Origin of the sequence: Mycobacterium sp. (assembly GCF_036488105.1) — a bacterium.
GTDB lineage: Bacteria > Actinomycetota > Actinomycetes > Mycobacteriales > Mycobacteriaceae > Mycobacterium.
The window spans coordinates 1-50076 of sequence record NZ_DASXHW010000515.1 but is presented as its reverse complement, the minus strand read 5'-3'; the positions used below and the strand labels follow the sequence as shown (position 1 = coordinate 50076).

Annotated in this window: 42 protein-coding genes, 1 tRNA gene and 3 pseudogenes; 16 read left to right on the top strand and 30 right to left on the bottom strand. The window is 63.4% G+C overall.

Annotated features, from left to right (window positions below; translation table 11 throughout):
• Positions 1 to 162: pseudogene (locus VGH54_RS27235) on the top strand (IS110 family transposase); the annotation flags it as partial.
• 20 nt (positions 163 to 182) lie between these two features.
• Here the strand turns inward: VGH54_RS27235 and VGH54_RS27230 are convergent.
• A complete protein-coding gene (locus VGH54_RS27230) occupies positions 183 to 1349 on the bottom strand; it encodes a cytochrome P450 (protein WP_331515241.1) in 1167 nt (388 codons plus the stop codon).
• Between the two features lie 106 nt (positions 1350 to 1455).
• Positions 1456 to 1638 (bottom strand): ferredoxin, encoded by a 183-nt coding sequence (locus VGH54_RS27225; protein ID WP_331515245.1) that lies wholly within the window; start codon positions 1636 to 1638, stop codon positions 1456 to 1458.
• A 248-nt stretch (positions 1639 to 1886) separates the two neighbouring features.
• On the opposite strand from VGH54_RS27225, the gene VGH54_RS27220 reads away from it, so the two are divergent.
• Both VGH54_RS27220 and VGH54_RS27215 read left to right on the top strand, forming a co-directional pair.
• Positions 1887 to 3851 (top strand): flavin-containing monooxygenase, encoded by a 1965-nt coding sequence (locus tag VGH54_RS27220; RefSeq protein WP_331515240.1) that lies wholly within the window; start codon positions 1887 to 1889, stop codon positions 3849 to 3851.
• A complete protein-coding gene (locus VGH54_RS27215; RefSeq protein ID WP_331515239.1) occupies positions 3848 to 4408 on the top strand; it encodes a cupin domain-containing protein in 561 nt (186 codons plus the stop codon). Before VGH54_RS27220 ends, VGH54_RS27215 begins: the two co-directional genes overlap by 4 nt.
• A 254-nt stretch (positions 4409 to 4662) precedes the next feature.
• Here VGH54_RS27215 and VGH54_RS27210 read toward each other — a convergent pair.
• The 13 genes and pseudogenes from VGH54_RS27210 to VGH54_RS27150 all read right to left on the bottom strand — a co-directional run.
• Positions 4663 to 5105: pseudogene (locus tag VGH54_RS27210) on the bottom strand (long-chain fatty acid--CoA ligase); the annotation flags it as partial.
• Between the two features lie 221 nt (positions 5106 to 5326).
• The gene (locus VGH54_RS27205; RefSeq protein WP_331515238.1) at positions 5327 to 6160 is read right to left on the bottom strand and encodes a mycofactocin-coupled SDR family oxidoreductase; all 834 of its coding nucleotides are present in this window, start codon (positions 6158 to 6160) and stop codon (positions 5327 to 5329) included.
• Positions 6161 to 6804: 644 nt separating this feature from the next.
• Positions 6805 to 8529: an N-acyl-D-amino-acid deacylase family protein gene (locus VGH54_RS27200; protein ID WP_331515237.1), complete on the bottom strand. Its 1725-nt coding sequence runs from the start codon at positions 8527 to 8529 to the stop codon at positions 6805 to 6807.
• Between the two features lie 18 nt (positions 8530 to 8547).
• Positions 8548 to 9384: an SDR family NAD(P)-dependent oxidoreductase gene (locus tag VGH54_RS27195; RefSeq protein WP_331515244.1), complete on the bottom strand. Its 837-nt coding sequence runs from the start codon at positions 9382 to 9384 to the stop codon at positions 8548 to 8550.
• A 53-nt stretch (positions 9385 to 9437) separates the two neighbouring features.
• Positions 9438 to 10520, bottom strand: coding sequence for a spirocyclase AveC family protein (locus tag VGH54_RS27190; protein WP_331515236.1), 1083 nt, complete (start codon positions 10518 to 10520; stop codon positions 9438 to 9440).
• Between the two features lie 112 nt (positions 10521 to 10632).
• Complete coding sequence (locus VGH54_RS27185; RefSeq protein ID WP_331515235.1) at positions 10633 to 11385, bottom strand: SDR family oxidoreductase; 753 nt, start codon at positions 11383 to 11385, stop codon at positions 10633 to 10635.
• Positions 11382 to 13196 carry an NAD(P)/FAD-dependent oxidoreductase gene (locus VGH54_RS27180; RefSeq protein WP_331515234.1) on the bottom strand — a complete coding sequence of 605 codons (1815 nt, stop codon included), beginning with the start codon at positions 13194 to 13196 and terminating at the stop codon, positions 11382 to 11384. The genes VGH54_RS27185 and VGH54_RS27180 overlap by 4 nt, the downstream gene beginning before the upstream one ends.
• A gap of 369 nt (positions 13197 to 13565) precedes the next feature.
• Positions 13566 to 15374, bottom strand: a complete 1809-nt coding sequence (locus tag VGH54_RS27175; RefSeq protein WP_331515232.1) for an NAD(P)/FAD-dependent oxidoreductase — start codon at positions 15372 to 15374, stop codon at positions 13566 to 13568.
• 180 nt (positions 15375 to 15554) lie between these two features.
• Positions 15555 to 16478: an alpha/beta hydrolase gene (locus VGH54_RS27170; RefSeq protein ID WP_331515231.1), complete on the bottom strand. Its 924-nt coding sequence runs from the start codon at positions 16476 to 16478 to the stop codon at positions 15555 to 15557.
• A gap of 289 nt (positions 16479 to 16767) precedes the next feature.
• Entirely contained in the window at positions 16768 to 17595 is an 828-nt protein-coding gene (locus VGH54_RS27165; RefSeq protein ID WP_331515230.1) for an enoyl-CoA hydratase/isomerase family protein, read from the bottom strand.
• 22 nt (positions 17596 to 17617) lie between these two features.
• A complete protein-coding gene (locus VGH54_RS27160) occupies positions 17618 to 17965 on the bottom strand; it encodes a hypothetical protein (protein ID WP_331515229.1) in 348 nt (115 codons plus the stop codon).
• Between the two features lies 1 nt (position 17966).
• Positions 17967 to 19697: a class I adenylate-forming enzyme family protein gene (locus VGH54_RS27155; RefSeq protein ID WP_331515228.1), complete on the bottom strand. Its 1731-nt coding sequence runs from the start codon at positions 19695 to 19697 to the stop codon at positions 17967 to 17969.
• On the bottom strand, positions 19690 to 20544 hold the full coding sequence (locus VGH54_RS27150) for an enoyl-CoA hydratase-related protein (RefSeq protein WP_331515227.1): 855 nt from the start codon (positions 20542 to 20544) through the stop codon (positions 19690 to 19692). The genes VGH54_RS27155 and VGH54_RS27150 overlap by 8 nt, the downstream gene beginning before the upstream one ends.
• Positions 20545 to 20684: 140 nt before the next feature.
• On the opposite strand from VGH54_RS27150, the gene VGH54_RS27145 reads away from it, so the two are divergent.
• Together VGH54_RS27145 and VGH54_RS27140 are read left to right on the top strand one after the other, a co-directional pair.
• Positions 20685 to 22157: an aldehyde dehydrogenase gene (locus VGH54_RS27145; protein WP_331515226.1), complete on the top strand. Its 1473-nt coding sequence runs from the start codon at positions 20685 to 20687 to the stop codon at positions 22155 to 22157.
• 83 nt (positions 22158 to 22240) lie between these two features.
• Complete coding sequence (locus tag VGH54_RS27140; RefSeq protein WP_331515225.1) at positions 22241 to 22939, top strand: helix-turn-helix domain-containing protein; 699 nt, start codon at positions 22241 to 22243, stop codon at positions 22937 to 22939.
• Between the two features lie 71 nt (positions 22940 to 23010).
• Here the strand turns inward: VGH54_RS27140 and VGH54_RS27135 are convergent, their stop codons facing one another.
• The 9 genes from VGH54_RS27135 to VGH54_RS27095 form a co-directional block, all read right to left on the bottom strand.
• Complete coding sequence (locus tag VGH54_RS27135) at positions 23011 to 23754, bottom strand: nitroreductase family protein (protein WP_331515224.1); 744 nt, start codon at positions 23752 to 23754, stop codon at positions 23011 to 23013.
• 203 nt (positions 23755 to 23957) lie between these two features.
• Positions 23958 to 25508 carry an acyl-CoA synthetase gene (locus VGH54_RS27130; protein WP_331515223.1) on the bottom strand — a complete coding sequence of 517 codons (1551 nt, stop codon included), beginning with the start codon at positions 25506 to 25508 and terminating at the stop codon, positions 23958 to 23960.
• Complete coding sequence (locus VGH54_RS27125; protein ID WP_331515222.1) at positions 25505 to 27118, bottom strand: class I adenylate-forming enzyme family protein; 1614 nt, start codon at positions 27116 to 27118, stop codon at positions 25505 to 25507. The genes VGH54_RS27130 and VGH54_RS27125 overlap by 4 nt, the downstream gene beginning before the upstream one ends.
• A complete protein-coding gene (locus VGH54_RS27120) occupies positions 27115 to 28503 on the bottom strand; it encodes a hypothetical protein (protein ID WP_331515221.1) in 1389 nt (462 codons plus the stop codon). The genes VGH54_RS27125 and VGH54_RS27120 overlap by 4 nt, the downstream gene beginning before the upstream one ends.
• Positions 28504 to 28631: 128 nt before the next feature.
• Positions 28632 to 29090: a hypothetical protein gene (locus VGH54_RS27115; protein WP_331515220.1), complete on the bottom strand. Its 459-nt coding sequence runs from the start codon at positions 29088 to 29090 to the stop codon at positions 28632 to 28634.
• Positions 29091 to 29094: 4 nt separating this feature from the next.
• Positions 29095 to 29643, bottom strand: coding sequence for a MaoC family dehydratase (locus VGH54_RS27110; RefSeq protein WP_331515219.1), 549 nt, complete (start codon positions 29641 to 29643; stop codon positions 29095 to 29097).
• 8 nt (positions 29644 to 29651) lie between these two features.
• Positions 29652 to 30464, bottom strand: coding sequence for an SDR family NAD(P)-dependent oxidoreductase (locus VGH54_RS27105; protein WP_331515218.1), 813 nt, complete (start codon positions 30462 to 30464; stop codon positions 29652 to 29654).
• A gap of 931 nt (positions 30465 to 31395) precedes the next feature.
• On the bottom strand, positions 31396 to 32505 hold the full coding sequence (locus VGH54_RS27100) for an acyl-CoA dehydrogenase family protein (protein ID WP_331515217.1): 1110 nt from the start codon (positions 32503 to 32505) through the stop codon (positions 31396 to 31398).
• Positions 32498 to 33775: an acyl-CoA dehydrogenase family protein gene (locus VGH54_RS27095; protein WP_414688821.1), complete on the bottom strand. Its 1278-nt coding sequence runs from the start codon at positions 33773 to 33775 to the stop codon at positions 32498 to 32500. Before VGH54_RS27095 ends, VGH54_RS27100 begins: the two co-directional genes overlap by 8 nt.
• Before the next feature lie 86 nt (positions 33776 to 33861).
• On the opposite strand from VGH54_RS27095, the gene VGH54_RS27090 reads away from it, so the two are divergent.
• From VGH54_RS27090 to VGH54_RS27075, 4 genes are all read left to right on the top strand, one after another.
• Positions 33862 to 34641 (top strand): SDR family oxidoreductase, encoded by a 780-nt coding sequence (locus tag VGH54_RS27090; RefSeq protein ID WP_331515216.1) that lies wholly within the window; start codon positions 33862 to 33864, stop codon positions 34639 to 34641.
• A gap of 329 nt (positions 34642 to 34970) precedes the next feature.
• Positions 34971 to 35366 (top strand): nuclear transport factor 2 family protein, encoded by a 396-nt coding sequence (locus tag VGH54_RS27085; protein ID WP_331515215.1) that lies wholly within the window; start codon positions 34971 to 34973, stop codon positions 35364 to 35366.
• A gap of 12 nt (positions 35367 to 35378) precedes the next feature.
• The gene (locus tag VGH54_RS27080) at positions 35379 to 36194 is read left to right on the top strand and encodes an SDR family NAD(P)-dependent oxidoreductase (RefSeq protein ID WP_331515214.1); all 816 of its coding nucleotides are present in this window, start codon (positions 35379 to 35381) and stop codon (positions 36192 to 36194) included.
• A 134-nt stretch (positions 36195 to 36328) separates the two neighbouring features.
• On the top strand, positions 36329 to 37498 hold the full coding sequence (locus tag VGH54_RS27075; protein WP_331515213.1) for a cytochrome P450: 1170 nt from the start codon (positions 36329 to 36331) through the stop codon (positions 37496 to 37498).
• 146 nt (positions 37499 to 37644) lie between these two features.
• Here VGH54_RS27075 and VGH54_RS27070 read toward each other — a convergent pair whose 3' ends face one another.
• Positions 37645 to 38829: an acyl-CoA dehydrogenase family protein gene (locus VGH54_RS27070; protein WP_331515212.1), complete on the bottom strand. Its 1185-nt coding sequence runs from the start codon at positions 38827 to 38829 to the stop codon at positions 37645 to 37647.
• A 39-nt stretch (positions 38830 to 38868) separates the two neighbouring features.
• Entirely contained in the window at positions 38869 to 39663 is a 795-nt protein-coding gene (locus VGH54_RS27065; RefSeq protein ID WP_331515211.1) for an enoyl-CoA hydratase/isomerase family protein, read from the bottom strand.
• A gap of 169 nt (positions 39664 to 39832) precedes the next feature.
• Between VGH54_RS27065 and VGH54_RS27060 the strand changes: the two genes are divergently transcribed.
• Both VGH54_RS27060 and VGH54_RS27055 read left to right on the top strand, forming a co-directional pair.
• Complete coding sequence (locus VGH54_RS27060; protein WP_331515210.1) at positions 39833 to 40720, top strand: SDR family NAD(P)-dependent oxidoreductase; 888 nt, start codon at positions 39833 to 39835, stop codon at positions 40718 to 40720.
• Between the two features lie 130 nt (positions 40721 to 40850).
• Positions 40851 to 42383, top strand: coding sequence for an acyl-CoA synthetase (locus VGH54_RS27055; protein ID WP_331515209.1), 1533 nt, complete (start codon positions 40851 to 40853; stop codon positions 42381 to 42383).
• A gap of 326 nt (positions 42384 to 42709) precedes the next feature.
• Here VGH54_RS27055 and VGH54_RS27050 read toward each other — a convergent pair whose 3' ends face one another.
• The 3 genes from VGH54_RS27050 to VGH54_RS30125 form a co-directional block, all read right to left on the bottom strand.
• On the bottom strand, positions 42710 to 42901 hold the full coding sequence (locus VGH54_RS27050; RefSeq protein ID WP_414688820.1) for a helix-turn-helix transcriptional regulator: 192 nt from the start codon (positions 42899 to 42901) through the stop codon (positions 42710 to 42712).
• Positions 42902 to 43030: 129 nt separating this feature from the next.
• Complete coding sequence (locus VGH54_RS27045) at positions 43031 to 43324, bottom strand: hypothetical protein (protein WP_331515207.1); 294 nt, start codon at positions 43322 to 43324, stop codon at positions 43031 to 43033.
• An 877-nt stretch (positions 43325 to 44201) separates the two neighbouring features.
• A complete protein-coding gene (locus VGH54_RS30125; RefSeq protein WP_414688818.1) occupies positions 44202 to 44429 on the bottom strand; it encodes a hypothetical protein in 228 nt (75 codons plus the stop codon).
• A 1071-nt stretch (positions 44430 to 45500) separates the two neighbouring features.
• On the opposite strand from VGH54_RS30125, the gene VGH54_RS27040 reads away from it, so the two are divergent.
• The 5 genes and pseudogenes from VGH54_RS27040 (at position 45501) to VGH54_RS27020 (ending at position 49888) form a co-directional block, all read left to right on the top strand.
• The gene (locus VGH54_RS27040) at positions 45501 to 45989 is read left to right on the top strand and encodes a septation ring formation regulator EzrA (protein WP_331515206.1); all 489 of its coding nucleotides are present in this window, start codon (positions 45501 to 45503) and stop codon (positions 45987 to 45989) included.
• 1039 nt (positions 45990 to 47028) lie between these two features.
• Entirely contained in the window at positions 47029 to 47208 is a 180-nt protein-coding gene (locus VGH54_RS27035) for a helix-turn-helix domain-containing protein (RefSeq protein ID WP_331515205.1), read from the top strand.
• Positions 47205 to 47348, top strand: a pseudogene (locus VGH54_RS27030) (Arm DNA-binding domain-containing protein); the annotation flags it as partial. The gene VGH54_RS27035 and the pseudogene VGH54_RS27030, both read left to right, overlap by 4 nt.
• Positions 47349 to 47495: 147 nt before the next feature.
• Positions 47496 to 48539, top strand: coding sequence for a tyrosine-type recombinase/integrase (locus VGH54_RS27025; RefSeq protein ID WP_414688819.1), 1044 nt, complete (start codon positions 47496 to 47498; stop codon positions 48537 to 48539).
• A 155-nt stretch (positions 48540 to 48694) separates the two neighbouring features.
• Positions 48695 to 49888: an IS481 family transposase gene (locus tag VGH54_RS27020; protein WP_414688817.1), complete on the top strand. Its 1194-nt coding sequence runs from the start codon at positions 48695 to 48697 to the stop codon at positions 49886 to 49888.
• 45 nt (positions 49889 to 49933) lie between these two features.
• Here VGH54_RS27020 and VGH54_RS27015 read toward each other — a convergent pair.
• A tRNA-Met gene (locus tag VGH54_RS27015) sits at positions 49934 to 50010 on the bottom strand.
• Positions 50011 to 50076 lie beyond the last annotated feature (66 nt).

Here is a 50076-nt window from a genome sequence, read left to right as displayed (position 1 = left end):
ACCGACCCCGCCTCCCGGACCTACTACGACCGCAAGAGAACCGAAGGCAAAACCCACACCCAAGCCGTCATCGCCCTGGCCCGCCGACGCCTCAACGTGCTCTGGGCCATGCTCCGCGACCAAGCCGTCTACCAACCCACCACTACAGCCACGGCGGCTTGACAACGTCATTGAGAATCCTCCTAGTCTGCGATGATCGAGAGCTCTTCGAGCCCGCGAACGAAGAAGCCGCCCCGCAACCGGGGCTCCGCCGTGGTCACGCGGTATTCCGGCGCTCTGCGGAGCACTCCTGCCAACGCATGACGCATTTCGAGACGAGTAACCGCAGCCCCGAGGCAGAAGTGGGCGCCGAATGCGAACGCCAGGTGCGGGTTCGGATCGCGACCGAGGTCGAGCCGGTCCGGGGCGTCGAAGGCGCGTTCGTCACGATTGGCGCAACCGATCATCATGATTACCCGATCGTCCGCGGCGAGCTTTTGTCCAGCGAGCTCGGTGTCCTCGACCACCGCTCGGAGTATCCCCTGTGCTGGTCCGACGAATCGAAGCAGCTCCTCAATGGCCGTCGGCATCAGCGCCGGGTCGCTGACGAGCCGCTTCCGCTGCTCGGGGTTCTCGAACAGGGCAAGCAGTGCGTTCCCGATGAGGTTCATCGTGGTCTCTAGCCCACCGAACAGCAGCAGCACGCATGACGACAGCAGCTCGCTCTCGTTGAGCTCGCCGCCGCTGTTGGCCTCGATGAGCCGGCTGACGAGATCGTCCGCGGGCGACTTCCGCCGCTCGTCGATCATGGCCGCGAAGTAGTTTCGGAGGGCCTGCCCGGCGGCGACGGCCCGCTCCGCCAGCTCGGGGGTCGCAAGCAACGAGTTGCCGGAAACGAGGTCGTCGGCCCAACCCGTGAACATTTCACGATCGCTGCCTGGCACACCCATCATCGCGGAAATCACCGCACCCGGCAGCGGCTCGGCCAGACCCCTCAGCACGTCGAACTCCTGCCCGCGCTCGAGTGGCTCGAGGATCTCGTCGACCAACTCGATGACACGCGCCTCGAGGTTGGCCACCGCGCGAACGGTGAAGGCGCGCCGCACCGGGCCACGCAGTCGTGCGTGGTCAGGAGGATCAGCACCGGCCATGCTGTCGAGCACGAAGGCCTCGGCTACTCGACCGATGTCTTTGTTCGCCTTCGACGAGAATCGCGCAACATCCCGGAGCGCCTCCATAGTTGGTGCGTGCCAGCATGCCATCCACATGCCGAGGGGGTCGTTCCAGACGACTGGCCCTTCGGCGCGGATGGCCGCGAAGGCGGCTGCGGGGTCGGCCTGGACCTCCGGGCCGAACAGGTTGATATCCACCTGACCTACCGAGCTCCTCGGATAGTAGTAAGTACTTACTAGAAGTTACCACACTGCACCGTGGCCTCGTCAACCGCCGCCCGGACCGAACCGACCGGCGGTGTGCTCAGGGGTCGATCGTCAATGCCGCCGTGGGGCAGCTCCCGACCGCCTCTTCTACTGCACTTCGCTCCTCGGCGGTGGGCTGGCGAAGCACATCTGCTTGACCGTCATCAGCGACGGCAAAGATTGTCGGCGCCGCCACCTCGCACTGTCCGATACCTTGGCAGCGCGTCCTATCGACGGACACATTCACGGTGATCGCCTCCTTCGACGCTTCGCACGATCCGTATGGCGGACCGGAACTACTCGACGCAGACGGTGCGTGCACACGGGTTTGACCTGCGCGCGTTGTGCCGCTGGTTGGTCGAGCAGCGCATCGGCTTTGATGCGGTGACCATACATGTCAGTACCCACTTCCTTTAAAAGTTTGCGTAGTGGCCTCTCGTGCGGCAGTATTCTAGTAGATGTAAGTGCTCACTATCCACAAGGGGAGTCATGATGGACGACTGCGCGACCAGTGTGAGGCACAAAGGGCAGGTCGACGCCGGTCTCCTGACCGATCTCGCACGAGCCCTCGAGGATGCCAACGTTCCTGTGCTTGTCGCGATGCTCGCCCACCTAACGGCAGACCGCCGCTGGCTTGAGGCGCCGTACCAGGCGGATCGCGACAGCGTGCTGCGTGACGATCCCACCGGCGGGCTAGCTCCAGAGCAGGTCCGTGAGGTCCGCGCTGCCGCCCTGCGGGTGCTGATCGCACGGCGAGAGAATGGCCAGGATTGGTTGGGGCGCCACGAGCACCTGGATCCGGGCATGTTCGCGGACGTCATGAGCGCGTGCGTCGCCGAGCCTGTGCCGGCCGAATACGAGCCAATGATTCGTGAAGAGATCGGTCTGAGTGCCCGTGCGGTGAATTGGCGCGTGACCCCGCAGCCGAGCACACCCCACGCTTTTCATGTCCTGATTGTCGGCGCCGGAATGTCGGGATTGTGCGCCGCGATACAGCTAAGCCGACTTGGCGTGCCCTACACCATCCTGGAGAAGAATCCGTGCGTCGGTGGAACCTGGTTCGAGAACTCCTACCCCGGGTGCCGTGTCGACGTGCCGAATCACTTCTATTCGTATTCGTTTGCACCGAACCCTGACTGGTCGAGCCACTTCTCCGAACGCGACGAGCTGTTTGCGTACTTCACCGCCTGCGCGACCGAGTACGACGTGTTGCCACACGTACGGTTCAACCATGAAGTCGTGGCGGCCCAATTTGACACTAAACGCCAACGCTGGATCATCGACGCATCGACCGCAGACGGCGCAGTATCGCGGTTGGAGGCGAACGTTCTGATTACCGCCGTCGGCCAGCTGAATCGACCGCTGATGCCGGCACTACAAGGGCTGGCCGATTTTGACGGGCCGGTGTTTCACTCCGCGACCTGGCGCCACGACGTCGAACTGTCCGGAAAGTCCGTCGCAGTCATCGGCACCGGTGCTAGCGCCATGCAGTTCGCCCCAGCCGTAGCCGGCGTGGCCGACAAGACCACGATCTTTCAACGAACACCACACTGGACCGTGCCGAACCCGCTATACCACAGGAAGGTCTCCGACGAAACCAAGTGGCTTCTAACCCACGTGCCCGCATATGCGGGGTGGTACCGTTTCGCGCTTCTGTGGAAGCTGTGCGACGGCTTGTGGCCGACGCTACACGTCGACCCCGAATGGTCGGGCAATGGTCGATCAATCAACAAGTTTAATGAACGCGTCCGGTTACGTCTGACCGCCTACATCGAGCGGCAACTATCGGGCAGACCGGATCTCATCGCAAAGGCACTTCCTCAATACCCGCCATACAGCAAGCGGATAATCGTCGACAACAACTGGTATGAGATGCTCAAACGGCCAGACGTTTCGCTGGTCACCGACACGATTTCGCATGTCACCCCCGACGCGATCGTCACCACCGACGGAACACAACATCCTGTCGATGCGATTATCTGCGGCACCGGGTTCGCAGCCACCAAAGTCCTCTGGCCTATCGAGATTACCGGCAGGTCCGGCGAAAAGCTGGACGCTGTCTGGAACGACGACGATGCCCGCGCATACCTCGGAATGGCTATGCCCGGCTTTCCGAATCTCTTCTTCCTCTATGGTCCCAACACCAATCTTGGCCACGGCGGCAGCATCATTTTCCACGCCGAGTGCCAAGCCAGATACATCGCTCAGTCAATACGCGAGCTGCTCGAAAGTGGCCACGGCGCAATGGAATGCCGCAGCGATGTGTTCGCCAACTATCAGAACAGGCTCGATACCGCACTCAACGGCATGATCTGGTCTCAGGTCGAGGTCGGAAGCTGGTACCGCAACAGCGCACGACGGGTAGTGGCCAACAGCCCGTGGCGCCTAGTGGACTACTGGAACATGACCCGAGAGCTTAATGTCGCCGACTGGACATTCGAGGCACCACGATGAATCACGGGATCCGTCGAGTAGTTACCGGTCACGACGCCAATGGGAAAGCCGTCATCGCCGGCGACGAGCGGCTAACAGGCGCCACCTCCTGGGTTCGCCCAGGTGATGTCTTTTATCGCCTATGGGGTTGGGACGTGGCGCCAACACTTCCCGACGATGAAAGTCAACCCACGGTCGACGACTTCTACCCGCCCAACGGTGGAGCCCGATTCGTTGTCATCACTCTTAGCCCTGACTCCATTGAAACCGACCAGCCCCGTGCGACGGTCTCTGAGCTCGCCGCAGAGTTCGCAAAGCTGCTCCCGGGCGCTGCGCGATACGTCGACCGTGCTGCTCCGCGGTTTCACCGCACTCCAACGGTCGATCTCGCGGTGGTGCTAACCGGCCGCGTGACAATCGAACTGGATAGCGGCGATCGAGCGACGCTATCCGCTGGCGACACTCTGGTGCAGAACGGTACCTCCCACGCTTGGATCAACGCCGGGCCAGAGCCTGCGCGGATCGGCCTCTTCATCGCCGGTGTCACGCACTCCGACATTCCGCCTGCAAGTCGCTAAACATCTGGGAGATGGCCAAAATGCCCTTGCACCCCGATGCCGTCAACCTCGTTAACCGCCATTCTGCAGCGGGGATTCGCGGCGTCGAGGACCTTCACCTCGGTCGCGCGCGCAGGTTAATTGAGGACTCACACAGTTCGCCGGCGACGGCCCCGGACCTGACGATGTGACGGTCCTCCACGATCAGCGGCTGGGCGTCGTAGTCGGCCATGGTGAGCGATAAATCTACCCCGGCCGACGATGAGCCCCGCCGATTAGGTGACGAGCGACAGGGCGTGGGCGCGCCGCAACTTTCCCGACGGGGTCTTGGGAATCATCCCGGGCTGGAGCACGACGACATTGCGAGGTCGGACGTCCACCTCGGCGAGGACCTCGTGCGCAACCTGGGGATGGATGTGGCGCACCCGATCCTGGTCCTGCTTGGACTCAACCGCGATGGCGAACGTCTCGCGAGCCAGCCCGGCATCAAACGCACCGCCACGGCTCAGCCCGGGCGGACGCCGGCCACCCGGGAAGCGGCGCGCTCGAGGTCGGTCGGATAGATGTTGCGCCTGGCCATGATGATGACGTCCTTCACCCGGCCGCACACCACGACGTCGCCGGTTTCGGTGAGGTAGCCCAGGTCGCCGGTGTCGTACCAGCCGTGATCGTCTTGTGCGGCAAAGAAACCCGCCACGGTGGTGTATTCCTGCGTCACCGGCGCGACGTGGCTCGTCTGCTCATCGAGCATGTGCGGGATGTTGGTCGTATACCCGGTCTGGGTGATGCCGAGGTGAGGTCGCCGGCGAAGGTGTCGTAGGTGAAGCCGAGCTGCGGTTGTGAGAAGTTGCCGAAGCCGCGGACTTGACTTCGACGACGTGCCGCACCGTCGGCTGAACCTTCTGCTGCCAAACAATTGAGCCTCGAACTTCAACTGTGCTACTTGATTGTGATCCCGGCGTCCACGGGCAACGTCACGCCTGTGACGTACCTGCCGGACGAACCACACAAATAAATCATCGCCTCACTGATGTCGACTGGCTCGACGAAAGGCACCGGCAGCAAATTGCGCATGCGCTCACCGAACTCGGGATGCTCCGCGGCATATTGCTCCACCTGTTCGTTCAGGATCATCGGAGTGGCCACCCCGGTAGGATGCACTGTGTTGACGCGAATATTGTTCTCGGCGAGCGTGGTGGCGTAGTAGCGCATCAAACCGATGACACCGTGCTTCGCAGCTGTATAACCCGCCTCTCCGTGACTTTTCGTGCTGAAACCCGGACCGAACGATTTAAATCCAGCCGCCGAGCTTGTGATTACGATTACTCCGCCTTCGTCATGCTGCAATAACGCGGGTAGTGCTGCCTCGATTGTGAAGTACACCCCGTTCAACATCACATCGACCGCGTCAAGGTACTCCGAAATCTGCCCAGGCGGCTCGCCGTAACCTGGCGCAATCCCGGCGTTCGCGAGCACGAAATCTAAGCGGCCAAGTTCTGCGACACCTTCCTCGACCACGGCCTTTAGCCGCTGGAGGTCACGGACATCGGCCTGCGCGGAAATGATCCGACGCCCGGTCTTTTCCACCAGGTTGACCGTTTCGTCGAGATCCTCTGGCCGAGCCAGTGGGTATATCACGCTATAAATCTGCTTGCATAGATCGACAGCGATGATGTCGGCGCCCTCTTCCGCAAACCGGACGGCGTGTGATCGACCCTGGCCCCGCGCGGCACCGCTGATGAAGGCTACCTTGCCCTCGAGTCGTTGTGCCATGGCCGCTCCCACGCCTCCCCCGTCGCACCGGACCCGCACCGCCGTATCCTGTGGCCCGGCTGGGGTCCACCCGACGCGCTAGCTCAATTGATGAATATAAAAGTTATCACTTACTTCTACCAATCGACCAGCGCTCAGTCAAGCGCACGGTCCACCCTAGAAGTCATCACTGACTTCCACTGGCTAAGTACCGCACCCTGCCTCGCAGACCTCGTCCCCGACGATCTGGCCAGAATCCTGGGCATGCTCACCAGCACCCTGTGGACCATGGACCCCGGCGGCCACGGTTGGCGGCGCTACCTCGCCCTCATCTGCGAAGGCTTGACCTCCGCGAAGGCGGGCCCCTTTTCCCGCCGAGGAAGCTCCTGAACACGCCGCGGTCGGGCGGCCTGGGTCCGCCGACGACCAGGGCGGCATTGTGTGCAATTGGTCGAGCACGATGAGGCTCCCGGCGGAAGAGTATCGCCGACCACTGCGATGTCCTCCTACTACAACGCCACGCCGAGCTTCTGAGCGAACACCCTGATCATGTGTTGCACCCCGATTTCGTTGCGGCCGATGAGCATGTCGTCGGCTGACCGTGACGCACACCTTCGCCGCAGCGCCAGGTTGTCGTGCTCGCTTGGCCTGCGGTCGCGCAAGTGTCACGCGTGAGGACCATTCCGTCGCTTGCGGACCAACTGGCCCGGCAGCGTGCCGGTGGGTTGGTCGTGTTCGGCGATCGTCTCGCCGGAGACGATGGTGGCCACGTAGCCCGTCGCAGTTTGATCCAGACGAGCGCCGCCGGCCGGCAGGTCGCGGGTGACTACGGGCGTGTGCAGCCGCAACGCGGAATAGTCGATGACGTTGAGGTCGGCCTTGTAACCAACGGCAACCCTGCCGCGATCCTGTAACCCGACGACCCGGGCTGGCACCGAGCTGAGTTCCTTGACGGCATCGGCCACGCTGATGCAGCCGGTAGCCCGATCGCGTGTCCAGTGGGTGAGCAAGAATGTCGGATAGCTTGCGTCGCAGATCATTCCGTAATGTGCGCCGCCATCGCCGAGGCCAAGCACGGTGTCGTTGCGGCGTAACAGCTCGCCGATGGTGTCCAGTGAGCCGTTGTCGAAGTTGCCCGCTGCGATGAGGAACATCGCGTGACCGTCGTCCTCGAGTAGGCGGTCGTAGACTTCCTCGGCCGGGCTGACGCCGTGCGCTCGCGCGTCGGCTTGAATGCTCGTCGACAGAGCGGGTTCGTAGTTGGGCGGATCGCTCAGGGGGAAAAGCCATTCCCAAGCCTGACCCATCTGCATGATCGGATGACCTTCGAGGCTCGGCGTGTCGGCCAGGATCCGGGCCCGTACTTCGGGTTTGCGCATCTCCGTCACCCGCTCGGCGAGGGGTAGGTGCGAGATCTCGTGGTAGCTCGGATACAGCACGAACGGGTTGACCGTCAGGTCTAGTCCGGCGAGCAGACCCACTGGCCGCGGAAAAATCTGCGCGGTAATGCTGGCGCCGTCGGCGTTGAACTTCTCGATCAGCTCGATCGCGTCCCGCCAGACCGGATCACCTCCGATGCCGGTGATCATCGAGAACGTCAAGGGCAATCCCGTGTCGCGGGCCACCTCGAAGACCTGCTTGAGCACGCGTTCGTAGCCGCCCGCCGGCAGGTCGGGCACGAACTGTATGACGCCGCCCCCACCGTCGACGACGCCGTTCGCGATCGCGGTGATCTCCGCCTTGGACGCGTCATAGCTGGGAATCTGCGCGCCACTTCCGGTTCTGTGCACCATCAGCCGGGACGAGGCAAACCCGAGTGCGCCGGCCTCGACTGCTTCGCGGGCCAGGGCGCGCATCCTCGCAAGATCCCCCGATGTCGCGGGCTCGCGGTCCGCGCCGCGTTGACCCATCACGTAGACCCGCAGAGGGGAGTGCGGAAGATAGGCCGCCACGTCGATGTCGTGGCTGCGAGATGCGAGCGCCTGCAGGTACTCCGGGAAGGTCTCCCAGTCCCACGGCAGCCCTTCGGTCATCACCACACCAGGGATGTCTTCCACGCCGGACATCACGTCGACGAGAACATCGTGATCCTCGCGCCGACACGGCGCAAAGCCGACCCCGCAATTGCCTATCACCACGGTGGTGACACCGTGATTCGACGATGGGTTGAGCCGCTCGGACCATATCGCCTGGCCGTCGTAGTGCGTGTGCAGATCGACGAAGCCCGGCGTCACCAGCAGCCCGGCTGCATCGATTTCACGTGCTGCCGAACCGGAGACCACCCCGACCGAGGCGATGACGCCGTCTTTCACCGCGACATCGCCGACGAACGGCTCGCCGCCGAGCCCGTCGACGATCGTACCGCCACGAATTATCAAGTCGTACAGCATCTTTACTCCTTAGGGGGACTAAGCGCGCAGGTAAAAAAGCCTCCGATAGAGACCGTCGACCGCCAGTGTGGGGAGCTGCTGAAGTGCTATGAGTAGCCGAGCGTCGGCGCCAATGACGTAACGTGCGCGAGGGCGACGGACTTCGAGAACGTTGGCGATCAACCTGGCCACGCGTGCTGGATCGCCCCTGGGGGACGTCATCTTCTTGATTTGCAGGTAGGAATCCGCATATTCCGTGGTTCGACTTGTTATGCTGTCGGGGCCGTCGTCGTAGATTCCTTCTTCGAAGATGCCCGTTTTGAAACTCCCCGGTTCGATGAGGACGACCTGCACATTGCGTCTCGCCACCTCCATCCTGAGAGCATCGGAAGCGGCTTCGAGCGCATGCTTCGCCGCCAGATACCACCCGCTCAGGGGCATCGTTATGCGGCCACCTGCGGAGGACACATTCACAATTCGCCCTCCTCCGGCGGCGACCATGGCAGGCAACGCCAATCGAGCTAACCGCATGGGAGCCAAGGTCATCGTTTCCAAGGCGCGCCTTGCTTCGTCATCGTCCACATCGGAGATAGCGCCGGTTGAGTTGTACCCCGCGCAGTTGATCAAGCCCCGAAGACGCAGGTTTCTCATCACCTGCTCGCACTGGTCCCGATCAGTGACGTCCATGATCACCGTCTCTACCTGGACACCCGCCTCCGCAGCGGCTTTCGCCACGATGCCGGCCTTTTCCTGTGAGCGAACCGAGCCGATCGACCGCCATCCCCGGCGGGCCAACTCGATCGCGGTGAGCAAACCCATTCCCGAGTTGGCCCCCGTAGTCAGGACAGCGTCCTCCCGACTAGGAGTCAATCGCATCTTGTTCAACTCTCATATCCTCAAGATCAGCGCCGCGACGGAACGGCTGGGCCTTACGGGTGACCGGGCGTCACAAGTTGCCCCCCTGGGCCGATGTGAGCCGAGTCGGGTCGGTTGATCGGAACACCCGGGCCAGGACACGCATAGGTCGTGGTTGGACCACACATGTGATTCGTTAGGTACGAACGATCTAGAAAATCCTTTGGCCAATCACCTGCGTGCAATGCGAACCACTGCATCGGGATCATGAAACAGCACAGCATTACGGTATTCGCGGCTCCCACTATTGCGAGGAGCCTAATGCCAGTGCGCTTTGGACCGGACACATTCATTCGATCGAGGCCGCGCTCCGCAAAGGTGTGTCCCGCGTCATCCTGAAAGTAGCGCAGGCTCGCCCAACCGGTGAACAGGACCGCCATTAAGATCACTTCGTTCGCGGGCAATTGGTAATAGTGGCCGTGCCAAAGAGTCAGCCAGCTGATTCCACCAGGGTAGGCGTAGAGGCCGACATGAATGAAGATCAATTCGGCGATTAGATCGAGCACAAGTGCGAAGGCAAAGCATATCGAGATCAAGCCAGCCTTACCGAGGCTGGGCCACCTCGACTTTGCTTTATTCATTACCGAAACGCATAGCAACATCATTGACAGGACCGCGTACATGTAGCTTGGCCACGCCCAGATGATGGGTTCGGCGAAAAGATGAGACTGCGGGGCTAGCCAGCCAGGAACCTGCGGCCCCCACGACCCCAGATTGAACAGTTCAGCATTGAAGGTGGCCCAGTTCTGCGTGTAGTTGACCAGCGGATCTTGCCAGTACAGGAGGATGAAGGTGATCACGAATATGCCATCAGTCGTCAAGTGTCGTTCCCGTCGCCACTGACGAACGAGAAGGACGTAGACGACGACGGCGGCGGCAGGAATACCGCCGTATTCCCACGTATGCCCCACCATGGCCATCCAGCCGGGTGCCTTATCGGGACCGCTGGGCGTCGGCTTGGCGTCGCCGGAAATGATCCACGCCGCGATGATGTAGACCTCCAGGAGCAGGAAGCAGACCCCCGCGGCTGCCCACCACTTCACCGGGACCATAACCCGCGCTTTGCCTGGATCTGGCGCGCCGGGCTCACTCTGCACGACTCGCTCCTTCGCGCTGACTGGCTCCGCGACCACGCTCAACCTCCCATTACTAGTCGTCCACATTGATGGGGGTAACGGATAGTGCTACTCATCGAATCGGTAATTGCTCCTAGTGGATGCCGGCGCCGAAGAGCACGCCGGCGGTGACGCCGCCGTCCGCGACGAACTCCGAACCGGTGCAGTAGCTGCTGTCGTCGGAGGCGAGGAACAGCGCGAGCTGAGCGATCTCCTCGGGGGTGGCGAGGCGCTGCATCCGGATTGACGCCTCGACCATTGCGGCCATCTCCTGGCCACCGATGTCGTTGAGCATGGGCGTGTGGACGCCCCCCGGATGGATTGAATTCACCCGGATGCCCAGCGGCGCGAGCTCGATGGCGGCCACCTTGGTCATCCCGCGGACGGCAAACTTACTCGCCGAATACGCGATCGCGTACGAGGTACCCCCGATGCCTTCGATCGAGGAGATGTTGACGATCGACGCCCGCCCGGCGGTGGTCATCACCGGGATCGCGGCGCGCATGCCGAGGAAGACGCCGACGATGCGCAGGTACTCCTGGGTGGTCGTGTTCACAATCGGTGCGAGCGAAACGATCCCGGCGTTGTTGACCAGGACGTCAAGGCCACCGAAGGCCTGTACGGCGTCGTCCACGCCGGCCGCCCAGGCGTCCTCGTCGGTCACGTCGAGGTGGACGTAGCGCGCCGCGGGCCCCAGCTCCTTGGCCAGCACCTCACCTTCGGCATCGAGCACGTCGGCGATCGTGACCTTGGCGCCGTGCTCCACGAACAGGCGGGCCTCGGCCGCCCCCATGCCCCGCGCCCCGCCTGTGACGAGCGCGACCTTGCCGGCCAACCGCGCCGTCATCGGATCACCAGCCCCGCGAACCGGCCTTCTTCGCGCCACTGGTGTAGCAGCGCGAAGAAAGCGACGGAGCCCTCGCCGTACTGGCCCGCCAGCAGGCTGTGACCACCCTTGGGCTTGCCTTCCTGGTTGTAGTAGCCGGGGGTGCACTCGATGAGGAATCCCTCGGTGAGAACCTGGAGCCGGTCGATCGTGGCGACCCACTCGGCTTCGGCGTCAGGGTCGGCCTCAATGTAGGTCGCGCCCTCCTTCCGGAGGTGAGCGATGGTGTGGGCGACGTGGCTCGTCTGCTCATCGAGCATGTGCGGGATGTTGGGCGTATACCCGGTCTGGGTGATGCCGAGGTGGAACATGTTCGGGAACCCGTGGCTGTGTATGCCGTGAAACGTCGACATCCCGGTGGCCCACTTATGCGAGAGGCGCACCCCGTCGCGTCCCACGACGTCAAGGCCGGCTCGCTTGGTGGGCTCGGTGCCGACCTCGAACCCGGTGGCCAACACCACGCAGTCGAGCTCGTACTCGGTGTCGCCCACCACCACACCACGCTGCGTGAAGCGGTCGACACCGCGCCCGTCGGTGTCGACGAGGGTCACGTTGGGGCGGTTGAAGGTGGGCAGGTATTCGTCGCTGAAGCACGGTCGCTTGCAGAACATCCGGTAGTAGGGCTTCAGCGCCTCCGCGGTACCGGGGTCCTCGACGGTCTCATCGATGCGGGCCCGCAGTTCCTCCATCTTCTGGAAGTCCCCGAGCTCGACGGCGGCGGCCACCTCAGCCATATCAACGTCGACGCCGGGCGTCCCGGCACCGATGAGCCACACGCACACGTTGCGCATGATGTCCGTCCACGAGTCGCTCACAAGGTCGACCTCCTGGGGCAGCCCCGACACGAGCGCGTTGAAGTTGGTCATGCGCTCCCGCTGCCAGCCCGGCTGCAGGCTTGCTGCCCAGCCCGGATCGGTCGGGGCGTTGCCCCGCACGCTGATCGAGGACGGGGTGCGCTGAAACACATAGAGGTGCTCGGCTGACGCAGCGAGGTGGGGAACGCACTGCACCGCGGTGGCCCCGGTGCCGATGACCCCGACCCGCTTGCCGGCCAGGCCGTCCAGGCCGCCCTCGCAAGAACCGCCCGTATAGCCGTAGTCCCAACGGCTGGTGTGAAACGTATGGCCCTGGTAGGCGCTGATGCCCGGAATGCCGGGCAGCTTCGGGCGGTTCAGCGGGCCGCTCGACATCACGACAAAGCGAGCCCGGATCGCGTCGTCGCGGTTGGTGGTGACGACCCACCGCACATCGGCCTCGTCCCAGCGGATCTCGCAGACCTCGGTCTGAAAGCAGGCGTCCTCATAGAGGTCGTAGTGCCGTCCGACCGACTGGAGATAAGCCAGGATCTCCGGTCCCTTCGCGTACTTCTCCGTGGGGACGTAGCCCGTCTCCTCGAGCAACGGTAAGTAAATGTAGGACTCGATGTCGCACTGCAGGCCCGGGTAGCGGTTCCAGTACCAGGTTCCGCCGAAATCGCCGGCCTTGTCGATCACCCGGATCCTGTCGAGGCCGGCCTCTCGCAGCCGTGCCCCCGCCAGCAGCCCGCCGATCCCACCGCCGACGATCACCACATCGACCTCGTCGGTCAGGGGCTCTCGAGTGAAGCCAGCAGCGACGTAAGGGTCGTCAACGTAGTGGGAGAAGTCACCCGCCGGCTCGACGAACTGCTGAATGCCGTCGGGGCGAAGCCGCTTATCCCGCTCGGCGCGATAGCGCGCGCGCAACGCATCCGGATCAAAACCCAGCCCTTCAATATCCAGCGTCACAACCATCCCCTAACTCCTTCCGGCCTTGACCAGACGGTACCGCGAGTAGCTATAGATAGCCAGTGCTAACTCTCTTCATGAATTTGGCAGATGCACGACCTGCACAGTCGCCGCGCCCGGCGCCGACGGCGTCACGCGAACGCCCTGCACAGCGCCTGCACCACGGCCTCTGCGGCTTCGTGGGCCTTGGGGGGGAACTCCGAACCGGTGCAGTAGCTGCTCTCGTCCGACGCGAAACGGCGCCAAGGTCACAGTCGCCGACGTTGCTCGATGCCGAAGGCGAGGTGCTCGCCAAGGAGCTGGGGTCCGCGGCGCGCTTCCCCATGCCCCGCGCCCCGCCCGTGACGAGCGCGACCTTGCCGGCCAACCGCGCGGTCACCGAATCACCAGCCCCGCCAGCCGGCCTTCTTCCCGCCACTGACGCAACAGCTCAAAGAAAGCCACGGAGCCCTCGCCGTACTGGCCCGCCAGCAGGCTGTGGCCACCCCTGGGCTTGCCTTCCTGGTTGTAGTAACCGGGGGTGCACTCGAGGAGGAATTCCTCGTTGAGGACCTGGAGCCGGTCGATCGTGGCGACCCACTCGGCTTCGGCATCGGGGTCAGCCTCAATGTAGGTCGCTCCCCGCTTCAGGCAGGCTGCGACAGTGTGGCCGACGTGGCTCGTCTGCTCGTCGAGCATTAGCGGGAAATTGACGGTCAGCCCGGTCTGGGTGATGCCGAGGTGGAACATGTTCGGGAACCCGTGGCTGTGGAAGCCGTGGAACGTGGACAGCCCCTTGGCCCACTTATGCGAGAGGCGCACACCGTCACGCCCCACCACGTCGAAGCCGGCTCGCTTGGTGAGCACGGTGCCGACCTCGAACCCGGTGGCGAACACGACGCAGTCGAGCTCGTACTCGGTGTCGCCGACCACCGCGCCACCCTCTGTGAAGGAGTCGACACCGCGTCCGTCGGTGTCGACGAGGGTCACGTTGGGGCGGTTGAAGGTAGGCAGGTAGTCGTCGCTGAAGCACGGTCGCTTGCAGAACATCCGGTAGTAGGGCTTCAGCGCCTCCGCGGTACCGGGGTCCTCGACGGTCTCATCGATGCGGGCCCGCAGCTCCTCCATCTTCTGGAAGTCCGCGAGCTCGACGGCGGCGGCGACGTCGGCCATGTCGACGTCGACGCCGGGCATCCCGGCAAAAAACCCGCCCACCTTGCGCATGATGTCGGTCCACCCGTCGGCGACGAGGTCGACCTCCTGGGGCAGTCCCGACACGAGCGCGTTGAAGTTGTGCATGCGCTCGCGCTGCCAGCCCGGTTGCAGGCTTGCTGCCCAGCCTGGATCGGTCGGGGCGTTGCCCCGCACGCTGATCGAGGACGGGGTGCGCTGGAACACGTAGAGGTGCTCGGCTGACGCAGCGAGGTGAGGCACGATCTGCACCGCGGTGGCCCCGGTGCCGATGACCCCGACCCGCTTGCCGGCCAGGCCGTCCAGGCCGCCCTCGCAGGAACCGCCCGTATAGTCGTAGTCCCACCGGCTGGTATGGAACGTGTGCCCCTGGAATGTCCTGATACCCGGGATGGCGGGCAGCTTCGGGCAGCTCAGCGGGCCGCTCGACATCACCACGAAGCGAGCACGGATCGCGTCGTCGCGGTTGGTGGTGACGACCCACCGCCCATCGGCCTCGTCCCAGCGGATCTCGCAGATCTCGGTCTGGAAGCACGCGTCGTGGTAGAGGTCGTAATGTCGTGCGACCGACTGAAGGTAGGCCAGGATCTCCGGTCCCCTCGCGTACTTCTCCGTGGGGACATAGCCTGTCTCCTCGAGCAACGGGAGGTACATGTAGGACTCGATGTCGCACTGCGCCCCTGGGTAGCGGTTCCAATACCACGTCCCGCCGAAGTCGCCCGCCTTATCGATCACCCGAATCCTGTCGAGGCCGGCCTCTCGCAGCCGTGCCCCCGCCAGCAGGCCGCCGAGTCCACCGCCGACGATCACCGCATCAACCGTGTCGGTCAGCGGCTCGCGGGTGAAGCCAGGAGCGACGTAGGGGTCCTCGACGTAGTGGGAGAAGTCACCCGCCGGCTCGACGAACTGCTGGATACCGTCGGGCCGGAGCCGCTTGTCCCGCTCGGCGCGGTAGCGCGCGCGCAGCGCATCGGGATCGAACCCCAACTCCTCAATGTTGTAAGTCAGGACCATTCCTCGCTCCCTCCGGTCGCCCACACGGCCACCATCACGGTAATCTCACGAGCGATAGATAGCAAGTGCCTACTCTCTTCATATCGCCGGCGCCGCTTGAAGATCGTCCGGTTTGCTCGGCGGGCAGTGGATGCGAACCAAGTGGGACACGGCTTCTCCGCCCCCTGGCGCCCGCGGGCGTCAGGCGAACGCCTTGGTGAGCGCCCGCACCACGGCCTCCGCCGCTTCGTGGGCCTGCGGGAACTGGGTGGCCATGCCAAAGAACCCGTGAATCATCCCGTCGAAGTCGATCCACTCGGCAGCCACCCCGGCATCGCGGAGGCGCCGCCAGTAAGCGACACCGTCGTCATGCAGCGGGTCGCACTCGGCGGTGAGGATCAAGGCGGGGGCCGAGCCGCTCAGGTCCGTCGCGTGCATGGGCGACACATAGGGCTCGTGCAGGTGGCCCTTGGCGTAGTGGTCGAAGGCCCACGCCACCAGTGACCCGGTCAAGAACTTGCCCTCGCCGTGCTCCTGGTGGGACGCACCGCTCATCGCGGAGTCGAGCATCGCGCATACGAGGACCTGCAGGGACAACGGTGGCGCGTCGGAATCTCGCAGGCGCAGCGCGGTGCCGGCGGCCAGGTTCCCGCCGGCGCTCTCGCCGCCGACCGCGACCCGCCTCGGGTCACCCCCTACCGCGGCGCTGTGCTCCTGCGCCCAGCTCACCACGGCTACAGCGTCGTCGAGCGCGGCGGGATACGGGTGTTCCGGTGCCAGGCGGTACTCCACGCTGAGCACGACGGCCTCGACCTCGTTGGCGACGATCCGGCAGAAGGTGTCGTCGAGATCGACCGTGCCGTACACCCAGCCGCCGCCGTGCAGCCATACGAAGACCGGGAGGGGCGCGTCGCTGGCCGGCCGGTAGAGCCGGACCGAAACGTCGCCAGCGGGCCCAGGGACAGTGATCTCGCGGACCTCGGCGACGTCGGGCGGTTCGCCGCCCATGGCCGCGACGGTACCGACGAGCTGGCGGCCAGTCTCGATGGGCTGGTGCTCGATCCCGTCGAAGCCGGCGGCCGCCAGCATGTCGATCAGGGCTTGCGCTTTCGGATCAAGAGGCATCGCGTTCTCCTTGGTGGTCGGCTCCGACAACCGGGCGGGGGGTCGTGCCATCGACGGACCAGCCGGCGGCGGCGGGGCGCTCCGCGGTCGTCGTCCACTATAATAGTATGCACTTACTTTAAGTCAATTGCGGTCGACCGGACGACTTCGACCCGGTACGCCGTTCAAGAGGGAGACCAGGACACCCCCACCGGCTATGCGAAAAAAGCCTCGCTGTGCTTGCCGACACTGGCGCTACCGTATTCAATGTCACCCCGTCGTCCCGACCCTATGGGGACATGCGAGCAACTCAAGACGTGGCTCTCGTGGCAACGAAGTTGGGCTTGCGGCGCTCGATGAAGGCCACCCTCGCTTCGGCGCCGTCCGGGCTATCGAAGCAGAGGGCCTGAGTACGGTTTTCCAGGTGCATAGCAGCCATCAGGTTCGGCGCATCGAGGTTTGAGCGCATGACCTCTTTGGTCATGCAGACACCGAAGGGTGAATTGCGGACGATATTCGTGGCCACTTGCAGGGCCGCCTCCACGACATGACCCTCGCCTACGACGTCGAGCACAAGACCATGCCGCTGTGCCTCGGCTGCCTCGACGAAGCGACCGGTCAGCATCATCTCAAACGCAAGGGTCGCCCCGGCGATTCGGGGCAACAAGTAGCTCACTCCCAGCTCACAGCCAGAGAGGCCGAGTCGCACGAACGAAGCGCCGAAGCGAGCCGACTCACTGCACACTCGGATATCGGCTGCGAGGGCCAGTGCGAGCCCGGCACCGGCGGCGGGACCGTTCACCGCCGCGATCACAGGCTGGGGCAACGACGTGAGCCGTGGAATCAGCTGGGCAAATCCTGTCCGGAATGCGCGCAGCAACACCTCTCTCACGTCGCTGGCGACATGTGCCTCATTTGGTCCGTTGGAGAAGTCGATGCCTGAGCAAAACCCGCGACCTGCGCCCGTGAGGACGACAGCGCGCACGTGAGGGTCGGCAGCGATCTCGTCGAGGATCTCGCACAGTTCACGAAGGAACGTCCTGTTGAGCGCGTTCAACGACCGCGGGCGGTTGATCGTAAGCACGACAGCAGGACCGACGGGTTCAACCAGCAATGTTTCGAAACGGTGCTCTTCCATGTCGACCTCCCGGATCGCTTAGCTAGCGTCCGCTGACCGCAAGGCGGGGCGTGATTTCCTCCCAGAGCACCGCCGACGCAGTCGAGAGGTCGAGGGAGTCGCCCATGTCGAGGTCCCTTGCGGATCGCAGCAGCGCGTCGAGCGCGCCCTGCAGGTCTGCGGTGTCGACCTCGTAGACGGACGCATACCGGTGAGCCGGCGTCGCCACACCCTTGGCCTGGGCATCGGAGACCCGGTAGCGAGATGCCGCGACGAAGCCGTCGGCGGCCAGCACCTCAGGGAGGTGGATCTCGTCGTACCAATGGTTGAAGTCGTAGTCGCGCTCGGGGCTGATGGGGTTCGTGTAGACGATGAGCACTGCCTTGGGCATATCAGGACCTTCCTTGTCTTGTTGGGTGTGACTGTCTGCCGCTCGGGCCATCCCAGGTGATCGAGTGACTGTCTGCCGCTCGGGCCGGCCCAGGTGATCGAGCACCCGCATCAGCGTGCTGGGACCATCGCCGCTGACCCAGGTTTTCCACGGTCAGGCCCCAGCGCGACGCTGCTACCTCGCGCTTGACGACCTTGCCCGATGCGGTCCGTGGGAGATCGGTATGGGAGATCGACCAGCGGGTGGGCACCTCGAAATGGGCCAAGCCTTCAGTGGCGAATGCCGCGAGTTCGGCCACCGTGGCCAGGGCATTGATTCGGAGCACGACCGCGGCAGCAACTTCCTCACCGAGATCGGCGTGTGGTAGTCCAATCACGGCGACGTCCAGCACGGCCGGATGCTCTTGCAGTCTCGCCTCGACGCGGCGGGCCGAGATGTTCTCACCACCTCGGATCACGACGTCCTTCCCTCGACCGGTCAGGTACAGGTAGCCATCGGCGTCAATCCGCCCAAGGTCTCCGGTCCGCAACCACCGGTCCGAGGTGATGACTGACGAGTTCGGCTCGTTCCAGTAGCCGAGCATCACGGTGGGCCCGCGGACGAGGATCTCGCCGACGCCTTCAGCGTCCGGCTTGTCGACGGCCAGCTCGATGGTCGGCAGTGGCCTGCCCACCGAGCCTGGCCGGTCCGCCAGATCCTGCCCGACAGCCGCTGTCACCGCTCCGGCGGCTTCAGTGAGGCCGTACGACACGGCCGCCCCTCGTTTGACGTCTGGAAAGCACGCGTTGACACGCTCCCAGAGGACACCGGCAACCGGGGCTGCGCCCATGGTGAGCGAGCGCAGCGCAAGCTTGTCGCCGGAAGCACCCGGGGTCGCTTCCATCGCATCCAGCGTGCGCGACACCATGGTTGGCACCGCTGACCACGCCACAATCTGCTCCTCTCGTAAGAGCCGAATCACCTCGCGAGGGTCGAAACGTCCCTTCAGGAATGTCATGGTTCCACCGGCGAAGATCGACAACAGCAGCTGTTGAACCGCGCCGACGTGGAACAGCGGTACCGACAAGAGGGAGGTGCGCTGCCGTGACGTCCCTCGGGCGGGGAGTTGATGCGAACTGACCAGCGTGTTCTGGGTCGAGGCAATCAGATTGCGATGACTGAGTACTGCGCCTTTCGGAGTTCCGGTCGTTCCTGACGTGAAGACGATGACCGCGGGGTCGTCTTCATCGACATCGACCACGCGGCTCGCATCCGAGCCGGCTCCGGAAAGTGCCAGCTCGTCGAAGCTAACGCTCGCGACGTCGTTGGGCACCAGAGGTAGCCGACGTTCGTCGGCAACGACGAGTCGCAGATCCATCATTCCGATGACCTCGGCGATGACGTCACGACTCCACCACGCGTTGCCGGTGCAGACCACCCACCCTTGACTCACGCACGTCCAAAACATGGCGATCCACTCGATCGAGTTCGCGCCAAGGAGCAGAACACGATCGCCTCGAGTCAACGAGAAGCGCCCTCGAAGCTGTTCAGCGAATGAGGCCGTCGTCCCTAGCAATTGGTCGAATGTCAGGCGCAGCTCGCCTTGGATGACATGCGGCCGGTCGCCGAACCGATGTGCATTGACGAGGAGATCAGCGACCGAGCGTGGACGGCATTCGAAGACACTGCCTGGCACGCCGAGTACCTGCTCGGTGACTATCCGGGTGCCCCATGCCGAGGCGAAATCAGACATCGTGCTCAGTCACCGACGCCTGCTCGCCCTGTTCCCGATAGTCGCCGAAGGTCTTGTCGCGGCCCGACAAGCTATTGCGGACGCCGTTGGCCGCCATGGATCTCATGAAGTCCTTGGATGATCGTTGGTGGAACCCAAGGGCATTGAGTTCCGCGCATGCTCGCATGCCCGTTCGGATCCCGGCTGCCTCCATTGATCGATGACACGCGCGCTTGTTGACGGCCAGAATGTCGGATGGAACCTTGCTCACCCGCTCGGCGATGTTCAGCACGGCACTCTCAAGTTCGGCTGGCGGAAAGCTCCGCGTGGCGAATCCCAATTCAGCGGCCTCCGCTCCAGAGATCCAGTCCCCAGTAAGCAAAGCCTCCATTCCGCGGCGCATACCCAGTAACCAAGGCTGCCAGACCATGTCGGGCGTCGACATCGAACGGACGGGTGGGTATCCGACTCTCGCGTCGTCGGCGATGTAGACGATGTCGCACGCGGCCGCCAACTCCGAGCCGCCGGCCAGGCACCAACCGTGGACCTGCGCCACGACCGGTGTGGCTAGATCCCACATTTCAAACCAACCGGCGACGACGTGCCTCGGCCACCAGCCGTCGACTTTTGCGGTGTGCCGCTCAACGGGCTGAACCCACTTTTCCAGGTCGTATCCCGCTGAGAAGCAGTCGCCTGCACCGCGAATCACGATGACCGAGACGTCACGTGAGTTGTCCGCTGCCCGCAACGACTCGAACAATGCGAGTCGAAGATCGTCGCTCAGAGCGTTCCGCTTCTCGGGGCGGTTGAGCGTCAGCCGACGCACACCCGGCAATGGGTCATCGACGACGAGCACTTCCTGCGACATATGACTGACTCCTTGGCCGTTGAGAATTAGCAGGATCACTTCTGCACTACGGCTGTCCCTGCGGCACCGGTCACCCATCGTGAGATGTGTAAGTGCTTACTATATACTATCGACTAGGTGCGATAACCTGGAGGAGACCTGTGAAGTACGACCGCAGCGAATTGCTCATTGGCGGGGACTGGCGTGGCGAGGGATCCGAGTGGCTCGCAGTGATTTCGCCGTCGACCGAGGAGGTGGTCACCGAAGTTCGACGTGCGGAGACCTCGGACATCGATCTCGCGGTGACAGCGGCTCGGACCGCGTTCGACACAGGGCCGTGGCCGCGAATGTCGCCAGACGAACGTGCGGAGGTGGTCCTCAGAGCGGTTCGGCTACTTGCCCAATCGACGAGCGAGATCGCCACCCTGGTCACTCAGGAGATGGGGGCACCTTTCGCCGACTCGGTCGGGCAGCAGGTGCCAGGAGCATTAGGGATGGCGAAGGCATTTGTGCGCTACTCCGCCGAAGTATCGCGGGAGACCGCACGCAAGGGACGTCAAGGCTGGGCTCTCGTCGAACAGGAGCCGGTGGGCGTCGTCGCTGCAATAATTGCCTGGAACGCCCCTTTTTACTTCAGCATCCTCAAGATCATCCCCGCCCTACTCGCTGGCTGCACGGTCGTCCTGAAGCCCGCGGAGGAGACACCGGTCAGTGCGTTCTATCTCGGAGACGCACTTTATGCGGCCGGCCTTCCCGCTGGAGTATTGAGCATCGTGCCTGGCGACAGGGCCGTTGGAGAGCATTTGGTTTCACACCCCGGCGTCGACAAGGTGTCATTCACTGGGAGCACCTCGGCGGGACGGGAAATAGGCGCGACGTGTGGGCGGCAGCTGAAACGCGCATGCCTGGAGCTCGGCGGAAAGTCTGCCGCCATCGTTCTCGAGGATGTCGATCTGGACGTAGCGATGCCGTCGATGTCTGCGGGCGCCTTTTACAACGCCGGTCAGGTGTGCGCCGCGCTCACCCGGGTGCTCGCCCCAAGGACGCGTTACCAGGAAGTTGTGGACAGCTTCTCGGCGGCGGCGAAGAAGCTGCGGGTAGGAGATCCGTTCGAGCCGGGCACCGACGTCGGTCCGCTAGTCTCGTCGCGACAACGCGACCGCGTTGAAGGTTATCTCCGTCTGGCCGAAGCCGAGGGTGCGGTGCTTGAGGCTGGAGGAATTCGACCTGGCGACCTCGACCGGGGTTACTACGTAGAGCCGACCGTATATTCCGGTGTCAACAACAGTATGCGGGTCGCACGCGAGGAGATCTTCGGACCAGTCGTCGTCGTGATTCCCTACGACGGCGTCGACGAGGCAATCGCCTTGGCCAACGATTCCCCCTACGGTTTGCACGGCGGGGTGTACACCAGTGATCCCCAGACCGGCGTGGAAGTTGCCAAGCGACTCATCACGGGCACCGTCTCGGTCAACTCGTTCACGCTCAACTCGGACGCTCCGTTTGGGGGACGAAAGAGTTCTGGCTACGGTAGGGAGTTCGGGCCCGAGGGAATCGCCACCTATCTCGAGCACAAGACGATCAACATTCCGCGGTCACTGGTAGACGAAGCTGGCGCTCACAGCGGCGCCTGAAGCTGAATGTAGACATCCAGTTGATCGTAAGCACTTACCATGTACCTCAGGCAAACAAAACGACCTGTCGAGGTGGGCATCGAGTGGCTGACAAAATAGCGACAAATGACGGATCACCTGGGGCTGAGCAAACGCGCCACGCTCGGCGTGCTCCAGGCGAGGGTCGACGGCTGCTCCTGCAGGCCGCGAGAGAATTGTTCGAAGAGTCGGGGTACGCGCGCACGACGACCCGAATGATTGCTGAACGGGCAGACGTGGCCGAAGCGCTGCTGTTTCGAAACTTCGGCTCCAAAGCAGCGCTGTTCTCCGAGGTCACTTTGGGGCCGTTCACGCAGTTCATTAGTGACTGGAAAAATCAACGCGCCAATGACTGGCACATCGCGTCGCCTGAACAGCTTGCATCTGAGCTGATCGGGAGTTTCTACGATCTTTTCCGCGACAACCGCGGATTGATGATCACCTACATCGCCACAAGCGTGTTCGATCCCGAAGTAGTCAGCCTCGAGAAGGCTCCGCTGTTCATTGAAGCCATCGACACGCTGGCGCGATGGAGCGAGAAGGACTTTATCCAAGCCCGTGCTCTCGAGCCGATCGACGTGTTCGTGGCCAACCGCGGCTTCGTCGGCATGATCATGTCGATGGCGCTCTTCGAGGACTGGTTGATGCCGGCAGGTAACGGCCGGCGCCCGAGTAGGGACGAGATCATCGCCGAGTTGTCGCAGTTAATTCTCTACGGCGTCGCACGCCAGCGCCAGCCCGTGCCGGAGCAGCCCGGTCAGTAAGGCCCGATCCCCGCGATGACTAACAGGGCCGCGGACCCGGAGACCGTCATGACATCGGCGAGATGGTGTTGTCAGCTGCCCGTCGCCGAGGGCGTGGACTGTCCGAGCGGCGCAGGCTCGTGGTAGGTGATCGCGGGTGGCGGCAGAGGGCGACCGTCGAGGCGCGCCACAGCATCGACGGGATTTCGGGCCGGCCGGCCAAATCGCCCTTTTGGGTAGCCGAGCGGGATGCAGGCGACCAAGGTGACGTCGTCATCGACGCCGAGGATGTCGAGAACGTCGTCGTGCGCGGCGAGCAGCAGGGTGGTGAGTGTGGTTCCGAGGCCCCGCGCGCGCGCCGCGAGCATCAGGTTCTGCACCGACGGGAGGATGCTCGCATACCACGTCGCCGTCAATACCAAGTTGGCGTCGCGTCCGGGAAAGTTTGTGGCTCCGGCAAGCACGACCGCTGGGACGTCGCGGAAGTGCGCGATCATGTACTCGCAGGACTTGAGCAGAGTCTCGGGAAGCTGGTCGCCTCGATGCCGGACCCGTTCATAGATCTGGCTCCACAAGTCGCCGAGCTTGCCGACCTGGTCGCGATCGGTGACGACGTAGAAGCGCCAGTTCTGCATGAAGTTTCCCGACGGACCCATGGTCGCCGCCTCGACGATCTGCGACAGCAGCTCCGGGGGCACAGGGTCGGTGCGCAACCTCCGCATGGCCCTCGTCGTGTAGATGGCCTCGTCGAGGGACATCGTCGGTGACGGCGCCCCCGCATCCTGGGCGACCTCGTCGTTAAGCGATTCGGTCGTCGTTGTCTCCTGCGTCGTCATGCCACAGCCTCCCAGCCGAAATAGTCAGTTCTCACTACGCCGCCCGGATGGATTGGGTTCTCCCCGTCTCCTGCGGCCGCCCGCCAGGTCACGACCCGACGGTACCGGTGCCGATAATAGATAGCAAGTACCTACTCTCTTCATTGGGAGGCCCGCGTAGTCCCCGACCAAGTAGCTGCCGGTGTTCAGATTGACTCGAGGGACTAGACCATCCGCTCGTGTGCCTGCCAATATGCGTCGCGAAGCCGGCGCTTGAAGATCTTGCCCGAATCCTCCCGCGGAAGCTCTGCCCGAAACTCAATGACCTTGGGCACTTTGAAGTTGGCGATGCGCTCGCGAAGAAATGTCGTGACGTCGTCGGCGCCGACGGAACTACCGGGAGTCAGCTGAATCACCGCGGCCAGAACCTCGCCGAGGCGTTCATCGGGAACGCCGAACACCGCACAGTCAGCCACGTCCGGCATGCCACCGAGAACAGATTCGATTTCCGCCGGGTAGACGTTCGTGCCGCCGAGGATGACCATATCGACCTTGCGGTCGCAGATATGGAGAAATCCATCCTGATCGAGATAACCCACATCCCCAGAGGACACCAGGGAGTCCACCTGGTCAGGAGTCGGCAAATCGCCGTGGTAACTGAACTCGGACAACGCTTCGTGTCGGGAATAAACGTCACCGATGGCTCCGGCAGGCAGCTCCCGCCCATTGTCATCGAGAATCTTGACCGTGGCACCGTCGACGGGACGCCCCACCGTTCCGGGGTGCGCGAGCCACTCCTCGCTGGAGCAGAACGTGACGGCTCCGGCTTCAGTGGATCCATAGAATTCGTAGATCACCGGTCCCCACCACTCGATCATCCGACGTTTGATATCGGGCGGACACGGGGCGGCGGTGTGCACCACGTGCGCCAGGGAGCTCAGGTCGTAGCGACTACGCACGTCGTCCGGCAAATTCAAGAGTTGCACGAACATCGTAGGAACCAATTGCAGAGCGGTTATCTGATGACGGTCGATCAGCCTAAGCAGGTCCTCCGCGTCGAAACGGGACTGCAGTACCGCCGTTGCCCCAATCTGTAGCGCGAACATCGCCGTGGCGTTTGGGGCGCTGTGATACATGGGTGCGGTGATGATGGTCCTGCTGGCTTCGGTCAAACCCAGCGTCTGCCGCGCGGCGCTAGCGAACGCGGCCCGCTGCCCCATGGTAGCGGCTTGCCTGCGCACTCCTTTGGGACGTCCTGTGGTGCCAGACGTGTAGATCAGGCTGCGCGGCGAATCCCCAACCGGTCCGTCCCACGGCTCGTGTGAACCGATCCAGTCCAGCCACCGAACGTCGCCCGCGGGCGCGACGCGCACGCCAGGGGCAACTTCGTAGGCGCGTCCGATGTGCGCTGGGGTGTCGACGGTGATCACCTGCACAGAAGTCGGGATCACCTCACGGATCGGGCCGACGAGGTCGGCATGCGCGACGAGCACGGACGCGCCGCAGTCCGTGAGGATGTACTCGATCTCGGCGCCCTTGAGATGCCAATTGATGGGAACGGTGACCGCACCCAAGAGGCCGGCGCCGACGGTCAGTTCCAGGATCGGGACATCGTTGCGCATGAGAAACGCAACGCTGTCCCCGGGGCCGACGCCACGGGATGCCAGCCCGGTCGCCGCTCGCGCAGCGCTGGCAAGCATCTGGCTTCGCGGATAAAAGGTGTCTCCCGATACGAATCCCGCCTGCGACGCCTCCGCCGGCATCGCAGTACTCATGTGAACGCCCCGTTCCGCTGGTCATTTTTCGGCCAACCTTCGCGCAGCGATTGTTTAACGACCTTGCCCGTCGCGTTGGTCGGTAACTGTTGGCGCCTCAACCACCAACGGCTGGGAACCTCGAAGTAGGCCAATCTGTCGGCGGCAAACGCTTTCAGGTCCTCGGTTGTCACTTCAAGGCCCTCACACAGCACCACTACGGCAGCGACGACTTCGCCGAACTCGTCGTCCGGCAAACCAACAACGGCTACTTCCGCGACCGCTGGATGTTCGCTGAGTGCCGCTTCCACGTTGGCGCTGGCGATATTCTCACCACCACGAATGATGACGTCTTTGATCCGGCCCTCGACGAACAAGTAACCCTCATCGTCGATTCGACCGGTGTCACCGGTATGAAGCCAGCCCGCGGAATCGACGACAGAGGGTTCCGAACTCCCGAGGTACCCCGTCATGTTGGTCGGAGACCGGGCCACGATCTCTCCATTGCCTGACTCGTCGGGGTTTTCGATCTTCAACTCCACGACGGGAAAGGGGCGACCGACAGTGCCGGGTCGAGATTCCAGATCCTTGCCTGTGGCAGCGGTGAGGGTCCCTCCTGTTTCCGTCATTCCGTAAATGGTTCCCGCGTTACGCCGAGCCGTTGGAAATGCGTGGCGAACTTGCTCGAACAACTGGGGGCTCACATGGGTTCCGGACACCGTGACGGACCGCAGGCTCGAGGTGTCCCACGCGACCAAATCCGGGTGGTTGATGACCCGACCGATCATGGTTGGCACGCCACCCCACGACTGAATCTTCTCGGTCTGGATGAGCCGAAGGATCGTCGGGGCGTCGAAGCGCCCCACGTGGAGTACTAGCTTGCCGCCCGTCAGCAAGCTGGCGAGGATCGACTGGATCCCGCCCATGTGGAACAGCGGAACGGTGATCAAGGCAATGGCGCCTTGGTGGTCGGCCGCAAGTTCCGAAGGGAGTCGCCTCGTCGCAACGAGGAAATTCTGCTGGTTTGCGATGACCGATCGATGTGACAGTGTCGCCGCTTTGGGTGCGCCGGTGGTGCCCGAGGTGAACAGGATGATTGCCGGCAACTCCTCGTCGAACTGCGACTCGACGTCAACGTCCTGCGGAATCGTTTGTGTAGCGGGCAGCTCGAGCGGCAATCTCATGACCTGCCATCCGGCCGGAATCAGCGTCCCCCTACGACCGTCCGCGATTACCAGCACTGGCGACGCCACGGACAGCGCATGATCGAGTTCTTTTCGACTCCACCAGGCGTTTCCGCTCACAACCGTTGCGCCCGATGCCAGCACCGCGAAGAACGCAATGATCCAGTCCACACTGTTCGCGCCGAGCAATAACACCCGATCGCCGCGCTTGACCCCGTGTTCATCGCGAAGCATCCACTTCGTGCTCTCGACGCGATCGAGGAACTGATTAAAGGTGAGCCGGTGTTCGTTCTCGATCAAGTACTCCTGATCGCCCCATCGCCGGGCATCGCTGAGAAAACCGCGAACCGTACGCCAACGATTCGCATACGCCAGGTACGGCGGCTGTCCGCCAAGCCGCACGACCTGCGTGCCCCAGTGGTCAGAGAGCGGGCGCGTTGAATTCACCGGGCCCCCGCTGCCACTGGATCCTCGCGGACCTCGAATGTCCCGTCGTGGTCGACGAATGCGAGGCGCCCGCAAAACTCCTCGGCCGTCATCGCTTGAACCACCGAGTCGTGGTCAGTCCATGCGACCACGCGTCGACCATCGGGCGATTCAGCTATCACGACCGCCCTTGCCGCACGATCACGCCGGCTCGCCAGCACTGTGTAGCCGAGGATCGAGGCGGCACCGGCATAGTCCTCTGCAAGCTGACGGGGAGGGGACACCGAGAGCACAGCCTCCGACACGTCGATTGATCGGAAGTGTTGGTGTGGAACCGTTGCCGACCACACTGAGAATGCCTGCTTGGTCAGTACACCGGACACCGACGAGACCAAGCCGGTCCGCCCTGTTTGACGTAACGCGAGGGCGAGTTGAGCAGTCGCGTGCAGCACGAAGTTATTGAAAGGGCCACCAGCATAACGCATTCCGCCAGTAATTGATGGAGCAGGCCGCGAAGACGATAGGCCTAGGGCCTTCGCGTGTAATTGGATTGCGCTGGGAAAGCACGAATAGAGCTCAAGCAGGTCGAGCGAGCGCGCCGATGTTCCGGCGTGATCGAGCGCGGCTGACGCGGCTAGTTCGGCACCTGGCGCTTCTCCCAGGACGACTCGTTGTGACAGCGGAACCATCGCATTGGAAACGCCGCTCGACACCGGATAGACCCACCGGGCCGGATCGATCTGGAGCTCCCGGGCTTTCTCGACTGACGTGAAGATCAGCGCCGATGCTTGGTCTACGCTCCAACGACTGGCGTGCTCACTGCGATAGGGAAACGCCAGCATGGAGTTGGTCGATGAATCGTGGTCCACTGCTCCGGCAGCAATCGGTGAGCGTTTCCAGGCATGGGGATTGCGAGCCGCAATCTCGCTGAGTTCGCTGTACAACGCGGCGGTGGCGGCCATGTCGTCGCGGATCGACCAGCCGCGCGCCGCGCGCGCCGCCGCGGCGATGATGGCGTAGTACCCGACGGCGTCCTCCCCCAGGCCGGACGCGATCTCAGCGGGATTCATAATCGGCGAGTCCGCTCTCCAGGTCTCGTCGGGTTCGGTGTCCTGCTGCTCGTCGTGTAGTTCGTCACCTCGCTTGCTGGCGCACAGAAGGCGAAAGGCTGCCTCTCCTCCCACGACGAGGCAGACGTCCGCTGAGCCGGCGACGATGTTGTTACACGCGTCCGCGATGAGCGACTCCTGCAGGACTCCGACGCGGGCAAGCACCGAATGAACGTTGTGTGACCCGAACGAGGTCGCAATTGCGCGGCCTGGATCCCGGTAGCGCCAACGCCCTTTTGGCACGTAGACGCGGTCGATTTCGCTGAGCACCGTGGCCACACCGGTGTCGCGCGCCACTTCGGCACACGATCGCCGCATGAGCGAAAGTGGTTCGTCCGCATCGAAAGGTTCCGGCTCCCGTTGGCTTTGTAGCCCAATCCCCACCAGGACTGGCATGCGGCCATCCACCTTCTCTTGGTGGCCGGTCACTCGACTCCTCCTATTGAGGTCAGAAGTACGACCGTCGCGGAAGCAACCGTCGTCCGACCCACCCGGTCGTTCTCCAGCCACAAATCGAGCTCCACCACTGGACGGCCCTCGGGATCCATTCGTTTGTCGCGCACTTGCCCGCCGGAAGACACAGTGTCGCCGAACGCGTTCATCTGGCGCATCCGGAAGTCGAAACGTTGGACCCAACCCGACGACCCGATCCAGTCCGACGCGACCTTGAACAGCATGGCGCTGGTCCAACCCGTGTTCAGGAATATCGAAGGGTGACCGCTGGCCTGAGCGAAGTCGGGATCGTGGTGAACCCGGTTCCAGTCCTGAGAACCGCTGACCTGCATGACGACCGTATTCCAATCGACAGTCACCTGGGCGCCCGCGAGGAGTTGTCCGACCTCGGCATCAGCCCACTCGGCCACTGCGATTGCCTTCGAATCCACACGCCTATTCATCAGAGCCCCCGTCGGCTGCGATCTGACGCTTCGACCGGTGCACCAGCACCGAGTTGCGACCCTCGGCCACGACCCGATGATGCTGATTGGTCAAACGCGCCTCGGTGACGATGCACACGGCCAGAGGGTCGATCTTGATCGGCTTGAAGAAGATGTCGGCGATTCGCGTCTCCGACGAGAGTCGATCCCCTACCCGAACTGGTTGCAGGTACTCCCACGACACTTCGAGGTTGATCCCGCGATCGCCCGGGGTGGGTACGCCGTAGGTCCAGCCTGGGCGCGCAGCGCCCGTCTTCGGCTTCCGAGGCCATGGCCCGTCACCGGCGAAGTACGGCAGCAACGGGCCTGGTGCGATCACCGCCGCATAGGGGCCTTCGCGCGCCGCGTCCGGGTCCAGATATAGCGGGTTGTCGTCGTGGATCATGTTGCAATACCGCCGAATCGCGTCGTACTCGACTGGGTACCTACCTTCGCTGCGGGCGACGATCGAGCCGATCCAAGCCGATTTCACGACCTCGATGTCGTAATCGTCGTACGCCATAGCGCTTCCTACCTTCGTCCTCGTGCGTCTGCGGCAGGAGCCAACCGAAGCTCTTTGGTAAAGCTCCCAAAAACGCTGGTCACGCCCCCGTCCACAGGAATCGCGGATCCGGTTATGAAGGACGCGTCTGCGCCGGCGAGGAACACGACGAGTTTCGCGACCTCGACGGTCGTGCCGACCCGTCCGATGGGATGGCTCGCGCCGAGTGACGCGAGGACTTCATCCTGAGCGTGCGCTGGCCCTAGCATCGGCGTGTCGATGATCCCTGGGCAGATCGCATTGACCCGGACGCCGAGCGGCGCCAGCTCGGCCGAAGCGCACTTCATCAGCCCGAGAACTCCGTGCTTGCTTGCCGTGTAGGCCGAGCCTCCGGCAGCGCCCAGCAGTCCCGCACCAGATGAGGTGATGATGACGGAACCACCCCCAGACGCAACGATCTGCTGGCCCGCGAACTTCAGCCCAAGGAACGTACCCCGCAGATTCACGTTGAGCACTGAATCCCATTGCTCTGGTGTCGTTTTGAAGATGGTGCCGACCGTCTCAATACCGGCGTTGAGGTGCGCGATGTGTAGCGCGCCGAATCTCTGCACGATGGCCGCAACCATCGCCTCGTTCTCCGCAACGTCTACGACGTCGACTGCGAAGGCGAACGCATCGCCTCCTGCCTGGCCGATGGTTTCGGCGACGCGGGCGGCGGCCGACTCGTTAACGTCCGCACAACACACCTTCGCGCCAGCCTTGGCGAGCTCGCTCGCAGTCGCGGCGCCAATTCCCGACCCAGCGCCAGTCACGAGCGCTACCTGGCCCGTCAAATCCGCCATAACTATCCTCTTCGATTACGCCTGCAGTGGTGATCAGCGACCGGCCCGCGCGGCTGTCAAGGGGTTTGGGGCTGGTTGGGAGCATGGGCCTGGGCCACCCAGCACAGGGAGCACGGATCTTTCCTGACCGCATCGTCGAACAGGTTCACATCCACTTGGTTTGGCCCGTCATCTGAAACCAGTAAGCACTAACTTCTATACGTTAGAGGGCACCTAATCTGAAGTCAATCCTTCTTTCGCGGGCCGGGAATTCGCCTCCCTGGCCCAGATGCAGGGCGACGCAGTCCGGTGGGCTACCGACGTCTACCGACGGCACAAGCATCGGAGCCTGGACGGTCAGACACCGGCATCAGTTTTCACCGCGATCGAGCGAGATGCGCTGATACCGTTGCCGCCAAGGTCATTTGACGAGTTGTCGACGGTGAACGCTCTGCACCGCCTACGGGCCATCCAAGGAATCCTCCGACTACGCGACACCTATGGCGACCCCCAGAGGCGGCACATTCGCGCATTCGGCCCCCGCGTCGGCAACGACCATCAAACCCTTCCTGCAACGCTCTGGCGATCAGCCAAAACGACTATGCACGACAGTCATTCGATTCCGCCCGATTCCAGCCCGGTTTGTACCCGATCCGTACCCGAATTCCTGGGTGGAGCTACAAACCGCTACCCGGGGAAGTCTCTGCAACGTCCTCGTCCACCGCCCACAGGACGAATCGGTGACGCGGTAGGTCATGATTGAACCCAAACGTATGCCCTGTCGCAAAAGCTACCAGACACATCGTTGGAGCTCTGCCGAGACAACCTCTGCCTCAACGTTTTCGCGGACGAATCACAGGTTTACCTGGCGCCAGATCATCGATAATGTCGGAATATTGCTTCCTCCCGAGGATTTCATCCGCGCCTTGGCCGCGTTCCAACTCTCGTCGGGCTAAGCAACGTCTTGAGAACGGTCGATCACGATCGAAGCTATTCGATCTAGATGCTCGTCAGCGCTACCGAGAAGTGCTGCATCGGTGACTGCACGTTTGAGGTAGAGGTGTGCTGGATGCTCCCAGGTAAATCCGATACCTCCGTGAATCTGAATCGCGCTGTTAGCGACAGACAGAAAGGCTTGTGAGCAGGTTGCCTTTGCGATGCTCGCGACAAGCCGGGGATTGTCCGTGGCTGTCTGAAGTGAACCGGCCGCGTGATACGCCGCCGACCGTGCATGTTCCACAAGCACTAACATGTCGGCGCACCTGTGCTTTATCGCTTGGAACGAACCGATTCGTCTACCGAACTGCCTACGCGTTCCCGCGTAATCGACGCACATGTCTAGCAGTCTTTGGGCGCCGCCAACCTGCTCCGCCGCCAAAAGCGTTGTGCCTACCCAGAGCGCACGTTCGATAGCGTCGTGGGCATCAGCTCCCTCTGCAAGCAAGCGGCCTTGAACACCGTCGAACGAGACCCGCGCCTGACGCCGTGTCTGGTCGAGCGTTGGAAGCTTTACTCGATCGGCGCCGTCCACGAGGAACAGACCAAAACCTTCCGAACGCTTCGCTGCCACGATTAGCAAATCGGCGCTACCGTCGACGACTTGGGGTAGTTCACCCGTCAGGAGTCCGCCGGATTCCCCAACACTGATCGACTGTGCATCGAATTCCATGCCGCTGTGCGGTAAGGCGACGGCGGCCGTGCTTTGACCGCGAATCACCGACGGGAGCACTTGGTCGCCGCCGAGAGCGGAAAGCAGTGGAATAGCAAGATCGACCGTCCCGAATACGGGTCCGGGCAGCAAACTTCGTCCGAACTCCTCGCAGGCGATCGCCTGTTCCACCAGCCCGGCGCCGGCCCCCTCCAGATCCTCGGGCACAGAGAGTCCGAACGTTCCTATCTCAGAGCCAAGGCGGATCCAGGTAGCTCGGTCGAAGCCATCCGATGTGTCCACGAGTGTTCGAACAGCGCTTTCAGATGTCGTGGACGCCAAAAACTTCCGAAGGGAAGCACGTAACTCTTCCTGCTCAACAGTGGGTGCGTATCCCGGTAGCGGCTCAGCCACGGGCTATCTCCTTCCAAGCTTTTCCGGAGTCCGCTCGCAAATCTCCAGGTAATCCAAGGATTCGCTCACCGAGGATGTTTCGAAGCACCTCAGAGGTGCCTCCCTCAATGGTGTTCGCACGCGAGCGCAGGAATAAGTGCTGGACGGAGGAAAACGCATCGCTTCTGCGCAACGAATCGATCGCGCCGTAGTCATCGTGCAGGCTGGCCTCCACTCCAAGCAGATCCATACAGAACTCGTAAACGGCCTGATTTAGCTCCGCCGATACAAGCTTCGAGATCGCACCTTCTGGGCCCGGCGAACCGAGCTTTGAGGTCGCGCGCGCACGCTGTCCGGTGATGCGCTGAACTTCAGCCCGAGTCCACAACCTTGCGAGCCGATCTCGAAGTACAGCCGTGTGCTTGTCCGGTCTTTCACGCCAGAGCACCATTGCATCAGAGATGGAGCCTGCCCCGCGAAGGGATGATCCGCCCCCGATCGCCGATCGCTCGTTCATGAGCGTCGTCATCGCGACTCGCCATCCGTCGCCCGTTGGCCCGAGTCGGTGAGTATCCGGTATCCGGACTTCGGACAGAAAGACTTCGTTGAACTCTGAGTGACCGGTCATCTGCCGGAGCGGCCGAACGTCGACACCCGGAGCGTGCATGTCAAGGATGAAGTAGGTCAACCCCTTGTGCTTCGGCACATCAGGGTCGGTGCGTGCGAGCAGCAGTGCGTAGCGAGCGACTTGAGCTCCGCTTGTCCAGACCTTTTGGCCATTCACCACCCAGTCATCACCAGTGCGCACCGCCATGGTCGCGAGGCCCGCAAGGTCTGAGCCCGCCCCTGGCTCGCTAAAGAGTTGGCACCAGATGTGTTCGCAGCTAGCGAGGGGACGCAGTAATTCATGTGTGAGCTCGGGTCGCGCGTGCTCCACGATTGTGGGGGCCGCCATTCCATACCCGATGGGATTCAACGTGAATGGATGCGTGCCGCCGGCGTCGTGCAGGACCACATCGGCGGATGCCTGAAGGCCGCGCGGAACACCAAGACCGCCGAGACCCTTGGGGAAATGAACCCACGTGAGCCCCGCGTCAAACCAGGCCCCGAGAAAGTGCCGCCGGCTCATCGATCGCGGATCGTGCCGGCTGACCAATTCGAGTGCCTGACGTTCGACGTACGCCGACGCCGTCTCGGTGTCGACCGTTGGCTGAGTCATATATTCAGCATACGTGTGAGTGCTTACTTCTTTCAAGGCCGTTGTCTTCGGCGGCGCTGAGGTACTGGGCATCGCGGGTGTAAGCACTCACTGATATGTAGTCTCGAAGCGCAACTGCGGCGCCGGGTAGCGCAGCGTGAGAAGGGGGCTGTTAGCACATGAGCAACCGATTGACCGGTCGTGTCGCCCTAGTGACAGGTGGCTCACGGGGTGTGGGGGCCGGTGTTGCGCGCCGACTCGCCCACGAAGGTGCGTGCGTTGCCGTGCACTATCAACGCGATGCGCAGGCGGCGTCCGCTGTCGTTGCGCAAATCACCGACGGTGGCGGCACGTCGGCCGCGTTTCAGGCATCGATGGACGACTTCGACGCGGTGGACCAGATGTGCGACGCCGTGTCAGAGCGGTTCGGGGCCGTCGATCTCCTAGTGAGCAACGCAGGCTCCGCGAGCCGCGGAAACACGGTCGCCAACTCGCCGTTGTCCGAGTTCGACCAGCTGCTCCGCATTCACACCTTTGGCCCGCTCCATATGATTCGCCGGCTGCTGCCCGGCCTTCGCCAGGCCGTCCGCGGGGATATCGTTGCCATCTCCAGCACCACGGTCACCGACGCCCCCGCCAACGCCGCGCCATACACCATGGCGAAAGCAGCCCTGGAAGTCGCGATACGAACTCTCGCCCGCGAAGAGCGTGGCAGTGCGATTCGCGCCAACATCGTTGCCCCAGGGCTGGTAGACACCGATATGGGCGCCCGGCTTGTTCACGCAGTCCATGCGGGCCAGAAACTTTCCGACTTGCATACGCGCTTCCCGTTCGGGCATGTCTGTCAGCCGGACGATGTCGCCGCGGCGGTTGCCTTTCTCACCAGTGAGGACGGCAGCTACATCACTGGCCAGCGGATCGTCGTGGACGGAGGGGGATCAGATCCGGAAATGTTCTGACTCGGAACCCGCGCCCCCCGTAACCCAGCACCCGACGAAGGGCCACGCAGGGCACGCTCTCCGGGATGTGGTCACCCGCCGAACGGCGAGCTCCACATTGTGTCCACCGCTTGATCGATCCGCTCGAGCGGATCATCAGACCACTGACGACGGTACCGAAGATCGTCGACGCGGGAATCTGGCGACTCCTAGGCTCGAGCATCAGCCCTGCCTGATATATGTAAGTAATCGCTTGCTCTCTTTTTCGGCCGCTGATACGTTCGGGGCGGTGTCACCGCCGGCGTCCTGTTCGTCGCCGCCGGCGCCGGCGATCGCTAGGGAGGCGTTTGATGTCTGAGGTGCAGGATCTGGCGGAGCGTTGGCTCGGGGCGTTGCATGCGCTCGACATACCCACCGCCGTCGAATTGTTGGCAGACGACGCAGTATTGGAAATGCCGCTCGCGCCTCCGGGTCTTCCAAATCGTTTCGAGGGAAAGGCGGCCATCCGCACATTTCTCACTGGCACCCAGCTGTTCTCGAAGCTGGAGTTCCACGACATCGATGTCCACCTGACCTCCGACCCGGAGCTCGCCGTCGTCGAGTTCCGGTCGACCGGAACGTTCGAGGCCACCGGCCTCGAGTATGCGAACCGCTATGCGCTCGTCATCCGTGCCCGAGAGGGTCAGGTCGTGCTGTATCGCGAGTACTTCAATCCATTGGCGCTCGCCAGCGCCTTCCAAAGTTGAGGAGCCTGAATCATGTCAACACTCACACTTGCGGATCGAGTTGCGATCGTGACCGGCGCAGCGTCGGGCATCGGAGCGGCCACCGCGTCGCTGTTAGCCCAGCGGGGGGCCAAGGTCTGCTGCGCGGATCTCGACGATGCCGGCGCCAAGGCCGTGGCCGATGACATCGCTCAGGCAGGCGGCCAGGCCTTCTCGATCGGCGTGGATGTCGCCGACCAGGAACAGAACGAGCGCATGGCCGAGGCCACCGTCGAGCACTACGGCGCCTTACACATCGCGGTGCTCAACGCTGGGATCCCTTCGGCGCGTTCGCTGCTCGATATCCCACTCGCCGAGTGGGAGCGGACGATCGCGATCAACCTCAGCGGTCCGTTCCTCGGGTTGCAGTCATGTGGCCGCAGGATGGCGGCATCAGGGGGCGGCGCGATCACCCTCACGTCGTCGGCGATGGGGATCCTCGGGACCTTTACGGGTGCCGCATACGGCGCGAGCAAACATGGGGTGTTGGGACTGATGAAAAGCGCCGCCGTCGATCTCGCTCCGCACGGCATCAGGGTCAACGCTGTGTGCCCCGGAACGATCGACACGCCGATACTCGGCCCCCTCCACGACGCGCCAGAGCTGCTCGCGCAAGTGATGGGCCCTACCAGCCCGAGCGGCCGGGTGGGATCGGCAAGCGAGGTCGCCGAGGTCCTCGCGTTCCTCGTCAGCGACGCCGCATCGTTCATGACGGGCGCAACGGTGTGCATCGACGGTGGCATGACCTCGACGATGGGACCCTTCGGGGCACCGGGCGAGGGCATCGCCGCGCTGATTGGCGTCGACTAACGCCGCGGTGGGCAGTGAGCGCCATTCCAGTGAGATAGTGGGCGCTTTCAGAATAGTCAACGAGTCGGGATGGCCTTGCCGCTGGATCGACGTGACGATAGTGTGTACATACTTATTTGCGAGGAGGAGCGGGCGTGGAATTCAACCTGTTCAGTCAGGAAATCGTCGACGACCCGTACCCCTGGTACCGCGAGCTCCGCGGTATAGGTCAGCCGGTGAAGAACGACCTCTTCGGGTTCTGGATGGTGGGCACCCACGAACATGTCACGACTGTGCTGCGGGACCCGGGACGCTTCTCCAGCGAGGCGATGGGGAACATCGGCCGGGTCGGTGAGGCGTTCGCGAAGGAGAGCATGTCTGCTGCGGATCCGCCGGAGCATCACCGCCTCCGCAACGTGGTGCAGCGCGCCTTCACACCGAAAGCGGTGAACAACCTTCACGCGTACACCGAGATGCTCAGCAAGGAGCTGCTGGCGGACATCGAGCCCGGAAAGCCATTCGACCTGCTCTCGACGATGGCCGACACGCTGCCGCTGCGCGTCATCTCACGCATGATGGGCGTCGCTGGCGCGGACGAGGATGCGTTCCGGCACTCGGCGAATGCCCTCGTGGTCGGCAACGGGATCCTGGCAAGTCCCGAGCAGGCCGAGGCTGCCGTCGATGCGGGCAAGGCGCTCCGGAAGTACTTCTCGGAGCTCATACCCGCACGTCGCGCCGACCCGGGCGACGACCTGGTCAGCGGTCTCATCAAAGCAAACGAGAACGACACGCTCGGCGACAACGAGCTTCTCGCTACCTGCGTCTTCTTCCTGTTTGCCGGCATGGAGACTACGACCAACCTGATCACGAATGCGGCGCTCGCCCTGACGGAGTTCCCCGAGCAGCACGCCCGGCTCATCGCCGAGCCGTCTCTGATGCCGTCTGCGATCGAGGAGTTGCTCCGGTACTGCAGCCCGCCCCAGGCGGTGCTCCGGACGGCGACCGAGGACGTCGAGATCGCGGGACAAACGATCTCGAAGTCCGACAACGTCATCGTGCTGATCGGGTGCGCCGACCGCGACGACGAAGTCTTCCCTCGGGCGGATCAGCTGATCCTGGACCGAGACCCGAACCCGCACGTCGCGTTCAGTTTTGGTCCGCACTACTGCCTTGGAGCGAGCCTCGCTCGCCTGCAGGTTCGGATCGCCCTTGCCCATCTTCTCGAGCGCGCCCCCGGCTTCCGGCGAGCGAACCTCGCTGAGCAGTTGGCCTACCGACCCGGGTTCTTCATCCGCTCCGTCGAGCGGCTCGACCTCGTCTACTGAGGCACCCCAGCTCAAGCGGCGGCAGCGAATCGAACAGTGTTCGCCGCGCATATGATTTCGGACTTGCATAGCCTCGGGGCACAGGATCCAGAGGTAGCCCTTCGGGCCCGGCTCCCGAAAGCGTGACGTCTGCCATCGAAGGGTACCTACGCGAAGGGGATACCCGGATCGATGCCGCAGAGCACCTTGCCGTACATCTCGTTCAGGGTCGACTCGAGGAATAGCGCGTGCAGAGCGAGGGCGTGCAGATCCCGGATGGTCCGGGGCAGCGGGTCGCTCCGACGAAGGGCGCTGGCGCCGGACGCGGCCTCGACAATGTCGCCGACCTCACGGCATAACCGGATACCCCAGGCCCCGTCGGCTCGGCTGCGCCAACGGGTGATGAGGTCGACCTCGTCGCCGAGGAGCGCCGTGTCGATGATGCGCTGCGAATGGAACCGGGCCTGGTCTAGCTTCATGGTCGCCTCGGCCATCTGGAGGTGGGTGACCGTCGCGTCGGCCTGGCGGAGGTACAGCGTGTAGGCGATTGCTCGCTTATGGATCGATGCTGACAGGGAATCGAGGGCTCGCCGCGCGAGCCCGAGCGGCGCGCCCACGAACCCCGCGCCGAGCGTGAGCATCGGCAGCGAGCGGTAGTAAGGGTCGGCCCGCGTGAGCTCGGACGCAGCGCGCCCTTGCATGAGGTCCTCGACGCGGAGCACGCGATGAGAGGGCACGAATGCGTCGGTGACGCTGAGGCTGTCGGACCCCGTGGCGATGAGGCCGGTGACGTCCCAGTCATTGCCGGACACGCACTCCGCTCGTGGCACCGCGCACAGACCGACGTCGAAGCCTCCGTCCTCGGTGGTGATCATGGCAGCGAGGATCGCCCAGCCGGCGTGGTGCTGGCCCGAGCAGAAGAACCACTTGCCGGAGAGGGTGTAGCCGCCGTCGACCGGCATGGCGCCACCACCGGGAGTGAAGACAAGGATCCCGAGTGAATTGTCGCTGCCGTAGATATCGTCCTGGGCCTCGTCGGGGAACAGCGCCGATACGTACCCTACGGAGGCGTAGACGCTTGCGACGAACGCCGTCGAACCGCACCCAACGGCGAGTTCCTCGATCATCTGCCCGAACTCGTCCAGCGGAAGCTGTGCGCCACCGTGACGACGCGGAGCGAGGGCGGTGGTGATGCCGGCGGCCTGGAGGTCGGCCACCGTCTCGTCCGGTAGCCGTCGGAGCAGCTCGGCCTCGTCGGCGCGCTCGGCCAGCTGCGGGACGAGGTCTATGGCCGCCTGGACAAGGTCGGCCTCTAGGAGTGCGGACTCGTCGGATTTAGCAGTAACTGTCATGCCCATACACGATAGTTAGTGCTAACTATATCGTCAACGCTACCGGCTGGTGAACCGCGGCGGTCGCTTCTCGCGATACGCGGACATGGCCTCGGCGCCGTCCTCGGTCATCGACGCGGCTACTTGCAGACTGTTCTCGAGGCGTAGCGCCGCAGCGAGCGGCAGGTCCACGCCGGCCCAGGTCACCTGCTTCGTCCCACGCAAGGCGAACGGGCTGTTCGCGGCGATCTCGTGTGCCAGCGCGATGGCGGCATCCAGCAGCTCGTCGTCGGGGACGACGCGGTTTACCAGGCCAAGCCGTTCCGCCTCTTCTGCAGCCACTGGGCGACCGGTCAGCAGCAGCTCCAACGCCCTGCCGGTCCCGACCAGGCGCGGGAGGTGCCAGCTGAGCCCGCACTCCCCGCCCGACAGCCCGATCTTGATCGACGCGACGTGCAGCATCGCTGATGCGCCTGCTACCCGGAGGTCGGCGGCCAGCGCGAGGGCGAGTCCGGCGCCCGCTGCCGGCCCGTTGATCGCTGCGATGACGGGTTGCTCGATCGAGCGCAGCCTGAGTGGCATGGTGCTGAACAGCTGCTGGAGGTCGACGCTGCCGACGATGCCATCGCGAGCGGCCTCCAGAGTGCTCTCGTCCGTAAGGTCGCCTCCAGCGCAGAACGCCGCGCCCTCGCCGGTAAGGATGATGACTCGAACGCGACGGTCGGCACCGGGCGCCTGCAGGGCGTCGAGGAGCTCACGCACAAGCGCCACGCTGAGCGCATTGCGGCGCGATTGCCGCTGCAGTCGAATGACGGCGATGCCGTCGTTGGGCAGCTCTACCTCAACAAGATTCATCTGTCGCACCCCTGGTCCCCCGTGCCGTTGCACCGAAGGAAGTCAGTGCATACTATATAACGGACGATGAGGGCTATCGACGGCGGGAGAGACGTTGAGCGAGACCGGCACCACGGGACGAGCAGCCCGATCGGTCCTGGCCGTGGCGTCACAGCTGCGGCGGCGGCCGATGCCAATCGGCGATGCCGACAGGAGCATTGAAGGTCGAGGTCGCGTCGCACTTGTGACGGGGGGATCCGCCGGCGTTGGATGGACGATGTGCGAGCTGCTCGCGGCGAAGGGCTTCGACGTCGTGCCCGTCGCTCGCCGCATGGACCGCCTCGAGTGCCTTGCCTTGCGGCTCGAGGACCGCTGGGGGATTCGCGCCCGCCCGATCGCCGCCGACTTGGGGGATCCGTTGGCGGGCAGCCACATTGCATCGACGCTGGCAGACCTCGGCCTGCGCATCGACGTCCTCGTCAACAACGCCGGCTATGCACAACCGGGTTCGTATCTCGACAGGACGTGGGAGGACCAGCACCGCTACCTGCAGGTCCTCGCGGTCAGCAGCGCTGAGCTCACCCGTCGCTTGCTTCCCGGCATGGTCGAGCGCGGCTGGGGACGCGTGATCAACGTCAGCTCGATCGGTGGGCTGCTCGCCGGCGTACCCGGTCAGGCGCTGTACGCGGCGTCAAAGGCCTTTTTGGTGAAGCTCAGCGAGAGCATCGCGGCCGAGTACGAGCGAGACGGCGTCCGCTCGACGGCGGCGGTGCTCGGGCCCACGCGGACCGAGTTCAACGAGGTCGCAGGCCTCACGGACTACTTCGACGAGCACCCTCTGTTGAGTCTATGGACGATGGCGCCCGAGCCAGTCGTCCGCAAGGTGTACGAGGCCAGCGCCAAGGGCCGTCGTGTCGTAGTCCCGGGCACTGCCAACCGGGTGGCCGCCGCGCTGGTCGTCCACACCCCTCCCCGTCTGCGCTACGCGCTCAGTCGCCTCACCGCTGACGCGGGCCAGCCGGGCGCCTCCCCGCTGCCGGATGGAGCCGACCTCTCGAGCGCCGAAGCCACGCGATGACGACCACGCATGCCCGCGAGCACGTCTACAACGCGGTCATCGTCGGAGCGGGGTTCGCGACCTCGCGCATTAGATAGATAGTGAGTGATTACTGTATTTCTACCACCGCGCCCACTCGAAAGGAAGCGCCATGACCGACGCGAACGTTCGGTGCGGGGACCGGTTCACCTCGCTGACTGACGTACAACTGCAGGCGGCCCGGATAGCCACCGGGCTCCGATCGCTGGGCGCGCAGCAGGGCGACGCCGTCGCCCTGCTGCTGCGCAACGACATCCCTTTCATCACCGCGACGCTCGGCGCCGCGACAGCCGGCGCTCGGCCGACGCCGATCAACTTCCACAGCAGCGCCGAGGAGGTCGGCTACGTACTCGCCGACTCGGGCGCTAAGGTGCTCGTCGGTCACACGGACCTCCTCCGGAGCCTCCCGCCGTCGCTCACGAAGTCGTTGACTACGGTCCACGTCGAGACCCCACCGGACATCGCGGACGCATTCGGCCTGTCACCGGATGACGGCGCGGTGCCCGACAGTGAGCTGTCCTGGTCGACCTTGGTCGCCGGCCACGACCCGCTCACCGACGCTCCAGGTGGGAGTCCCTTCAGCGTGATCTACACGTCAGGGACGACCGGCCACCCCAAGGGCGTCAAGCGAGCAGTGGCCACGCCCGAGCAGCAGTCCAGGTTGGCCCAAGTCGCTGCGCGGGTGCTCGGGCTCCGGCCCGGGTCGACGATGCTGATCGCGACACCGCTGTACCACAGCGCACCGAACTCCGCAGCAGTCTTCGCCGTCCACCTCGGGTGCTCCGTCGTGCTCGTCCCGCGCTTCGAGCCGGAGGTCCTCCTCGAGCTGATCGAGGCCCACCGGGTCACCACCGCCCTGATGGTGCCAACGATGTTCAACCGCCTTGTCAAGCTCCCGGACGAGGTGAAGGCGAGGTACGACCTCAGCTCGATCGAGCACGTCATCCACACGGCTGCGCCCTGCCCCAACGAGACGAAGCGCCGCATGATCGAGTGGTGGGGCCCGGTCATCTGCGAGTCCTACGCCTCGACCGAGGTCGGCTCGGTCACGTTCTGTACCTCGGAGGAGTGGCTCGAGCGCCCTGGGACGGTCGGCCGTCCCCTTCCGGAGGCGACAATCAAGATCCTCGACGCCGAGGGCAAGGAGCTCCCGATCGGCGAGGTCGGTGAAGTGTTCGCCCGCCTCGATGCGATCGCCGACTTCACCTACCACGACAAGGACGAGCTGCGGCGCGAGGTCGAGACGGGCGGGCTGATCACCTCGGGCGACGTCGGCTACATCGACGAGGATGGTTACCTCTTCCTATGCGATCGGAAGCGCGACATGGTGATCTTCGGCGGCACGAACGTGTACCCGGCAGAGATCGAGGCGGTCCTGGTCCACATGCCGGGCGTGACGGACTGCGCCGTGTTCGGGATCCCCGACGAGGACTTCGGTGAGGTGCTCGCCGCGGTCGTGCAGCCGGACCCCGGCGCGGATATCGACGCCGACGATGTGCGGGCCTACCTCGCCGAGCACCTGGCCGGCTACAAGGTGCCCAAGGTGGTGGAGCTGCGCGACGAGTTGCCGCGAGAGGATTCCGGCAAGCTTCTCAAGCGGAAGCTGCGCGATCCGTACTGGGTGGCGGCCGGCCGGCACATCTGAGCCAGCGAACGACCCGTTAGGCGGTTCAGGTGTGACCGGCGGCCTTCGGACGCCCGCCTCGGCCTCCCGGCGGTAGGCCCGTTCGGCGGCCGCAGATGCGGTACTAGTGCTACATTTCAGGAGTGGTGGGCCCCGTTGGCTGGCTTTCCTGAAGAGCCGGACTTTCGGGTGACGATCCGGTCGCGCAAGAGGGCGGCAATGCCGAGACAAGACGCCCCGACGTGCCGCCGCCGGGTCCACCCAGCAATCAACCGCGACTTCAGTGAGGCACGCGCAACGGCGGGCTGTTCCTCAAATTGCTTGAGCGCAATCTGTTCTCGCATTCCTTATTCATCTCGCAGGATTTCAGTGATAGGCACTTCGAGTGCCGCGGCTAGATCGTAGAGCCGCTCAAACAGCAGACTTCGACGTCCTTTTTCAAAGTCGATCAGAAGCGAGCGGTCGATATCCGCCGAAAGCGCTAGCGCCTCCTGCGTGACTCCTCGCTCAAGACGGAGATCACGTACGCGACTACCCACTTCCGCCCGCGTTGCCGCCCACGCTTTGGCGCGATCAGGATCGTTTTGACTTGGTCGAGTGGGCACGCACTCAGTTACGACGTGCTACGGCTTCAAGTCTGCAGGACTAGTACTGCATTTTTAGCTAAACTAGCCAAATGCTCCGCCATCGAAAGAGACCTCGTGGGTTCTTCTAGAGGGCGTCGGCGCACTGAATTCGTGGGCATCTGGCTTCTTCCGGAGGAAAAGGAGGCTTTGGATCGAGCCGCTCAGATAGCCGGGACGAGTATGGGCGCGGCGGTCCGGGCCAGTCTCGCCGTGAATCAGGTAGCCGCCTTGCAGGTTCAAAACGACGGACTTAAACATCAACACGGCCGCCGCGCAACCGAACTCGCTACTGAAACCGGTCCGCCGCGCGGCAAATTTAGCGGGGAAGGCGACCATGCCGTGCCACCTAATGACGGGATAGACGGTGTCGAGCTGCTACACAAGCAACCCAAGAGTCTCAAGCACGGCGACGCGCGCGCTGAGACAGCATCCGACGTAGGGATGGTTACTCTCGCCCAGATCTGTTACCAGCTGTTCGAGTGCCGGCTCGTGCTTGAAGCGCTGCCCTACGAGGTTGATCTCAACCTCGTAGAACTCGTACGAGACATCTCGACAGCTCAACAATCAGCTCGCCAGGCCTACAGCGCCGCTAGTCTGCTTCATAAGGGCGCTGCGCTCGAGCAGCGTTGCGATACAAGCCCGTCGAGGCCAGACGCGATCTCCGCTCGGCACCTGGCCGCTGTTGCGGCCGGCGCGCCGCGCGTGGCCCCGGATGTATCCAGGACGGACACGTTTAGCGACGGACTCAATGATCATCGCGGGCCTGACCGCACTAAAGACATTGTCGGGCCTAGGCCGAACTGCGAGGCGGTCCTGCGCGACGGATCGCGGCGCTGCATGAAGCCTGCGTTATATCTAGGCGCTGGGCGCTGGGCACGGAACTGCCACGTACACGCGACGACAGCCGACCGAGATCGCTTGTGCAAGCACGAAGGGATTGGCGTCGCCGCCGAGGAAAACGATGAGCGAACGCGCAAAGAAGTGCTACGCGTGTTTGGCCAAGCCGTGATGTTCAGTTGGGCGGACGCTCACGACGAAGCATCACAATCTTCGTCGACAGCGACCGCTCGAGGCACAACTCGAAAGCTAGGTTCGAAAAAGCGTAGCGTTTAACTAGACGGCGGGCGGCGAACGTCGGCACGCGACGACATCGGAGCGCTGACCGCGACAGTTCACCAATCTTGTGCCGCCTCACGCGGCATACGAGCGCGAGCTACACGCGTGCTCGGTGCTGCTCGTCTGTGATCGCACCGGATGCGAAGTCAACCAGGTCGTCGATCGATTCTGCTGACGGAAGATGACCTTCCAAGACGCTGTTTGCGATCGCGCTACGTACCAATCCCCGTACCGGCGGTGGCGAACCACCGCAGCGCGTGTCGATGTAGCGCCACAATGAAGTCAGCTCCGGATCTGGGCTTCCTAGATGCTCGCGATCTGTCATCGCTACCCCGTCGCTCCCAGTCTCTTCTTTGGCTCGCATTAGGCGACCGATCGACGTGCTGACTGGGCATCAAAGATGTGCTCGAAGGCGCAAACCCGCTGCCGAGCGTCAGCGACCGGTGCCCGGCATTATTTTACAGACAGCTTCGGTGCCCATGCCGTCTTCACCGCCAGCGAGCGAGGCACCGCATTGGGGCGCTCCGGCAATGCCCAGCCGCTCATACAAGTCCGCGGTCTGGGCATCGCTAGGTATCCCGCCGAGGGCCCGACGGCGCGAACTGAATCCGCGCACGATCTGCTCGCCGGCTCGCACGAAACTGGCATCTCGGCTCACGCGAAAGCCGGTCGCGACCTCTGCATGTTGCGATCGCGCGTTTGTAATAAGCGGCAGGACTGGACTTCGGCGTCAATTTCGTCGCGCGGTCAGGTAGCGGATCCCCCATCGCCGAACTGATACGCCCAAGCGCTTTGACGGCCTGCGACGTACATCGCGCCGGTGCGCATTTGAGCCGTCGTGCGTTCCCGCCGGCGATCAGTTAGGCATGCGCCGCGCGTCTCCGGTTCGTCGCTCGATGGCACAGTTTTCGATGCGAAGAGTACAGCTGCGCGAACGCGACGCCTGGGGCGTTTGGACGGCCGACCGCGGCGGCGATATGGCGTCGCGAGCACCGTCCGCGCCTCAAGACTCACATCCTCCGTTTCACTGATCTCATCGCGATTCTCAGCCCAGCCCTTTCGGATCAGCGATCGGTGTCACTCCCCGCCACTGCTCTGATGCTCTTGCTCAACCAGCCCAACCTTCGTTTTCAAGCTCTCCCTGCACCACACACCTCTTGCATTTAGGTCACGGATTGATAACATTACGTCCGGACGTAATTAATCGGAGGTCGTGGTGGCTGACGAAGATGTCGTGCTCGAAGCACGCACGGATTCCGAACGCGCGTGTCCGCACTGCGGCGACGCCTTTGACTTACCCGAGCGAGGGCCCGGGCGACGCCCCGTCTGGTGCTCACCCCGCTGCCGACGCCTAGCTTCAGCCCAACGCGTCGCGGCCCGCAATGTTGGTGCCGCGGTGCGCGTGATTGAGGTTCCCCGAGCGCACAAGCCTCAGCCCGATGCGCGCCTGCCGCTGCCGGCGATGCATACGCTGATGATGATGTTCCTCGGCTCGGAATACATGTGCCGACTCCTCCTCGAGACGGTCGAGACGCGCTACAAAAGTGGTGCGATCGACGGCGATCTGAAAGTCGCCGCGGAGCGTTTTGCGGCCTCCGTTCGCAGCGAACAAGCCCTGTCCGAGGAACCGGTACACCAGCAAGCTGGCGAGGAACTGAAGCAGCTTCGTTCGCAACTTGTTGCTGAAACTCAGCACGCCAAACGACGCGGCGAAGATCTCGATCGGTTGTACCGCGAGAACGCGTCACTTCGGGCCCGCCTTGGCGAACTGGAAAGCCGCCTAAGCGATGCCGATCCCCCACCGCGTGAGACCCCTCGGCACGGCCAGTCGCCGAGTCGTCAGCAGCGTCGCGCCGCAGAGCGCGCGGCTCGAAGAAAGCCGTGATTCGACATCGAACATGTCCGAGTTCGACGCCGATTTCGGAGACGCTGTGTTCTGTTGACGCGCCGTCGCTCGCGTCGACGCAGTGCTGTGCAAGCGTGATCTCCGGGACACCGCTCGTGGCGTAGCCAGCCAATCTTTTGACGACTCTCAGCTCGATCATGTGCCCATCGACAGGCGCGAGGCACTCGCATGCCAGCCCATTTTTTTACACGCGAGCGCGCCACGCGGCGGCCCTACCGACGACGCTGACGAAGCCCGAAAGTCCGCTCTTCTCGTCAACCTGGTGCTCGGAAGTGGTAGCGGCGACCGTTGCATCTGGGGAAAGAAAATATGGCTTCCAGAGCGCCCTAGGCGCGGCAAGGACGACAGCTTTCTGCGACTCGGGGTCGTTAGCTGATATGCGCACCATGGGACGAATGCCATTCGCCCCGGCCGACCCGCATTTTCGCCGGATAGGCTCAGTTCGGTCATGGAGATCGAGCGGGTCGCGCGGTGCCTTGCGGATGCCTCGCGTTATTCGCGCTTACGGCGCGTTAGCGATGTGCTGCCTTGAAGCCGTTGCACAGCAGCAAGTTTTAGATCGAGGTGCATGCCGGCCCGCTCGGGGATCGGGAGCGGCGGCTTTGTCCGCCAGCCGAGGTTTCGATAAGCAATAACGCAATTAGTGAACACTCAGCCATGTTCACGAATTGCTTCTTTTGATTCAAAATAAGCTCAAAATGCAGCTCGGCGATCGATTGCTGCAAGATAAGCAATAAGCGCCCTAGAAATGTTCGAAACAAGTCGTATGATGCCAACATGGTCACTAATCCACGGGCGCAAAGTGTGGGCGCCTACGCCCATCTTGGGGCCGTCTTTGACCCCACGAGCGCACCCCATGGATGCACTGGGATCGGTTCTCTAAGCCCGTCTCACGCCTGGCTGGCGCCGGTCCGCGCCGATCCTGATGATTCGTCGGCGGCGCGATCTACCAAGGCACACCTGCAGCTGGCCAAATACTCCCCCGCTGCACACGAGCGGCCTTAGGGGGTGAATCAAAATGGACGACAAGGCGTTTAACGAGCTCCCACTTCTTCTGGGAGTGCCGCGCGCTGCCGCGCTGGTCGGCATCAGCCGTGCCGCGGCATACCGGCTCGTCGCGTCTGGCGAGCTCCCGGTCCGTCGACTCGGTGGCCGTGTTTACGTTGTGACCGCTCGACTGCGAGACCTGGCCTCGTGAAAGGTTCTGTCTACCAACGCGGTAAGAAGTGGACTTATCGTTTCCGCGGGCCGGAGCGAGATCCTGACACCGGGGAGTATCCCGTCATCTCGAAGGGCGGCTTCGCGACCGAGAAGGACGCATGGAAGGCCTGCCGCGAGGCTATGGGTGAAGCCGACCGCGGCAGGGTCGTCCGATCGTCGAACCGAACATTCGGCCAGTTCCTCGCGGAGTGGTTCGATGCCGTTAAGGCGTCTGTGGATGCCACCACGTGGCGGAACTGGAACGACTACGCGAACGCGTTTGTCGTGCCGCGAATCGGCGGTCTTGCGCTTCAGCGGCTCGACGAACCACAGCTGCTGAAGCTTTACGCAACGCTACTCGCCGACGGTCGAGTCAAGCGCGATCGAGACAGCGAGATGTACCAGTACTGGCTCGATCGAGTGAATAGCGGCGAGACTCCAACGGCTCGAGAGGTTTCCGATAAATGCGGGACCACTATCCATGCATCGCGGGCCGCGGTCCGTCGCTACAAATTGGGTATCGTCCCGAAGCCGCTTTCAGCAGGCCTGGCGCCGAAAACCGTGCGAAACATCCACGCCCTCATTCACCGGGCCCTGGTCGACGCAGTCGCATGGAAGTACATTGCGCGGAACCCGGCAGGAAATATCAAGCCACCTAAGCTCTCCCGCCGTCGACGGACCGTGTGGACCCCGGAAGAGATTAGGTCTTTCCTGGCGTTTGTGCAGCAGGATCGCTTCGCTGCGTTATTCATGCTTGAACTGACCACCGGGATTCGCCGCGGTCAGATATGCGGTCTGAAATGGTCTGACGTCAACTTGGACCTCGGCGAGATCGTCATTCACGACAACCGCGTCGTTGTCGGCGGTCAGGCGCGCGATAAGGCTGGCGGCAAAACTCACAACGCGGACAAGACAATATCGATCGACCGCGCGACGCTTGCCGCCCTGAACACCTGGCGTCTGAGCCAAGACCGCGAACGCCAGTTCTTCGGTACCGATTACCACCCCGGCGACTACGTCTTCACTTTCGAGGATGGGCGCCCCCCACACCCTGACTCGATTAGACAGCGCTTCGACCGCCTCGCGGCGGCAGCTGGGTTGGCGCGGATCACATTCCACGACTTGCGCCACTCGTACGCCACCGGGGCCCTCAAGGCCGGCGTGAGCCCCAAGGTGGTCAGCGAGCGAATCGGCCACGCAGACGTCGGATTCTTTCTCCAGACTTACGCCCATGTCTTGAAGAACGACGACCGCGCGGCAGCCGAGCAGGCCGCAGCCTTTCTCATCGGATCCGAAGATAAGCCGTCCCAAGACAATGAGCACGGCTAACGTTCACAAATCCGTTCACAACAGACATGAAACGGCCCCCGGAGTGATCTCCGGGGGCCGTTTCTACTGGTAGCGGGGACAGTGTTTGGTTTCAGGACATAGTTGGCAGCTGTCTCGCGACATAGTTGACACCTCATCAGCGTGGGAGGTCAACCATGTCGAAGGCGCAGCTCGTCATCACTGCCGTCGTGCTGGAAGGCCGCAGCAAAAGCGAAGTTGCCCGCGACTACGGCATCTCGCGGTACTGGGTGCAGCAACTGGTCAAACGCTATGAAGCCCAGGGCGCTGCGGCCTTTCAAGCCCGATCACGGCGACCCCACCACAACTCCCACGCCATTGACGCAGCCGTTGAAGACGCCATCATTCGACTGCGCAAAACCTTGACTAAGCAGGGCTACGATGCCGGCGCTGCCACCATCGCCGAACACCTCACCCGTGATCCAGCAGTCACCAACGTGCCTGCTGTGGCGACCATCTGGCGTGCCCTGTCCCGGCGTGGCTTCGTGGCCGCGCAACCACACAAACGCCCGCGGTCAGCCTGGAAACGCTTCTGCGCCGACCAACCCAACGAACTCTGGCAAGCCGACGTCACCCACTGGCATCTCGCCGATGGCACGGGCGCTGAAATCCTCAACCTGCTCGACGACCACTCCCGCCTGGCCATCGCCAGCTACACCCAACCCACCATCGCCGGCCCCGACGTCACCGACATCTTCACCGCCGCCTTCACCCAGTGGGGCACTCCGGCCTCCGTACTGACTGACAACGGAGCCATCTTCACCGCCACACCCCGTCGCGGTGGTCGCACCGCCCTACAGATCATCCTCGGAGAGCTCGGCGTCAAATACTTCTCTTCACGGCCCTATCACCCGCAGACCTGCGGCAAAGTCGAGCGCTTCCACCAGACCCTGAAAAAACACCTCCGCGCCCAACCCCCTGCAGCCACCACCGCCGAACTCCAACACCAACTCGACGACTTCACCACCTACTACAACACCGTGCGCCCGCACCGCGCCATCGGCAGACGAACACCGCTGCAGGCCTTCACTTCCCGACCCAAAGCCTTTCCCACCGCCTACAAGATCCCACCGCACTACCGGGTACGCCACGACCGCATCGACGCCGCCGGCGTCATCACCATCCGCTACAACAGCCGCCTACACCACATCGGATTAAGCAAACGCCGGCGCGGCACCCACGTCATCGTGCTGATCAACAACCGCGACATCCGCGTCCTGGACCGCGACACCGGTCAACTCATCCGCAAACTCACCCTGGACCCCAGCCGGGACTACCAACCACGCGGCGTCAAATGCGGAAACTCACCCGAAAACCGGCTCACGGTGTAAACCATGTCTCGGGACACCTGTCAACGATGTCCCGAGACATGACACTGGTAGCGGGGACAGGATTCGAACCTGCGACCTCTGGGTTATGAGCCCAGCGAGCTACCGAGCTGCTCCACCCCGCGACGGGTGAATACCAGGTTACCGAACGCTCGCGAGGCCGCCAAATCGCGCTCTCACCAGGCTCGACG

Excerpts from the sequence above, each read along its gene's own strand:
- VGH54_RS27180 (WP_331515234.1), bottom strand. The coding sequence starts at position 13,196 with ATGGTTGTGACGCTGGATATTGAAGGGCTGGGTTTTGATCCGGATGCG.
- VGH54_RS27045 (WP_331515207.1), bottom strand. The coding sequence starts at position 43,324 with ATGGTCGCCTTCCCCGCTAAATTTGCCGCGCGGCGGACCGGTTTCAGT.
- VGH54_RS27175 (WP_331515232.1), bottom strand. The coding sequence starts at position 15,374 with ATGGTCCTGACTTACAACATTGAGGAGTTGGGGTTCGATCCCGATGCG.
- VGH54_RS27220 (WP_331515240.1), top strand. The coding sequence starts at position 1,887 with ATGATGGACGACTGCGCGACCAGTGTGAGGCACAAAGGGCAGGTCGAC.
- VGH54_RS27105 (WP_331515218.1), bottom strand. The coding sequence starts at position 30,464 with ATGGCGGATTTGACGGGCCAGGTAGCGCTCGTGACTGGCGCTGGGTCG.
- VGH54_RS27060 (WP_331515210.1), top strand. The coding sequence starts at position 39,833 with ATGCCAATCGGCGATGCCGACAGGAGCATTGAAGGTCGAGGTCGCGTC.
- VGH54_RS27165 (WP_331515230.1), bottom strand. The coding sequence starts at position 17,595 with ATGGAAGAGCACCGTTTCGAAACATTGCTGGTTGAACCCGTCGGTCCT.
- VGH54_RS27170 (WP_331515231.1), bottom strand. The coding sequence starts at position 16,478 with ATGCCTCTTGATCCGAAAGCGCAAGCCCTGATCGACATGCTGGCGGCC.
- VGH54_RS27020 (WP_414688817.1), top strand. The coding sequence starts at position 48,695 with ATGTCGAAGGCGCAGCTCGTCATCACTGCCGTCGTGCTGGAAGGCCGC.
- VGH54_RS27215 (WP_331515239.1), top strand. The coding sequence starts at position 3,848 with ATGAATCACGGGATCCGTCGAGTAGTTACCGGTCACGACGCCAATGGG.
- VGH54_RS27135 (WP_331515224.1), bottom strand. The coding sequence starts at position 23,754 with ATGACGACGCAGGAGACAACGACGACCGAATCGCTTAACGACGAGGTC.
- VGH54_RS27150 (WP_331515227.1), bottom strand. The coding sequence starts at position 20,544 with ATGTCGCAGGAAGTGCTCGTCGTCGATGACCCATTGCCGGGTGTGCGT.
- VGH54_RS27090 (WP_331515216.1), top strand. The coding sequence starts at position 33,862 with ATGAGCAACCGATTGACCGGTCGTGTCGCCCTAGTGACAGGTGGCTCA.
- VGH54_RS27070 (WP_331515212.1), bottom strand. The coding sequence starts at position 38,829 with ATGACAGTTACTGCTAAATCCGACGAGTCCGCACTCCTAGAGGCCGAC.
- VGH54_RS27200 (WP_331515237.1), bottom strand. The coding sequence starts at position 8,529 with ATGCTGTACGACTTGATAATTCGTGGCGGTACGATCGTCGACGGGCTC.
- VGH54_RS27035 (WP_331515205.1), top strand. The coding sequence starts at position 47,029 with ATGGACGACAAGGCGTTTAACGAGCTCCCACTTCTTCTGGGAGTGCCG.
- VGH54_RS27205 (WP_331515238.1), bottom strand. The coding sequence starts at position 6,160 with ATGGCACAACGACTCGAGGGCAAGGTAGCCTTCATCAGCGGTGCCGCG.
- VGH54_RS27160 (WP_331515229.1), bottom strand. The coding sequence starts at position 17,965 with ATGCCCAAGGCAGTGCTCATCGTCTACACGAACCCCATCAGCCCCGAG.
- VGH54_RS27095 (WP_414688821.1), bottom strand. The coding sequence starts at position 33,775 with ATGCCCAGTACCTCAGCGCCGCCGAAGACAACGGCCTTGAAAGAAGTA.
- VGH54_RS27185 (WP_331515235.1), bottom strand. The coding sequence starts at position 11,385 with ATGACGGCGCGGTTGGCCGGCAAGGTCGCGCTCGTCACAGGCGGGGCG.
- VGH54_RS30125 (WP_414688818.1), bottom strand. The coding sequence starts at position 44,429 with ATGACAGATCGCGAGCATCTAGGAAGCCCAGATCCGGAGCTGACTTCA.
- VGH54_RS27195 (WP_331515244.1), bottom strand. The coding sequence starts at position 9,384 with ATGCGATTGACTCCTAGTCGGGAGGACGCTGTCCTGACTACGGGGGCC.
- VGH54_RS27065 (WP_331515211.1), bottom strand. The coding sequence starts at position 39,663 with ATGAATCTTGTTGAGGTAGAGCTGCCCAACGACGGCATCGCCGTCATT.
- VGH54_RS27155 (WP_331515228.1), bottom strand. The coding sequence starts at position 19,697 with ATGTCTGATTTCGCCTCGGCATGGGGCACCCGGATAGTCACCGAGCAG.
- VGH54_RS27055 (WP_331515209.1), top strand. The coding sequence starts at position 40,851 with ATGACCGACGCGAACGTTCGGTGCGGGGACCGGTTCACCTCGCTGACT.
- VGH54_RS27080 (WP_331515214.1), top strand. The coding sequence starts at position 35,379 with ATGTCAACACTCACACTTGCGGATCGAGTTGCGATCGTGACCGGCGCA.
- VGH54_RS27110 (WP_331515219.1), bottom strand. The coding sequence starts at position 29,643 with ATGGCGTACGACGATTACGACATCGAGGTCGTGAAATCGGCTTGGATC.
- VGH54_RS27130 (WP_331515223.1), bottom strand. The coding sequence starts at position 25,508 with ATGAGTACTGCGATGCCGGCGGAGGCGTCGCAGGCGGGATTCGTATCG.
- VGH54_RS27085 (WP_331515215.1), top strand. The coding sequence starts at position 34,971 with ATGTCTGAGGTGCAGGATCTGGCGGAGCGTTGGCTCGGGGCGTTGCAT.